The 55,277-nt window shown below is 71.2% G+C and carries 59 protein-coding genes (2 of these 59 cut by a window edge); 23 read left to right on the top strand and 36 right to left on the bottom strand.

Annotation, left to right across the window (positions count from 1 at the left end; translation table 11 throughout):
• Positions 1–61 carry the final stretch of an O-methyltransferase gene (locus KV102_RS11650; protein ID WP_255559593.1) on the top strand. It extends 548 nt beyond the left edge of the window, so the window shows 61 of its 609 coding nt (coding positions 549–609); its start codon lies beyond the left edge, outside the window; its stop codon occupies positions 59–61.
• 20 nt (positions 62–81) lie between these two features.
• Here the strand turns inward: KV102_RS11650 and KV102_RS11645 are convergent, their stop codons facing one another.
• Positions 82–2,844 carry a helix-turn-helix transcriptional regulator gene (locus KV102_RS11645; protein WP_220346378.1) on the bottom strand — a complete coding sequence of 921 codons (2,763 nt, stop codon included), beginning with the start codon at positions 2,842–2,844 and terminating at the stop codon, positions 82–84.
• A 128-nt stretch (positions 2,845–2,972) separates the two neighbouring features.
• Between KV102_RS11645 and KV102_RS11640 the strand changes: the two genes are divergently transcribed.
• On the top strand, positions 2,973–4,034 hold the full coding sequence (locus KV102_RS11640; protein WP_220343871.1) for a class I SAM-dependent methyltransferase: 1,062 nt from the start codon (positions 2,973–2,975) through the stop codon (positions 4,032–4,034).
• A 90-nt stretch (positions 4,035–4,124) separates the two neighbouring features.
• Positions 4,125–6,266, top strand: coding sequence for an alpha/beta hydrolase (locus KV102_RS11635; protein ID WP_220346377.1), 2,142 nt, complete (start codon positions 4,125–4,127; stop codon positions 6,264–6,266).
• Between the two features lie 82 nt (positions 6,267–6,348).
• On the opposite strand, the gene KV102_RS11630 is transcribed toward KV102_RS11635, so the two are convergent.
• Together KV102_RS11630 and KV102_RS11625 are read right to left on the bottom strand one after the other, a co-directional pair.
• A complete protein-coding gene (locus KV102_RS11630; RefSeq protein WP_220346376.1) occupies positions 6,349–6,699 on the bottom strand; it encodes a hypothetical protein in 351 nt (116 codons plus the stop codon).
• A complete protein-coding gene (locus KV102_RS11625; protein WP_139087699.1) occupies positions 6,700–6,861 on the bottom strand; it encodes a DUF3117 domain-containing protein in 162 nt (53 codons plus the stop codon). It lies immediately after the preceding gene.
• 100 nt (positions 6,862–6,961) lie between these two features.
• Here KV102_RS11625 and KV102_RS11620 point away from each other — a divergent pair, with 100 nt between their 5' ends.
• Positions 6,962–7,756: an enoyl-CoA hydratase-related protein gene (locus tag KV102_RS11620; RefSeq protein ID WP_220343868.1), complete on the top strand. Its 795-nt coding sequence runs from the start codon at positions 6,962–6,964 to the stop codon at positions 7,754–7,756.
• A gap of 9 nt (positions 7,757–7,765) precedes the next feature.
• Here KV102_RS11620 and KV102_RS11615 read toward each other — a convergent pair whose 3' ends face one another.
• From KV102_RS11615 to KV102_RS11605, 3 genes are read right to left on the bottom strand one after another with little or no spacing between them, the layout of a single operon-like run.
• Positions 7,766–8,599 carry a M14 family zinc carboxypeptidase gene (locus tag KV102_RS11615; RefSeq protein ID WP_220346375.1) on the bottom strand — a complete coding sequence of 278 codons (834 nt, stop codon included), beginning with the start codon at positions 8,597–8,599 and terminating at the stop codon, positions 7,766–7,768.
• A 14-nt stretch (positions 8,600–8,613) separates the two neighbouring features.
• On the bottom strand, positions 8,614–9,189 hold the full coding sequence (locus KV102_RS11610) for a DNA-3-methyladenine glycosylase I (RefSeq protein ID WP_220343866.1): 576 nt from the start codon (positions 9,187–9,189) through the stop codon (positions 8,614–8,616).
• Positions 9,182–9,490, bottom strand: a complete 309-nt coding sequence (locus KV102_RS11605; protein WP_220343865.1) for a DivIVA domain-containing protein — start codon at positions 9,488–9,490, stop codon at positions 9,182–9,184. Before KV102_RS11605 ends, KV102_RS11610 begins: the two co-directional genes overlap by 8 nt.
• Positions 9,491–9,505: 15 nt before the next feature.
• Here KV102_RS11605 and folP point away from each other — a divergent pair, with 15 nt between their 5' ends.
• On the top strand, positions 9,506–10,369 hold the full coding sequence (folP, locus tag KV102_RS11600; RefSeq protein ID WP_220346374.1) for a dihydropteroate synthase: 864 nt from the start codon (positions 9,506–9,508) through the stop codon (positions 10,367–10,369).
• 21 nt (positions 10,370–10,390) lie between these two features.
• Here the strand turns inward: folP and KV102_RS11595 are convergent, their stop codons facing one another.
• The 4 genes from KV102_RS11595 to KV102_RS11580 all read right to left on the bottom strand — a co-directional run bounded on the left by KV102_RS11595 (position 10,391) and on the right by KV102_RS11580 (position 13,700).
• On the bottom strand, positions 10,391–11,005 hold the full coding sequence (locus KV102_RS11595) for a TetR/AcrR family transcriptional regulator (RefSeq protein WP_220343863.1): 615 nt from the start codon (positions 11,003–11,005) through the stop codon (positions 10,391–10,393).
• A gap of 85 nt (positions 11,006–11,090) precedes the next feature.
• Positions 11,091–11,852 (bottom strand): TIGR00730 family Rossman fold protein, encoded by a 762-nt coding sequence (locus KV102_RS11590; protein ID WP_220346373.1) that lies wholly within the window; start codon positions 11,850–11,852, stop codon positions 11,091–11,093.
• Complete coding sequence (gene dapE / locus KV102_RS11585) at positions 11,849–12,931, bottom strand: succinyl-diaminopimelate desuccinylase (RefSeq protein ID WP_220343861.1); 1,083 nt, start codon at positions 12,929–12,931, stop codon at positions 11,849–11,851. The genes KV102_RS11590 and dapE overlap by 4 nt, the downstream gene beginning before the upstream one ends.
• A gap of 70 nt (positions 12,932–13,001) precedes the next feature.
• On the bottom strand, positions 13,002–13,700 hold the full coding sequence (locus tag KV102_RS11580) for a VOC family protein (RefSeq protein WP_220346372.1): 699 nt from the start codon (positions 13,698–13,700) through the stop codon (positions 13,002–13,004).
• Positions 13,701–13,753: 53 nt separating this feature from the next.
• On the opposite strand from KV102_RS11580, the gene dapD reads away from it, so the two are divergent.
• A complete protein-coding gene (gene dapD / locus KV102_RS11575; RefSeq protein ID WP_220343859.1) occupies positions 13,754–14,692 on the top strand; it encodes a 2,3,4,5-tetrahydropyridine-2,6-dicarboxylate N-succinyltransferase in 939 nt (312 codons plus the stop codon).
• A 20-nt stretch (positions 14,693–14,712) separates the two neighbouring features.
• Positions 14,713–15,687, top strand: a complete 975-nt coding sequence (locus tag KV102_RS11570; RefSeq protein WP_220343952.1) for a hypothetical protein — start codon at positions 14,713–14,715, stop codon at positions 15,685–15,687.
• 15 nt (positions 15,688–15,702) lie between these two features.
• On the opposite strand, the gene KV102_RS11565 is transcribed toward KV102_RS11570, so the two are convergent.
• From KV102_RS11565 to fdxA, 3 genes are all read right to left on the bottom strand, one after another.
• The gene (locus tag KV102_RS11565; protein ID WP_220346371.1) at positions 15,703–16,635 is read right to left on the bottom strand and encodes a hypothetical protein; all 933 of its coding nucleotides are present in this window, start codon (positions 16,633–16,635) and stop codon (positions 15,703–15,705) included.
• Between the two features lie 119 nt (positions 16,636–16,754).
• Positions 16,755–17,915 carry a succinyldiaminopimelate transaminase gene (gene dapC, locus KV102_RS11560; RefSeq protein WP_220343857.1) on the bottom strand — a complete coding sequence of 387 codons (1,161 nt, stop codon included), beginning with the start codon at positions 17,913–17,915 and terminating at the stop codon, positions 16,755–16,757.
• Positions 17,915–18,238: a ferredoxin gene (gene fdxA, locus KV102_RS11555; RefSeq protein WP_139086403.1), complete on the bottom strand. Its 324-nt coding sequence runs from the start codon at positions 18,236–18,238 to the stop codon at positions 17,915–17,917. Before fdxA ends, dapC begins: the two co-directional genes overlap by 1 nt.
• Before the next feature lie 105 nt (positions 18,239–18,343).
• Here fdxA and KV102_RS19600 point away from each other — a divergent pair, with 105 nt between their 5' ends.
• Positions 18,344–19,342, top strand: a complete 999-nt coding sequence (locus tag KV102_RS19600; RefSeq protein WP_220343855.1) for an N-acetyltransferase — start codon at positions 18,344–18,346, stop codon at positions 19,340–19,342.
• A 3-nt stretch (positions 19,343–19,345) separates the two neighbouring features.
• Here the strand turns inward: KV102_RS19600 and KV102_RS11545 are convergent, their stop codons facing one another.
• The 4 genes from KV102_RS11545 to mshB are packed head-to-tail and all read right to left on the bottom strand — an operon-like array spanning position 19,346 to position 23,078.
• Positions 19,346–21,115 (bottom strand): VanW family protein, encoded by a 1,770-nt coding sequence (locus tag KV102_RS11545; RefSeq protein WP_220343854.1) that lies wholly within the window; start codon positions 21,113–21,115, stop codon positions 19,346–19,348.
• 34 nt (positions 21,116–21,149) lie between these two features.
• Positions 21,150–21,770: a flavin reductase family protein gene (locus KV102_RS11540; RefSeq protein ID WP_301022692.1), complete on the bottom strand. Its 621-nt coding sequence runs from the start codon at positions 21,768–21,770 to the stop codon at positions 21,150–21,152.
• Complete coding sequence (locus KV102_RS11535) at positions 21,767–22,186, bottom strand: DUF6113 family protein (protein ID WP_220343853.1); 420 nt, start codon at positions 22,184–22,186, stop codon at positions 21,767–21,769. The genes KV102_RS11540 and KV102_RS11535 overlap by 4 nt, the downstream gene beginning before the upstream one ends.
• A complete protein-coding gene (mshB, locus tag KV102_RS11530) occupies positions 22,161–23,078 on the bottom strand; it encodes an N-acetyl-1-D-myo-inositol-2-amino-2-deoxy-alpha-D-glucopyranoside deacetylase (RefSeq protein ID WP_220343852.1) in 918 nt (305 codons plus the stop codon). The genes KV102_RS11535 and mshB overlap by 26 nt, the downstream gene beginning before the upstream one ends.
• 139 nt (positions 23,079–23,217) lie before the next feature.
• Between mshB and KV102_RS11525 the strand changes: the two genes are divergently transcribed.
• The 3 genes from KV102_RS11525 to KV102_RS11515 are packed head-to-tail and all read left to right on the top strand — an operon-like array spanning position 23,218 to position 27,995.
• Positions 23,218–24,702 (top strand): NAD(P)/FAD-dependent oxidoreductase, encoded by a 1,485-nt coding sequence (locus KV102_RS11525; protein WP_220346370.1) that lies wholly within the window; start codon positions 23,218–23,220, stop codon positions 24,700–24,702.
• Positions 24,699–25,862: a zinc-binding dehydrogenase gene (locus tag KV102_RS11520; protein WP_220346369.1), complete on the top strand. Its 1,164-nt coding sequence runs from the start codon at positions 24,699–24,701 to the stop codon at positions 25,860–25,862. Before KV102_RS11525 ends, KV102_RS11520 begins: the two co-directional genes overlap by 4 nt.
• Before the next feature lie 21 nt (positions 25,863–25,883).
• Positions 25,884–27,995: a S9 family peptidase gene (locus KV102_RS11515; RefSeq protein ID WP_220346368.1), complete on the top strand. Its 2,112-nt coding sequence runs from the start codon at positions 25,884–25,886 to the stop codon at positions 27,993–27,995.
• Between the two features lie 9 nt (positions 27,996–28,004).
• Here KV102_RS11515 and KV102_RS11510 read toward each other — a convergent pair whose 3' ends face one another.
• Complete coding sequence (locus tag KV102_RS11510) at positions 28,005–28,724, bottom strand: (deoxy)nucleoside triphosphate pyrophosphohydrolase (RefSeq protein ID WP_301022780.1); 720 nt, start codon at positions 28,722–28,724, stop codon at positions 28,005–28,007.
• Positions 28,725–28,755: 31 nt separating this feature from the next.
• Between KV102_RS11510 and KV102_RS11505 the strand changes: the two genes are divergently transcribed.
• Both KV102_RS11505 and KV102_RS19595 read left to right on the top strand, forming a co-directional pair.
• The gene (locus tag KV102_RS11505; RefSeq protein WP_220343847.1) at positions 28,756–29,073 is read left to right on the top strand and encodes a 4a-hydroxytetrahydrobiopterin dehydratase; all 318 of its coding nucleotides are present in this window, start codon (positions 28,756–28,758) and stop codon (positions 29,071–29,073) included.
• A 43-nt stretch (positions 29,074–29,116) separates the two neighbouring features.
• Complete coding sequence (locus tag KV102_RS19595; protein WP_220343846.1) at positions 29,117–30,382, top strand: YibE/F family protein; 1,266 nt, start codon at positions 29,117–29,119, stop codon at positions 30,380–30,382.
• Between the two features lie 7 nt (positions 30,383–30,389).
• Here KV102_RS19595 and KV102_RS11495 read toward each other — a convergent pair whose 3' ends face one another.
• On the bottom strand, positions 30,390–31,517 hold the full coding sequence (locus tag KV102_RS11495) for an amidohydrolase family protein (RefSeq protein ID WP_308290313.1): 1,128 nt from the start codon (positions 31,515–31,517) through the stop codon (positions 30,390–30,392).
• Between the two features lie 56 nt (positions 31,518–31,573).
• Between KV102_RS11495 and KV102_RS11490 the strand changes: the two genes are divergently transcribed.
• A complete protein-coding gene (locus KV102_RS11490) occupies positions 31,574–32,053 on the top strand; it encodes a hypothetical protein (RefSeq protein WP_220346367.1) in 480 nt (159 codons plus the stop codon).
• Positions 32,054–32,102: 49 nt separating this feature from the next.
• Positions 32,103–32,537, top strand: coding sequence for an antibiotic biosynthesis monooxygenase (locus KV102_RS19165; protein ID WP_255560904.1), 435 nt, complete (start codon positions 32,103–32,105; stop codon positions 32,535–32,537).
• 83 nt (positions 32,538–32,620) lie between these two features.
• Here KV102_RS19165 and KV102_RS11480 read toward each other — a convergent pair whose 3' ends face one another.
• Positions 32,621–34,186: a hypothetical protein gene (locus KV102_RS11480; RefSeq protein ID WP_220343844.1), complete on the bottom strand. Its 1,566-nt coding sequence runs from the start codon at positions 34,184–34,186 to the stop codon at positions 32,621–32,623.
• The gene (locus KV102_RS11475) at positions 34,168–35,010 is read right to left on the bottom strand and encodes an ABC transporter ATP-binding protein (RefSeq protein WP_374197357.1); all 843 of its coding nucleotides are present in this window, start codon (positions 35,008–35,010) and stop codon (positions 34,168–34,170) included. The genes KV102_RS11480 and KV102_RS11475 overlap by 19 nt, the downstream gene beginning before the upstream one ends.
• 126 nt (positions 35,011–35,136) lie before the next feature.
• On the opposite strand from KV102_RS11475, the gene KV102_RS11470 reads away from it, so the two are divergent.
• Positions 35,137–35,766: a hypothetical protein gene (locus KV102_RS11470; RefSeq protein ID WP_220346366.1), complete on the top strand. Its 630-nt coding sequence runs from the start codon at positions 35,137–35,139 to the stop codon at positions 35,764–35,766.
• A 9-nt stretch (positions 35,767–35,775) separates the two neighbouring features.
• Positions 35,776–36,450: a M23 family metallopeptidase gene (locus KV102_RS11465; protein ID WP_220346365.1), complete on the top strand. Its 675-nt coding sequence runs from the start codon at positions 35,776–35,778 to the stop codon at positions 36,448–36,450.
• 20 nt (positions 36,451–36,470) lie between these two features.
• Here KV102_RS11465 and KV102_RS11460 read toward each other — a convergent pair whose 3' ends face one another.
• From KV102_RS11460 to KV102_RS11450, 3 genes are read right to left on the bottom strand one after another with little or no spacing between them, the layout of a single operon-like run.
• On the bottom strand, positions 36,471–36,950 hold the full coding sequence (locus tag KV102_RS11460) for a hypothetical protein (protein ID WP_220346364.1): 480 nt from the start codon (positions 36,948–36,950) through the stop codon (positions 36,471–36,473).
• Positions 36,947–38,593 carry an FAD-dependent oxidoreductase gene (locus KV102_RS11455; protein WP_220346363.1) on the bottom strand — a complete coding sequence of 549 codons (1,647 nt, stop codon included), beginning with the start codon at positions 38,591–38,593 and terminating at the stop codon, positions 36,947–36,949. Before KV102_RS11455 ends, KV102_RS11460 begins: the two co-directional genes overlap by 4 nt.
• Before the next feature lie 10 nt (positions 38,594–38,603).
• Positions 38,604–39,074, bottom strand: a complete 471-nt coding sequence (locus KV102_RS11450) for an SRPBCC family protein (RefSeq protein WP_220346362.1) — start codon at positions 39,072–39,074, stop codon at positions 38,604–38,606.
• A gap of 195 nt (positions 39,075–39,269) precedes the next feature.
• On the opposite strand from KV102_RS11450, the gene KV102_RS19160 reads away from it, so the two are divergent.
• Entirely contained in the window at positions 39,270–40,109 is an 840-nt protein-coding gene (locus KV102_RS19160) for a GNAT family N-acetyltransferase (RefSeq protein ID WP_255560900.1), read from the top strand.
• 61 nt (positions 40,110–40,170) lie between these two features.
• Here KV102_RS19160 and KV102_RS11435 read toward each other — a convergent pair whose 3' ends face one another.
• Genes KV102_RS11435 through KV102_RS11420 form a run of 4 tightly spaced genes read right to left on the bottom strand, consistent with a single transcriptional unit; the run spans position 40,171 to position 45,585 of the window.
• On the bottom strand, positions 40,171–42,471 hold the full coding sequence (locus tag KV102_RS11435; protein WP_220346361.1) for a glycoside hydrolase family 3 N-terminal domain-containing protein: 2,301 nt from the start codon (positions 42,469–42,471) through the stop codon (positions 40,171–40,173).
• A 54-nt stretch (positions 42,472–42,525) separates the two neighbouring features.
• Entirely contained in the window at positions 42,526–43,353 is an 828-nt protein-coding gene (locus tag KV102_RS11430) for a carbohydrate ABC transporter permease (protein WP_220343837.1), read from the bottom strand.
• A 1-nt stretch (position 43,354) separates the two neighbouring features.
• Positions 43,355–44,290, bottom strand: a complete 936-nt coding sequence (locus KV102_RS11425; protein WP_220346360.1) for a carbohydrate ABC transporter permease — start codon at positions 44,288–44,290, stop codon at positions 43,355–43,357.
• Entirely contained in the window at positions 44,287–45,585 is a 1,299-nt protein-coding gene (locus tag KV102_RS11420; protein ID WP_220343835.1) for an extracellular solute-binding protein, read from the bottom strand. The genes KV102_RS11425 and KV102_RS11420 overlap by 4 nt, the downstream gene beginning before the upstream one ends.
• 173 nt (positions 45,586–45,758) lie before the next feature.
• Between KV102_RS11420 and KV102_RS11415 the strand changes: the two genes are divergently transcribed.
• Positions 45,759–46,796, top strand: coding sequence for a LacI family DNA-binding transcriptional regulator (locus KV102_RS11415; RefSeq protein WP_220346359.1), 1,038 nt, complete (start codon positions 45,759–45,761; stop codon positions 46,794–46,796).
• A 3-nt stretch (positions 46,797–46,799) separates the two neighbouring features.
• On the opposite strand, the gene KV102_RS11410 is transcribed toward KV102_RS11415, so the two are convergent.
• Both KV102_RS11410 and KV102_RS11405 read right to left on the bottom strand, forming a co-directional pair.
• Positions 46,800–47,219 (bottom strand): GNAT family N-acetyltransferase, encoded by a 420-nt coding sequence (locus KV102_RS11410; protein ID WP_220346358.1) that lies wholly within the window; start codon positions 47,217–47,219, stop codon positions 46,800–46,802.
• Positions 47,220–47,254: 35 nt separating this feature from the next.
• Positions 47,255–47,638, bottom strand: a complete 384-nt coding sequence (locus KV102_RS11405) for a MerR family transcriptional regulator (protein ID WP_220346357.1) — start codon at positions 47,636–47,638, stop codon at positions 47,255–47,257.
• A gap of 47 nt (positions 47,639–47,685) precedes the next feature.
• On the opposite strand from KV102_RS11405, the gene KV102_RS11400 reads away from it, so the two are divergent.
• Positions 47,686–48,576, top strand: coding sequence for an NAD(P)-binding domain-containing protein (locus KV102_RS11400; protein ID WP_255560899.1), 891 nt, complete (start codon positions 47,686–47,688; stop codon positions 48,574–48,576).
• Between the two features lie 167 nt (positions 48,577–48,743).
• On the opposite strand, the gene KV102_RS11395 is transcribed toward KV102_RS11400, so the two are convergent.
• A complete protein-coding gene (locus tag KV102_RS11395; protein ID WP_220343830.1) occupies positions 48,744–49,097 on the bottom strand; it encodes a DUF1801 domain-containing protein in 354 nt (117 codons plus the stop codon).
• A gap of 253 nt (positions 49,098–49,350) precedes the next feature.
• Positions 49,351–49,977 carry a TetR/AcrR family transcriptional regulator gene (locus KV102_RS11390; RefSeq protein WP_220346355.1) on the bottom strand — a complete coding sequence of 209 codons (627 nt, stop codon included), beginning with the start codon at positions 49,975–49,977 and terminating at the stop codon, positions 49,351–49,353.
• An 86-nt stretch (positions 49,978–50,063) separates the two neighbouring features.
• Here KV102_RS11390 and KV102_RS11385 point away from each other — a divergent pair, with 86 nt between their 5' ends.
• Positions 50,064–50,903 carry an alpha/beta fold hydrolase gene (locus KV102_RS11385; protein ID WP_220346354.1) on the top strand — a complete coding sequence of 280 codons (840 nt, stop codon included), beginning with the start codon at positions 50,064–50,066 and terminating at the stop codon, positions 50,901–50,903.
• A gap of 78 nt (positions 50,904–50,981) precedes the next feature.
• Here the strand turns inward: KV102_RS11385 and ychF are convergent, their stop codons facing one another.
• Genes ychF through KV102_RS11365 form a run of 4 tightly spaced genes read right to left on the bottom strand, consistent with a single transcriptional unit; the run spans position 50,982 to position 53,694 of the window.
• Positions 50,982–52,058, bottom strand: a complete 1,077-nt coding sequence (gene ychF, locus KV102_RS11380; protein WP_220346353.1) for a redox-regulated ATPase YchF — start codon at positions 52,056–52,058, stop codon at positions 50,982–50,984.
• A gap of 6 nt (positions 52,059–52,064) precedes the next feature.
• Positions 52,065–52,694, bottom strand: coding sequence for a GNAT family N-acetyltransferase (locus KV102_RS11375; RefSeq protein ID WP_220346352.1), 630 nt, complete (start codon positions 52,692–52,694; stop codon positions 52,065–52,067).
• On the bottom strand, positions 52,691–53,044 hold the full coding sequence (locus KV102_RS11370; RefSeq protein ID WP_220346351.1) for a helix-turn-helix transcriptional regulator: 354 nt from the start codon (positions 53,042–53,044) through the stop codon (positions 52,691–52,693). The genes KV102_RS11375 and KV102_RS11370 overlap by 4 nt, the downstream gene beginning before the upstream one ends.
• Positions 53,045–53,079: 35 nt before the next feature.
• Positions 53,080–53,694 carry a hypothetical protein gene (locus KV102_RS11365; RefSeq protein WP_220346350.1) on the bottom strand — a complete coding sequence of 205 codons (615 nt, stop codon included), beginning with the start codon at positions 53,692–53,694 and terminating at the stop codon, positions 53,080–53,082.
• Positions 53,695–53,750: 56 nt separating this feature from the next.
• On the opposite strand from KV102_RS11365, the gene KV102_RS11360 reads away from it, so the two are divergent.
• Both KV102_RS11360 and KV102_RS11355 read left to right on the top strand, forming a co-directional pair.
• Positions 53,751–55,019, top strand: a complete 1,269-nt coding sequence (locus KV102_RS11360; RefSeq protein ID WP_220343824.1) for an MFS transporter — start codon at positions 53,751–53,753, stop codon at positions 55,017–55,019.
• 12 nt (positions 55,020–55,031) lie between these two features.
• Positions 55,032–55,277, top strand: partial view of a DNA recombination protein RmuC gene (locus tag KV102_RS11355; protein WP_220346349.1) — the 5' portion only. It continues 906 nt past the right edge of the window; 246 of the gene's 1,152 nt are visible here — the first part of the coding sequence; its start codon is at positions 55,032–55,034; the stop codon falls past the right edge of the window.

Genomic DNA, 55,277 nt, shown 5'->3' with positions numbered 1-55,277 from the left:
GTTCATGCCGGCGCTGCTCCCCGTCGGGGACGGCCTGCTCGTGGCCCAGGTCCGGAGCTAGATCTCTCGACCAGCCGCCGCTCACCCTGCCGGGGCGCGGAGCTCGGCATCCTCGCTCAGCCTCGCAGCCAGCTCCGCACGCGAGGAGATCCCGAGCTTGATGTAGGCGTGCCGCAGGTGGTACTCCACCGTCTTCGGACTCAGGAAGAGTGCCGCCGCTGCCTCTCGTGTCGTCCGTCCCTCGCCGAGGAGACGGGCCACCTGCAGCTCCTGCGGGGTCAGGGGCTGCTCCGCCCCCGGCGCGCGCCGCTGCACCCGCTCACCGGTCGCGGCGAGCTCCGCGGAGGCCTGCGCGGCCCACGGGGCGGCGGCCAGGCGGTCGAACGTGGTGAGCGCCTCCCTGAGGTGCTCACGCGCCTCGCTGCGCCGCCGCGTGCGGCGCAGGTGTGCCCCGAACGCGAGCTGGGTGCGCGCCCGCTCGTACGCGTCCGGGCTGTGGGCGTGCTCCACGAGAGCGGCGGCGAACCGCGCGTCCGGCGTCACGCCGGCGAGCGCCAGGGCCCGGTGCGCGCGGGCTCGTGACCACGGCTGACCCTTGGTGTCGGCGAGCAGGGCGAACGCGGACGCCTCAGCACGGGCACCGTCCAGGTCACCGACACGGACGAGGCACTCCACCAGCTCGGGGGCCGGAGACAGGTCGGCGTCGACGACGCGGAAGCGGCGTACGAGCGACTGCTGCGCACGAAAGTGCTCGACCGCCTCCTCGTACCGGCCGAGGCCGGCCGCGAGGTCGCCCGCCGCGAAGCGGAGCCAGGCCCTGCCGAAGTTGAGTCTGCTCCGCACGCACTGACGCTCCGCCTCCTGTGACTCGGCCCGCATCTCGTCCTCGCACCCGCGACGCGCGAGCAGCCACGCGAGTCCGGCGCGGGAGATCGCCTCGTCGGTGCGCTGGCCGGATTCGCGCGCCAGCGCGATGGCCTCGCGGTAGGCCCCCTCCGCCGACGTCCACCGGTCCGTCGTCGCATCGTCGCGCGCGGCGTGGAAGAGCAGGAATGGCAGCGTCCCCAGCGCCGCGCGCTCACGTGCGTCGAGGACCACCGCGTCGACCAGGGCCCGCGAGTCGCCGGAGTCGCGCAGCCAGATCGGCGGGAGCAGCAGCCACCCCCGCCACCGGGGATCGTCGATCAGATCTCCCGTTCCCGCCGCGGCCACGGCACGGCGCATCTGGGTGGCGCCCGCCTCGCCGTCACCGGTCATCAGCCGCCCGATGCCCGCGGCGAGGTCGCCGAGCAGCCGGCTGCGGGGTGCGGTGGCCGTCTCCCGCAGCGCGTCGAGCCGGGCGACGACCGTGCGCGCTCCGGCGCCGTCACAGAGGTACACGCACAGATACACCGCCTCCGCCAGCAGCACCACCGCGAGGTCGGGGTCGTCGGCGGCGACCGGACCCGACGCCTCCAGGAGGAGGGCGCGCGCCTCGACCAACGAGCCGCACCGCGCACCCACCACCCCCCGCAGCGCCAGCGCGCGTCGACGGGCCGGCCCTGTGGGAGCACCCGCGACCGCCTCCCCGAAGATCTCCAGGGCGCGGTCGGCCAGGCCCCCGAGCCAGGCGTGCTCGCCGGCGAGCGCGAGTCGCCGGGTGCGCTCCTCCGGGTCCTCGCTCGCGTGCGCTGCCCGCTCGCCCCACTGCGACGCCACCGCGTATGCGCGACGCCGTGCCGCGGACGCGGTCGCCGCGTCGAGCACCGCGGCCGCCTCTCCGTCGGGGCCGATCGTCGCCGCCGAGAGGTGCTGCGCCCGCCGGTCGAGGTCGCCGGTGGGGAGCGCGTCGGCGATGATCCGGTGCAGCTGCCGCCGCAAAGGTGGCGCCGTGGCCTGCACCAGCGACGCCTGCATGAGCGGGTGCCGGAACCGGACACGGTCGAGCCCCAGGTCGACCAGCTCCGCCTGCTCGGCATCGGCGAGGTGCGCGAGGTCGCTCCCGGCCGTAGCGCACGCCCGGCCCAGCGTCGTGAGGTCGACGTCGCCCGCCAGCGCCGCGACGGTGAGTGCGGTGCGTGCGAGGGGCGGCAGGCTGCCGAGACGGCCGGTGAACGCCTCCTCGATGAGTCGCGGCACCGGGATCTCGCCGAGATCCCGCGCCAGCAGGTCCGGCGTACGCACCATCTCGAGGGCAGCGAGCGGATTGCCCTCGCTCACGGCGTGCAGGCGCTCGGCCTGCGTGGCCGAGAGCCCGCGGGATACGACGAGCGCGTCACACTCCTCGCGGCTGAGTCCACCAACCTCGAGACGGTCGAGGTCGGCCACAAGCTCACCGACGGCAGCACCCGGTCGCGTCGCGAGCACCACCGCGACCGCGTCGGTGAGGAGCCGTCGGGCGGTGAAGAGGATCGCGTCGACGGAGGGGCGGTCGAGGTGATGGAGGTCGTCGACGAGCAGAAGGAGGGGGCGTTCCTCGGCTGCCCGGCTGATCAGCCCGAGCGTCGCCGCGGAGATCACGAAACGCTCCCCGGCGCGAGCGGGCGCCTCCCCCGTACCTCCCGGACGGAGGGCGAGCGCCTGTGCGAGCGCGTCCGCCTGCACGGCCGGCAAGGCGCCGAGGTGGCCGAGCAGCGGCCGCAGGAGCTGCGCGAGCCCGGCGAACGGCAGGTCGCGCTCGGGCTCGGCTCCTGCCGTCGCGAGGACCTGGACGCCGGAACCGGCTGCTTCCCTGGCCTGCAGGAGCAGGGTGGACTTGCCGATCCCGGCCTCGCCCACGACGACGACAGCACCGCTGGCACCGCCGCGTGCTCGCGCCACCAGCGCGCCGATCGCGGCGCACTCACGCGCTCGTCCGACGAGCATGCTCCCGAGGCTAGTCACCCGGGGGGCCTACAGCCGCGGGATTGACGAACCAGGGGGGTCACCGGATGCGGCGACACGCCCCCGATCCCTAGCGTCGCGGGCATCGACGGATCACCGAGGAGGGTGACATGACTGCACAGATCGACGAGGACGTCCTGATGTCCTTCGTCTTCCGAGCCGTGGACGAGGTCGGTGCGACGCTCAACGCGGCGCTCGTGGTCCTGGGCGACAAGCTCGGCTACTACCGGGCGCTGGCCGACGGTGGCGCGCTCACGCCTGCGGAGCTCGCCGAGCGGACCGGTACGGCTCTCCCGTACGCGCGCGAGTGGCTCAATGCCCAGGCGGCAGGCTCCTTCGTCCGCTACGAGCCCGACACCGGGCGGTATGTGCTCCCGGCAGAGCACGCCGTCGCGCTCACCGACGAGTCGAGTCCGGCCTTCCTGCCCGGTCTCTTCCAGATCGCGCTCGGCACGGTGGCCGACTCCCAGCGCGTCGTCGAGGCGGCGCGGGACGACGCGGGGGTCGGCTGGCACGAGCACAACGGTGACGTGCACGACGGCTGCGAACGGTTCTTCCGGCCCAGCTACCTGGCCTACCTCGTCGATGCGTGGCTTCCCGCCGCGGGTGTGGCGGACAAGCTCCGGGAGGGCGCCCGCGTCGCCGACATCGGCTGCGGTCACGGCGCCTCCACGATCCTGATGGCCGAGGGGTACCCCAGCTCCACGTTCGTGGGCTCGGACTACCACGCGGCCTCGATCGACGTCGCCCGTCAGCGGGCCGCGGCCGCAGGGGTGTCCGACCGGGCGACCTTCGAGGTGACGTCGGCCCAGCACCTCGGTGACGAGGCGTACGACGTCGTCACGACGTTCGACGCGCTGCACGACATGGGCGACCCGGTCGGTGCCGCTCGGCACGTGCACCACATGCTGGCCGACGACGGCGTCTGGATGATCGTCGAGCCGATGGCCGGCGACCGGGTCGAGGACAACCTGACGCCTGTCGGTCGCGCCTACTACGGGTTCTCGACGCTGCTGTGCACGCCCGCCTCGCTGTCCCAGGACGTCGGGCTGGCGATCGGCACCCAGGCGGGTCCGGCGAAGATCCGCGAGATCACCGCCGCCGCCGGCTTCACGGGCTTCGACTCGGTGGCGGAGACGCCGTTCAACAGGGTGCTCGCCGTCCGGAAGTGACGTCTGCGCACCCACGGGGACGACAACCAAGGGCCGTCGCACCCACCTGCGGGCGCAGACTGGGGGCGACGGCCCACCGACGGAGGGACGATGCGCGCGAGGGAACCCGACAGCGACGGCGTCGTGGTGCGCGACGGGGTGCGCATCGCGTACGAGGTGTTCGGCGACGCTCCGCACACCGTCCTGTTGATGCCGACCTGGTCGATCATCCCGTCGCGCTCGTGGAAGGCGCAGGTGCCGTACCTGGCACGTCGATTCCGGGTGGTGACCTTCGACGGCCGTGGCTCCGGCGGCTCCGACCGTCCGGTGGGGCCGGAGCCGTACGCCGACGGCGAGTTCGTGGCCGACGCCCTGGCGGTGCTGGACCGCACACGCCGCGACCCGACGGTGACCGAGGCCGTGGCGGTGGCCGGGTTCTCCTGCGGCGTGGCCTGGTCGTTCGCGCTGGCGTGCGAAGCACCGGAGCAGGTGGCCGGGATCATCGCAATCGGCTCCGCACTCGGTCTGGTGCCGGGTCATCCGGAGCGGGAGCAGCACGCGTTCCTCGCCGACCCGCGCGACGGCCCGGCACCGCCGGGGTGGGCGTCCTTCAGCCGCGACAACTGGCTCCACGGCGACTACGACGCCTTCCTCAGGTTCTTCTTCGGGCAGATGTACACCGAGCCGCACTCGACCAAGAAGATCGAGGACTGTGTGGCCTGGGGACACGACATCGGGCCCGAGCGTCTCGTCGACACCGAGCTCGCGCGGACGGTGTGCCGTCGTCCCGAGTTCACGCAGAGCATCACGCAGGTCGACCTCCCGGCTCTCGTCATCCACGGCGAGGAGGATCACATCCGCCCCTTCGCCGAGGCGGAGGCGCTCGCCGAGAGGACGGGGGCATCACTGTTCGCCGTGTCCGGCGGCGGGCACGCCCCCCACACGCGTGAACCGGTCGCCGTCAACCGGGCCATCGGCGAGTTCCTCGGTCGACTCTGGCCTTCTGCGGAGCCGGCTGTGCGGCGGAGGTGGACCCCGCCGCGAGGGCGCCGACGGCGGGCGCTCTTCCTGACCTCGCCGATCGGCCTCGGTCACGTGCGACGCGACCTCGCGATCGCCGACGCACTGCGCGAGCGCCACCCCGACCTCCACGTCGACTGGCTCACCCAGTCCCCGGCCACCGGCGTCCTGGAGCGCGCCGGCGAGCGCGTCCACCCGGCATCGTCCCTTCTCGCGAGCGAGTGCGCCCACGTCGAGGACGAGGCCGGCGAGCACGACCTGCACGCCTTCCAGGCGATCCGTCGGATGGACGAGATCCTGGTGGCGAACTTCGGCGTCTTCGACGACGTGGTGAGCGAGGAACCGTACGATCTCGTAGTCGGCGACGAGGCGTGGGACGTCGACCACTTCCTGCACGAGAACCCTCAGCTCAAGCGGTTCGCGTATGCGTGGCTGACCGACTTCGTAGGCTGGGTCCCGCTGCCCGACGGCGGCGCGGAGGAGGCGGCGCTGACCGCCGACTACAACGCCGAGATGCTCGAGCAGCGTGCTCGGCTCGAACGTGTGCGTGACCGGTCGCTCTTCGTCGGCAACCCTGCCGACGTGATCACGGAGCCCTTCGGTCCGGGTCTGCCCGGCATCCGGGAGTGGACCGGGGCGCACTTCGCCTTCACGGGGTACGTCACCGGGTTCGAGCCGGTGGGCCCGATCGGACGGGCCGCCGTCCGCACCGAGCTCGGCCTCGAGGCCGACGAGCTGCTCTGCGTCGTCACCGTCGGGGGCTCTGCGGTGGGGCACCACCTGCTGCGTCGGGTGCTCGACGCGGTCCCGCGGATCCGTCGCGAGGAGCCGCGCCTACGGTTCCTCGTGGTGACCGGACCCCGGATCGACCCTCGTACGCTCCCTCGCCTCCGTGGCGTGGACGTGCGGGGCTTCGTGCCGGACCTTCACCGGCACCTCGGGGCGGCCGACGTGGCGCTCGTCCAGGGCGGGCTGACCACCTGCATGGAGCTGACGGCACAACGCGTGCCGTTCGTCTTCGTGCCGCTGCGCCACCACTTCGAGCAGAACGTCCACGTGACGCACCGGCTCGCGCAGTACGCCGCGGGCCGGCGACTGGCGTACGAGCAGGCGTGCGACCCGGACCAGCTCACGTCGACGCTGGTCGCCGAGGCACGGCGCCGACCGTCGGGTCCGCCCGTGGAGAGCGACGGCGCCGAACGGGCGGCGGGCCACCTGGCCGACCTCCTCTGAGCAACGCGTACGAGGTTCCCGCCGCAGACCCACGGCGCCGCCCAGGGCGACGTCGGTGGCCTGCGGCGGGCACCTCGACCGATCAGGCGAAGGACGGGGTGGGCCTGAAGCCCGCAGCGCCTTCCGCGATCGCGACGACCTCGCACTCCTCGATCAGCTCCGGCGCGCTCCCGACGATCTGCGATCCGGGTGCCGAGGCCGCGGTGGCGGCGAACGACTCCTGGAAGGCAGCACGAGCAGCGTCGTCGACGAACACGTACACGCCCTCGAACCACGCGCCCTCACGAGCACGCCAGGTCTTGAACGCCAGTCCGTCCATGCCGGAGAACCGGTCGTAGGAGGTGTCCCGGACATAGGCCCTCAGCTGGTCCAGCGTGCCGTCGGGGGCGTCACGCAACGACCAGCGGACGGTCAGTCCGGGCTGGGAGCCCACTCAGACTGCCTTGAGGGCGTCACCCAGGTTGGATGCCTCGTCGTTCGTCAGCTCGACGACGAGTCGTCCTCCACCCTCGAGCGGGACCCGCATCACGATGCAGCGTCCTTCCTTGGTGACCTCCAGCGGACCGTCTCCGGTCCGAGGCTTCATGGCCGCCATGCGTTCCCCTCTCCTCCGTGCGCAGCGCGGGCGCGTGCACCTTGAATGCGTCCATTATCGCCCACGTCCCCGCCGGGAGTGAATGCGGCAGACTGACGCCATGACAGAACCCCACCCCGCCGTCGCCTACGAGGTCGCCGACGGCGTCGCCACGATCACGCTGTCGCGCCCCGACGTGCTCAACTCCTTCGACGATCTGACCAAGGTCGCGTTCCGTGACTCCCTGCACGCCGCGGCGGCCGACGAAGCCGTCCGGTGCGTGGTTCTGACGGGCTCGGGGCGGGCCTTCAGCGCCGGTCAGGACCTGAAGGAGCACGTCGCGAAGATGAGCGAGGGCGGCCAGCTCAGCAACACCGTCGAGGAGCACTTCAACCCGATGGTGCTCGCGATCACCACGATGCCCAAGCCGGTGATCGCCGCCGTCAACGGGATCGCCGCCGGCGCGGGCGCCTCGATCGCCTTCGCCGCGGACTTCCGGATCGTCGCCGAGTCCGCGGGGTTCAACCTCGCGTTCGCCGGCATCGCGCTGTCGGCGGACACTGGGGCGTCGTGGACGCTGCAACGGCTCGTCGGCCTCCCGAAGGCCACCGAGCTGCTCCTGCTGCCCCGTACGGTCCGCGCCGAGGAGGCTCTGGCGCTCGGTCTCGCGACGCAGGTCGTGCCCGACGACGCCTTCTCCGAGGCGGTCGCCGACCTCGCCCAGCGCCTCGCCACAGGCCCGACGCTCGCGTACGCCTCCCTCAAGCGCGCGCTCGCGTTCTCCGCCACCCACTCCTTGCCCGAGTCGCTCACCAACGAGGCCCGGTTGATGGCGTTGACCGGTGCGTCGGAGGACCACGGCACCGCGGTCAAGGCTTTCCTCGCCAAGGAGCAGCCCACGTTCGTGGGCCGCTGAGCCGCGGCGTCAGGGCCGCGTGCCGCCGAGGGCCTTGAGGAGGCCGGTCGGCGCGGTCCGGGTCAGGTAGGCACGCGACGGACTGCGCCCGAGCTCGACCGTGACGAGCTGGCCGTCGAGCCGGTGGTTGAACCACTGCGACATCGTCCCGTAGCAGCCCGACCCGCAGGAGAATGACCTCCTGGGGAGCTTGAGGTGCTTCGCGAGCCGCCGCGCGAGCGGGCGGTTGCCGGTCCCGCTGGTGTCGATCCCGTACAGAGGCTGGTGGAACGAGACGACCTGATCGGGGGCGACCCGGCGGAGGAACCGCATCATGGCGCGCGTCTCCGGCTCGGAGGCCGCGCTCGGGCCCGACCAGGTGACGCCGCGCCTGGACCGCTTCCAGCGCCGTGGGAAGTTGCGGTTGAGGTCGACACCACGGGCATTGCGTCGCGCCTTGCGGGCGACCCCGTCGGGGTTGGCACTCGGGACGACCCACAGGTCGAGGCCGGTGATCGGACGACCGTCGCGAAGGGTGCGGAGGATTGTCTGGGGCTTGCGCTCGTTGCCGTGCATCGCCGCGATGACGACCGCCGACCGGGTCGCGTCGGGGTCACCGAGCCGGAACGCGAGGATCGGGCGGCCCCTGCGGGAGCGGCCGATCACCACCCGCTCGACGACCGCAGGACGAGGCTCGGCGAGGCTGCGTGCCGGCACCGCGACCCTCGACGGAGCCGTCCTGTCCGGCACGACCTGCCGCACCGACCGCGTGGCGGACGCCTCGGCCGCCGACGGGACCACGAGAGCCAGCGCGACAGCGCCCACGGCACTGCCGGCGAGGGCGCCACGCGTTGCTGTCCGCATGAGCCGATCCTCGCTCAGACCGGGTCGGTGCGCACCTGGCAGCCCGCGAGGTGGTCGTCGACCATGCCGACCGCCTGCATCATCGCGTACGCCGTGGTCGGGCCGACGAACCTGAACCCCTGCCGCTTGAGGCCAGCGGCCAGGGCGGTGGACTCCGGGGTCACCGCCGGGACGTCGGTCATCGAGAGCGGGCGCGGACGCGGCTCGGGGGCGAACGACCAGACCAGGTCGGCGAAACCACCGTCCAGCGCCCGGATGGCCCGGGCGTTGGCGATCGTCGCCTCCACCTTGGCGCGGTTGCGGATGATGCCGACATCGCTGAGGAGCGCGGCGACCCGCGCTGTGTCGTAGGCCGCCACGACCTCGGCGTCGAAACCTGCGAAGACCTCGCGGAACCGCGGCCGCTTGCGGAGCACGATGGCCCACGAGAGGCCGGACTGGAACGCTTCCAGCGTCAGTCGCTCGAACAAGCCTCGCTCGTCGCGGACGGGACGGCCCCACTCCGTGTCGTGGTAGGCCCGCATCTCGTCCGACGACTCCGCCCACGCGCAGCGCGCGACTCCGTCCGACCCGACGACCGCGTCACCCATCGGCGTCGTCCCGGGGCGTCACCGACGGCTCCACGGGCGACGACGGTGTGCTCTCGTCGCGCGCGCGGGCCTCCTTCTCGAGCCGCGCCATCAGCGAATCGACCTCGTCGCGCGCGTAGCCCCGCCAGGCCCAGCTGAAGCGCACCGCCTGCAGGTCGTCGGCCGAGAGCGTACGGTCGGCCGGCACGAGGACGTCACGACGCGAGGACGGCAGCGGCGCGAGGTCCCCGGTGCGTCCGGCGACGACCGTCACCACCGCACCGACGAGGACGGCTCCGACCACGACTCCGATCCAGATCACGCCTACGATCGTGCCATGGACCTCCGACTGCGCGGACGGGCCATCGCGCCCGGGGACCACGCGGTGATGGCGATCGTGAACCGCACGCCGGACTCGTTCTACGACGGGGGCCGCACCTACGACCTCGACGACGCGCTCGCCTACCTCGGCGTGGTGGTCGCGGAGGGGGCCGACATCGTCGACGTCGGCGGTGTCAAGGCCGGCTACGGCGACACGGTCGACGCCACGGAGGAGCTGCGGCGTACGGAGGACTTCGTCCGGGCCGCGCGCGAGGCGTACCCGGAGCTGGTGATCAGCGTCGACACCTGGCGCAGCGAGGTCGCCGACCGCCTGTGCGCCCTCGGTGCCGACCTGATCAACGACACGTGGGCCGGACACGACCCCGAGCTCGCCGAGGTCGCCGCGCAGCACGGCGCCGGTCTCGTCTGCAGCCACACCGGCGGCCTGCCCCCGCGTACGGACCCGTTCCGCCCCGCGTACGACGACGTGGTCGCCGACGTCGTCGCAAGCACGACCGAGCTGGCCGGGCGTGCGGTGGCGGCCGGGGTGCCGCCGGAGTCGGTGCTCCTCGACCCGACCCACGACTTCGGCAAGAACACCCGACACTCGCTGCTCCTCACCCGTCGCATCGGAGAGCTGGTCGCGACCGGCTGGCCGGTGATGGTCGCTCTCTCCCGCAAGGACTTCGTCGGCGAGACCCTCGACCTCGAACGCGACGAACGGCTCGCGGGCACCTTGGCGGCCACGGCCTGGTCTGCGGCCGCGGGGGTGCGCGTCTTCCGCGCCCACGACGTCGCAGCCACCCGTCAGTGCCTGGACATGGTCGCGTCGATCAGGGGCGTACGACAGCCTGCGGTGTCGCGGCGCGGGCTGGCCTGATCGGCGGCTCGCGCCGGCCGCTCACCCGGAGCTGGAGGCGCCGACCGGCTCGGCCATCGCGGCGATCTGCTGGAGGAATGCCGCATAGACGTCTCGTGCCTTGGCGCTGTCGCCGTCGACCAGCCACGCGAGTACCACACCGTCGTTGACCACCACGAGCATGCGTGACAGCAGGTCCACCGGAACCGACCACTCGATGCCGGCGGCAGCCGCGATCCGCAGGAGGACCTCGCGGGCCGTCGTCCGGTAGGTCTCGTACTGCCACTGCGCGAGGTCGGTGAAGCCTGCGTTGCGCAGCGCGTGGGCCGCCACCTCGAACGTCAGCAGATGCGCCTTCGGGTCACCCTCGACCGACGACCACATGTGGGCGAAGGTCTCCTCGAGCAGCGCGGTCACGTCGTCCTCGCCCGAGACGACGACGTCGCTGACCGAGGCGACGTACTGGTCGGCCAGCCGGGAGATCATCGCCCGGAGCAGCTCCTCCATGGAGGAGAACACGTAGTGCACGATCCCGGGGGTGGCCCCTGCCTCGGCGGCGACCGTGCGCGTGCTCACCGCGCCGACGCCCTCGCGCTTGGCGACGGCCAGCGCAGCCTCGATGAGCTGTTCGCGCCGCTGTTCCGAGGAGACCCGCACCCGCACTCCGTCCGTCGACCGTGTCCGTCCGATTGTGCCGCACGAGCGCGGCCCGGTCCGCACGGCACGCCCTTGCGACGGCGGTTCAGGAGGAGACGAACTGCGCGACGATCTCGTCGATGTCGTCGGTGAGGACGAGCCGGTCCACGTCGTCGGCGGAGATCGCTCCATACTCCAGGACGGAGTCGCGCAGCCAGGCCAGGAGGCCGGCCCAGTACGCCGTGCCGTACAGGACGACGGGGAACTGCGTCACCTTGCGCGTCTGCGCGAGCGTCAGGGCCTCGAAGAGCTCGTCGAAGGTGCCGAACCCGCCGGGGAAGACCACGAAACCCTGCGCGTACTTGACGAACATCGTCTTGCGCGCGAAGAAGTATCGGAAGTTGACCCCCAGGTCGACCCAGGCGTTCATCTTCTCCTCGAACGGCAGCTCGATGCCGAGGCCGGCCGAGACTCCTCCGCGCTCGCACGCGCCTCGGTTGGCGGCCTCCATGATCCCGGGGCCGCCCCCCGTGATGACGCCGATGCCCGCGTCGGCCAGCCGGCGTCCGAGCTCGCGGGCGGCGGCGTAGTCGGCGGCGTCGCGCGAGGTCCGGGCGGAGCCGAAGATGCTGACCGCAGGCCCGAGCTCGGCCAGTGCACCGAACCCCTCGACGAACTCAGCCTGGATACGCAGGACGCGCCAAGGATCGGTGTGCACCCAGTCGGACCGCTCAGGGGAGTCCAGCAACCGCTGGTCGGTCGTCGTCGACTCGATCCGGTCGCGCCGAAGGAGGACGGGACCCTTGACCCGCTCGTCCTCGGCGCGCTCCTCGACCCGCTGGTCCTCGGCGCGCTGGTCGTCGCTCATCCGGGCTGCCCCTCGCCGGCACCGCGCAACCACCCGTGCAGCCGTTCCTCGACCGACCGGAGCTGTGTCACCGGGACGCGCTCGTCCTTCTTGTGGGCGAGCAGCGGGTCACCGGGCCCGAAGTTGACCGCGGGCACGCCCAAGCGGGCGAACTCCGCGACATCGGTCCATCCGAACTTCGGGTTGACCTCCACGCCCATCGCCTCGACGAACGCCGCCGCGGCGGGTCGGTCCAGCCCCGGCGACGCGGCCGGCGCCGAGTCGGTGACGACGACCTCGTACCCGTCGAACAGTCCTTGGAGGTAGTCCAGCGCTTCGTCCTCCGTACGATCAGGGGCGAAGCGGTAGCTGACGGCGATCCTCGCCTCGTCGGGCACCACGTTCGACGCCGCACCCCCGCTGATCCCGACCGCGTTGAGGCCCTCGCGGAACGTGAGTCCGTCGATGACCGGTGTGCGAGCCTGCGCCGCGGCGAGGCGATCCATCGCGGGCTTCAGGCGATGGATCGCGTTGACGCCCATCCACGACCGGGCCACATGGGCGCGCTCCCCCCGGGCGACGACGTCGACGCGCAGCGAGCCCTGACAGCCTGCCTCGATCACACCGTCCGAGGGCTCCATGAGGATGGCGAAGTCGCCGGCGAGCAGCTCGGGGCGCTCCCTGGCGAGCCGTCCCAGCCCGTTGGCGGACGCCTCGATCTCCTCGGCCTCGTAGAAGACGTAGGTGACGTCGCGAACAGGCTCGGGAATGTGTGCCGCGGCCCGCAGCGCGACCGCGACGCCGCCCTTCATGTCGCACGCGCCCAGGCCCCACAGGTCACCGCCATCGAGCGCGGACGGGAGGTTGCCGTTGACCGGCACGGTGTCGAGGTGCCCGGCGACCACGACCCGGCTGTCTCGGCCGAGAGCCGTGCGGGCGACGACCGTCTGCCCGTCGCGGATCACCTCCAGGTGCCGGCAGTCGCTCAGTGCGGCCTCGACCGCGTCGGCGATGACGGCCTCGTGACGGCTCTCTGAGGGGATGTCGACCAGGGCGGCGGTCAGGCTCACGACGTCGGCGTGGAGATCGAGCGAGGTCATGCCGTCCATCCCATCACGTGGCGGGCGCCAGAGCACGGGCCGCCACCTGGAGATCGGAGACGAGCGCGCGTCACCCCTCCTCCTCGAAGACGCAGAACTCGTTGCCCTCCGGGTCGGCCATCACCGTCCACGGGGTCTGCTCCGCCGGCCCGCGCAGCACGCTCGCGCCACGGCGTACGAGCTCGTCGACGGCGTCCGGGCCCCCCGTGACGTCCCAGTGGATCCGGTTCTTGACGGTCTTGGGCTCGGGCACGTTCTGGAACACCAGCGACTCGAACGGCACGCCCGGAGGAGTCGTCCAGCTGAAGCCTCGACCCTCGTCGTCCACGTCGGAGCCGAGCACGTCGGCCCACCAGGCCGTCATCGACGGATGGTCGACCGCGTCGACCCCGACCTCGTACAGGCGGTACGCCTGCGGGTGTGCCGACCACCAGTCGTCATCGCGTTCGAAGACGCACAGCTCGCCGCCGCTCTCGGGGTCACCCATCACCGTCCACGGGGTGTCCCAGCCCGGCAGCCTGGTCGCGCCGAGCGCCTCGTACTCGGCGACCGAGCGCCCGTGGACGTCGAAGTGGACGCGCTGCTTCACCGTCCTCGGTTCGGGCACCGCGTTGATCCACACCGTGTGCTGCGGCGTGGGCCCGCGCAGCACCGCGTCGCCGTCGGGCAGCGCCTCCACCGTGAGCCCGAGCGCTGCCGCCCAGAAGGCGCTCGCCGCCGGCACGTCGTTCGCGTCGATGCTGAAGTCTTTGAACCGTACGAGAGACATGTCGGCACCCTAGGACAATCGGGCGTCTGGAGCCGGTCGATAACCTGGACCGCATGACCCCCACCACCCCGCAGTCCGCCTGGGCGTACGGCATCGCCACGCTCACCGAGGACGGGACCGTCCTCGACGTCTGGTATCCGAACCCGACCCTCGGTTCGTACGACGGAGCGATCGAGCCCACCGGCCTGACGGCGCTGGAGGGGACCGACGAGGTGCGCCAGGTGCGGAGGACCGTGGTCCGGACCGAGGTCGAGGACCTGAGCTCGCCGGTCACCGACGCGTACGACGCCTACCTGCGCCTCCACCTGCTCTCCCACCGGTTGCTCCGCCCCCACGGGACCAATCTGGACGGCATCTTCGGCGCCCTCGCCAACGTCGTGTGGACGTCCATCGGCCCCTGCTCGGTCGAGGGCTTCGAGGAGACCCGGCTGCGAGCCCGTGCGGCTGGGCTGTCGGTCGCGGTGACCAGTGTCGACAAGTTCCCGCGGATGACCGACTACGTCGTTCCCAGCGGCGTCCGGATCGGTGATGCCGATCGGGTGCGCCTGGGCGCTCACCTCGCGGAGGGCACCACGGTGATGCACGAGGGCTTCGTGAACTTCAACGCGGGCACTCTCGGGCACGCTATGGTCGAGGGCCGGGTCAGCGCGGGCGTGGTCGTCGGCGAGGGCACCGACGTCGGCGGCGGCGCATCGATCATGGGCACCCTCTCGGGCGGCGGCAAGCAGGTCATCAGCCTCGGGCGCAACTGCCTCCTCGGTGCCAACGCCGGCATCGGCATCTCTCTCGGCGACGACTGCGTGGTGGCCGCGGGCTGCTACGTGACGGCGGGCTCGAAGGTCACTCTCCCTGACGGGTCGGTAGTCAAGGCGGCCGAGCTCTCGGGCCACGACGGGCTGCTGTTCCTCACGAACTCCGAGACAGGGCGTCTGGAGGCCCGGCCCCGGACGGGCAACGGGATCGCGCTCAACGCAGAGCTGCACGCCAACTGAACGGCGCAGTGACCGACCCGATGGCCCCTCGTGACCGTCGCCGGAGGGGCGCCTCCCTCCTTCTGATCCTCCTCGTCCTCGTGGGCGTGGTGGCTGCGGGTCTGGTCGTGCTCGCGCGCAGCGGGCAGATCGCCCAGCTGCGCGGCGAGGAGTGCACCGTCGAGGTCGGCGACACCTACGCGACCCTCGATCTCGAGCAGACCGAGCACGCGTCGCTGATGGCGGCGATCGCGATGCGCCGCGGGTTGCCCGCCCGGGCCGTGACGATCGCCGTCGCGACGGCGTACCAGGAGTCGAAGCTGCGCAACATCGACTACGGCGACCGGGACTCCGTCGGCCTCTTCCAGCAGCGCCCGTCGCAGGGCTGGGGGACGGTGGAGCAGATCATGGAGCCCCGCTACGCGATCACCCGCTTCTACGAGGGCCTGGAGAAGGTCGACGGCTACCGTTCGATGTCGGTCACCGAGGCGGCCCAGGCCGTCCAGCGGTCTGGTTACCCCGAGGCGTACGCCGACCACGAGGCCTACGGGCGCGCGATCGCGTCGGCACTCACGGGCAACTCCCCCGCCACCTTCACGTGCGTGGTCGACCTGCCCGCCACCGACGAGGGCGTGCCCGGCGCCAACGGTCTGACCCCTGCGGCCGAGGCCGTCCGTGTCGACGTACGCAAGGCGTTCGGGCGCCTGCCCACCGGCGGGTACGCCGCCGACGGGGTGAGCACGGGACACTCCGCCGGGTCGAAGCACTACGACGGCAAGGCGGTGGACGTGTTCTTCCGGCCGGTCACCGCCCAGGCGAAGAAGGACGGCTGGGCGCTCGCGCAGTACCTCGTCGCGAACGCGCGCCGTCTCGGGATCGCCACGGTGATCTACGACGCCAAGATCTGGACGGCACGCCGGTCCCCGCAGGGCTGGCGGGACTACACGCCGCCGGCGCGCGACGGCGACCGTGCCGTGCTCGAGCACCGCGACCACGTCCACGTCGACGTGTCGTAGTCGCGGTGCTCGGCGTCACCCTCCGGCGACCGGCTGCTGGGTGAGGACCTTGTAGGTGTAGCCCGTCGCGATCAGCGTCAGCGGGATGGTGACCAGCAGTCCGACGAAGCACAGGATGAAACCGAGGATGTTGATGCCGGTCAGCGCCAGTGCGAGCAGGAAGACGGGCCCGAGGTTGTTGCCCACCAGCCGGAAGCTCGACTGGAGCGCTTCCCACGGTCCCTGTCCTTGGTCCATCACGAACCACAGCGTGTACCACGCGAAGAACGTGAAGACGATGCCCGGCAGGATGCAGAGGATCAGTCCGACGAAGGTGAGGACGCCGAGGAGCAGGAAGGTCAGGATGACCTTGCCCGCGTGCTCCCCCCACTGGAAGAAGTCGCCGAAGCCGGGCTTGCGTCCTTCGGTCTCGAGCAACGCTCCCTTCGTCTGCGCGGCCTGCATGAACCAGCCGACCAAGGTGCCCGCGAGGTTGAACAGCAGCGCGACGACCGAGAAGCCGCCGGCCAGCCACCAGCGCGAGGAGTCCCAGGCGTCGTCTCCCCCGGACTGGGCGGCCGAGCCGATCCCGCTGATGACCGCCTGGATGACGAAGAACACCAGGCTGACCCCGACCCAGACGCCCCAGTTGTCCTTGAACCTGTCCCAGCCGAACGAGATCGCTCTGCCGACGTTCAGCTCCTGCGGGGCGCCGTAGCCGCCGGGTCCACCCCCATGGCCGCCCGGGGGCTGGCCGGGCGGGGGGCCGTACCCACCGGGTGGCTGGCCGGGCGGCGGACCGTACCCACCGGGCGGCGGTCCCGGAGGCGGACCGTACCCACCGGGCGGCGGTCCCGGAGGCGGTTCGTACGGCGGTGGAGGAGGTGGAGGCGGATCGTACGGCGGAGGCCCGCCGGGTGGCTCGTTGCCCGGTGTGTCGCCGCCGGGAGGGTTCTGAGGCTCGCTCATGGACCGTCTCCTCCAAGGGTCGCGCGGGGCGATCGACCCCCCGGCCTCCTTCGAGGCTAGCGACATCTCGGCGTGTCGGCGCGACCGGAGCGGACTCGGCGCGTCGCGGCTCGTGGGCCTCAGGCGAGGCTGGAGAGCCTCGTGGCCGCGGCCGCGATCCGCTCGTCCGACGCGGTGAACCCGACGCGGACGTGCTCGGCGCCGGCGGCGCCGTAGAAGTCACCCGGCGCCACGAGGATCCCGAGGTCCGCGAGCGCTCGCACGGTCTCCCGCGCCGGCTCGCCCCGCGTCGCCCACAGATAGAGCGAGGCCTCGGAGTGGTCGATGCGGAACCCTGCAGCCTCGAAGGCGCGGCGGAGCGTCGCCCGGCGGGCGGCGTAGACGGCGTGCTGGGCGTCGGCATGCGCATCGTCGGCCAACGCCGCCGTCATCGCGTCCTGGACGGGCGCGGGGACGATGAGGCCGAGGTTCTTGCGCACCTCGAGCAGTTCCCCGATCACCGTGGGGTCGCCGGCGACGAACGCCGCACGATATCCCGCGAGGTTGGACCGCTTCGAGAGCGAGTGGACGGCGAGCACGCCCTCGTGCGAGCCGCCGCTCACGTCAGGGTGGAGGACCGAGGAGGGCGTGGCGTCCCAGGAGCACTCGAGATAGCACTCGTCGGAGACCAGCAGAACACCACGCTCCCGCGCCCACGAGACGGTCTTGCGCAGGTGCTCGAGCCCCAGCACGCGCCCGCTCGGGTTGGACGGCGAGTTGATCCACATCAGGCTCGGCGCCGACGGGCCGAGGGCCACCGTGGAGTCGGAGACCACGACCTCGCAACCGGCGAGGCGAGCACCCACCTCGTACGTCGGGTAGGCCAGCTCCGGGATCACGACCGCGTCACCCGGGCCGAGGCCGAGGTGGAGTGCCAACCCGGCGATCAGCTCCTTCGAGCCGATGGCGGGAAGCACCCCGTCGACGTCGAGACCGGTCACCCCGTGGCGCCGTGCGAGCCAGTCGACGGCAGAACGCCGGAGCGCGAGGGTGCCGACCGTCTGGGGGTAGCCGGGCGCGTTCGCGCCGGCGGCCAGGGCCTCCCGTGCCACTGCCGGGGTCTCGTCCACCGGCGTGCCGATCGAGAGGTCCACGATCCCATCAGGATGTGCGACCGCTCGCGCCTTGACCTCGGCGAGCGAGTCCCAGGGGAAGTCGGGAAGGCGACGAGACACCGCACCGGCCGACAACCGCGTCGTCGCACTCGGGCGCGACGGCACGGACGGGACCGGGTCCGGCATCAGTCCTGGTTCTGCGGAGGAAGCGCGGCGATCATCGGGTGGTCCTTGTCGATCGGACCCATCTTGGCAGCACCGCCGGGCGACCCCAGGTCGTCGAAGAAGTCGACGTTGGCGGTGTAGTAGTCCTTCCACTCCTCCGGGGTGTCGTCCTCATAGAAGATCGCCTCCACGGGACAGACCGGCTCGCAGGCACCGCAGTCGACGCACTCGTCGGGGTGGATGTAGAGCATCCGCTTGCCCTCGTAGATGCAGTCGACGGGACACTCATCGACGCAGGCACGGTCCTTGAGGTCCACGCAAGGCTGAGCGATGACATACGTCACGAGGGGTCCACTCCTTCATTCGAACGGCTGGAACTAGTATCACCCTCTCGTGCGGGGAGGGAGTGGCCAGGTCCGCCTAACGGACCGGCTGGGCGGGAGGTTCGGGTGCCAGACTTCGGCGAGCTCGTCGGTCGACGCGTCGTGGTGAGGTCACGTGTCCCCGGTGAACGCGGCCCGTCGGGCGGGCCCGCCTACACCGACGTGGTCGGTCGGCTGCTCTCGTACGACGGCTCGACCCTGCGCATCCAGCGCCGCGACGGTCGTGAGGCGTACGTCCCGGCAGCGGACGTGGTGGCAGCCAAACCCGTGCCCGAGGGCAGCGCACGCGTCCGGACGCGGCCGGCGATGGACTACTCCCCCGAGGAGCTCGCCCGGATCTGCACGCGCGGCTGGCCGCCCCGCATCACACAGGATCTCGGCGAGTGGACGCTGCGCGCGTCCGGCGGGTTCACCGGCCGCGCCAACTCGGTCGCGGTGCACGGCGACCCCGGCGCCGACCTCCCGACCGCGCTCGCCCAGGTCGAAGGGTTCTATCGCGCGCAGGGGCTGCCCGCGAAGGCCCAGGTGATCGACCAGACCCCCTGGCCCGGCCGCTTCGCCGACGCCGGATGGGTCGGGACCGGCGGCACTCACGACCACGCAGTGGTGCTCGTCGCCGCCGCCCGCGCCGTCCTCGAGACGTCACGGACCGGGCGCCAGGACGGCGAGGCGACGGTCAGGATCGACGAGACGCTCACCGAGCCGTGGATGGCTGCGGCTGAGCGGGTGACCGCCGACGTGCCGCTGGACGACGTCCGCCACGTGCTCGCCTCACCGCCGGTCGTCGGGTTCGCGGTCGTCGAGGGGGACAGCGGGATCGAGGCGGTGGCGCGCATCGTGGTCACCGGAGAGTGGGCCGGCCTGTCGAGCGTGCACACCCTGCCCCAGGCCAGGCGCCGCGGGCACGCCGCACGGCTGCTCGAGGCGTGCACGCGTTGGGCGTGGGACCGCGGCGCGGACAAGGTCTACCTGCAGACCATGCGGCACAGCAGGGCGGCGCTGGCGTTGTACGAGGGGTACACCTTCGAGGTGCACCACACGTACCGCTACCTCAGCCCCGCGTAGCCGTCACTCGTCCCCAGGCGCCTTGCGGCACTCCACGTTGTCGGCGGCGTTGTACTTCGCCGTCGTCGTCTCACGCTTGACCACCGCGCCGTCACGCGTGAAGGTCCGATAGACGTCGACGTCGAACCCGGTCACGCCGGCCTGGGGCAGGCACTCGTCGGAGGCGTCGTAGCGGGTCGCGGGCGACCGGAAGTTGCGCTTGGACGACAACCCTGACTTGATGTCCCACTGCTTCGTGCCCCACAACGTGACATTCATCGAGCCCTGGCGGCCCGGGGTGCTGCGGTTGACCCAGGCCTGGATGAGGATGCCGTGATCGGTGGTGTTCTTGAACTTGAGGTCGACCGACGGCCAGGCGACCGTCGCCTCGCGGCCCACCGGGTAGCGGCTGATGTAGAAGCTGTGCGGCTTGTGAGTGACGTCCTCGAGGCCGGCGAAGAATCCCGCGTTGTAGAGCGTGGTCGCGACCTGGGAGACGCCGCCGCCGAGGTCCTCGCGGAAGACGCCGTTGCTGATCATCGTGCCCGCGGTGAAGCCGTTGGCGACCGTACGCTCGCCGACGGTCTCGTTGAAGCTGAACGTCTCGCCTGGCTTGAGCAGCGTGCCGTTGACGAGCTCGGCGGCGCGGCCCTGGTTGGTGTTGCGGTAGTCCGCGTGCGGGTAGTTCGTCGAGAAGGAGCTGACCTTCTCGACGATGCCGAGCTTCTCCACCTCCTTGGTGGTGAGGTCAGGCGCCTTCTGCTTGGGCTCCACCTCGACCGCGCGTTCGGCGCCGGACTTCTGGAGCACCGGCACGAGGGCGGTCGCCACGTCGGCCGGGACCACGCCGATGCCGGCCTTGCCCGGGACCACGACCGGCTTGCCGGAGCGGATCGCCACCGTGGCGTCCTGCGCCGGTGTGCCGATCTCCTCGGTCGCCTCGGCGAGCGGCTCCGCCAGCTTCTTGGGGTCGACGACCGTCGTGAGCTTGCCGTCCTTCACCTGCACGCTCAGCGCAGGCGCGTAGTCCGACGGGGCGAGCTCGGCAGACTTGCTCCCGGCGACGATCTTGACCGGGGCCGACATCGCCGGCTTGGCGATCTCGGTGACCGCGGCCCGGAGGTCGTCGACGCTCACTGCGGGCTCCAGCACGTCGACCGGCAGCTCGAGATCGGTGTGCGCGAGCGGGTACGAGCTGCGGACGAGGGCCGTCGTGGCCTTCTGATCCACCGCGCGGCCCGCCTTGGGCTTGCTCACCTTGGGCTTGCCGTCGGTGAAGCCGATGCGACCCTCGGAGACCTCGCGGTCGGTGTCGTCGGCGATGGAGGCCACGGCCGACTCGAGCACCTTGTCGTCCACGGCGACGGCCACGTCGTAGCTCTCCGCGCCGAAGAGCACGTCCAGCATCGTCAACGGGTTCCACACCGAGGTGTCGGCGCCGGTCTGGGCGATCGAGGTGTCGAGGTCGACGGCGAGCCCGGCCTCGTCGGGCGTGAGCTCGAAGGTCTTCTTGCCGCGGACGATCCGGACGGGCTCCTTGGCCGGCGCGGCCAGCGTGTCACCGAGTGTGGTCCGCGCCTCGTCGATCGGCTTCATGCCGAGCTCGACGCCGCCGATCGTGGTCCCCGCGGGCACGCGGTCCGAGGTGGAGAAGTGCAGGACGACGTAGACGCTCACGACGAGCAGCGCGATGACGGCGAGAGCGATCAGCGCGATGCGGTCGCCGCGCCGGCGCTTCTCCTCGAACAGAGTCGTGTCGTGCTCGGTGAGCGTGGGGGTCGGGGTCGGGGCCATGTGTTCCTCGTGGTCCGGGTCGTGCGGGGGCCGGTCAGCGCTGGTGCTCGACCGGGGCCAGGCCTGAGTTTTTCTCGCTCTCGGGGGAGCGGACCAAGGCGCCGTAGTGCGAACGGTAGTAGAGAAGGGGCTCCCCGAGCCGGGACTCGCCGAAATCGCGGGTTCCGTCGGGTGCCGCGGGGGCGCCCGGCTCGTCGGCACGCACCGCCGCCGTCAGGACCTCGCCGACGACGATCGTGTGGTCACCACCGTCGTACGTCTGCCAGGTGCGGCACTCGAGCCACCCGATGGCCCGGTCGAGCAGCGCTGCGCCGGTGGCTTCGCCCCGGTGGTGCGGGACACGCTCGAGCTGTCCCTCGAGGGGGCGCCCGCGGCGGGCGAGCCAGGTGGCGTCGTCCTGTCCGTTCTCGGCGAGGACGGAGACGCCCCACGTGCCGGAGGACAGCACCGCGTCGTGGAACCGCGCTCGTCGGTCGACGGCGACGAGCACCAGGGCGGGGTCGAGCGAGACCGAGCAGAAGGCGCTCGCGGTCATCGCGTGATCGAGCCCGTCGGCCACCGTGGTCGTGACCGTGACGCCGCTCGCGAACCGTCCGAGGACATCACGGAAGGTGCGCGCGGCCGCTGGGTCGAGGGGGTGGGGCACTGAGCTCACCCTCCCAGCCTACGGGGACGGTCCACCGTTTCGGACGCGATGTGACCTGCGCCGCGTGCGGCGAGCACGACGCCGGCTCCGAGGACGACGAGGGAGCCGAGCAGGAACGAGTAGCCGAGGGCGTCGGCCGCCACCAGGTAGTCGCCCTCGGGCCGCGACGACATGGTGAGCAGCAGCACGGCGCCGTAGGAGACGGCGAGGACGACCGCCGCCGCCGTACCCCCCACGAGCGCGGCAGCACGCAGCGTCACCAGCACCGTTCCCAGGGCCAGGACGAGCCCCCACGGGACGGGGCCGGTGACGTGCCGGTGGACGACCAGTCCGGCAACGCAGAGGACCGCTCCGAAGACGGCGGCGAGGAGCAGGACGAGCGGCCTCGCGGAGCGCGAGTCAGCGCGTGCCCGCGAAGAGGTCATGCTCGAGCCCGTCCTCCCCCGGCACCGGCGTGCCCTTCGCGATCCGGAAGAACTCGGTGCCCCACACGTACGCGCCGAGGTTGTTGGACAAGGCGAAGAAGGGGCTGTCGACCTGGATCTGAGTCGGGTAGGCGCGCATCGCGTCCAGCTTGGCCTCGGCGAACTCCTCGGCGACCACCGATGCCGCGATCTGGTCGTCGGGGACGGCCATGAACGACAGGTCTCCCTCGGGGTCGAGGCCCTCGAAGGTGGTGTGGTCGCCGGCCGCTCGGAGCTTGCGCAGACCCTCCCGCAGCCACGAGTCGGCGTTGGCGGTCCAGTAGACCTTGTCGACGTCCCAGGCGGCGCCGAGGTCGGCGCGGTAGGACGGGGCGGCGGCGAGCGCGACCGCGTAGGTCGCCACGCGGTGCGCCTGCACGTGGTCGGGGTGACCGTAGTTGCCGAAGTCGTCGTAGGTGATGAGGACCTGTGGGCGGATCTCGCGGATCACGGCGACGAGGTGGTCGGCCGCCTCGCGAAGGTCGGCGAGCCAGAACGCGTTGGGGGCGACGTCGGGCGCGACGGTGGCGGCACCGGACTCGGACCACACCATGCCCGAGTCACGGTAGGTCCCGGCCCCTCCGAGCCATCGGGCGTCGGTGATGCCGAGTCGCTTCATCGCCGCGTCGCGCTCGGCGACCCGGTGCTCACCGAGCGTGTCGTCGCGGTCGGCCGCGAGATGCTCGAGCTCGGGCACCAGGACCTCGCCCATCTCGCCCATCGTGCACGTCACCAGGGTGACGAGCGCGCCCTCGGCGGCATACTTCGCCATCGTCGCGCCGGTCGTGATCGTCTCGTCGTCGGGGTGAGCGTGCACCAGGAGCAGACGGCGGTCGGGGAGGTTGTCGGGCATGCCGCCCAGCCTACCGAGGCGGACGGACGCCCCACGCCTCTTCTCGCGCCAGACGGTCGTCTAGAGTCGGCGCACCGCGCGTGTCACGGGTCACACTCGACACGCTCGCACCCGTCCGCCGGTCCTCGAGGAGATCACCATGGCCGACCGCACCGTCGACGTCGTCATCGTCGGCGCAGGCCTGTCCGGCATCAACGCCGCGTACCGCCTGCAGGAGCGCAGCCCGGGCACCACCTACGCGGTCCTCGAGGCCCGTGACGCGATCGGCGGGACGTGGGACCTGTTCCGCTACCCCGGTGTGCGCTCGGACTCCGACATCTTCACGCTCTCGTTCCCGTTCCGCCCCTGGCGCGGGCCGGACTCGATCGTCGACGGCGAGCAGATCCGGGACTACCTCCACGAGACCGCGCGGGAGAGCGGGATCGAGCAGCACATCCGGCTGTCGACCACGGTCCTCGCCGCCGACTGGTCCCCCGAGCGTGCACGCTGGACGGTCACGGTCGCCACCGGGCCGGACGCCGTCGAGGAGACGTACGAGGCGCGCTTCGTCTTCTTCTGCAGCGGCTACTACGACTACGACGCCCCGTACGACCCGGGTCTCGCCGGTGTCGAGGACTTCCGAGGGCGGGTCGTCCACCCGCAGTTCTGGCCCGACGACCTGGACTACGCCGGCAAGCGGGTGGTCGTCGTGGGCAGCGGAGCCACCGCCATCACCGTCGTGCCCGCGATGGCCGAGCAGGCGGAGCACGTGACGATGCTGCAGCGGACCCCCACGTACGTCGTCGCGCAACCGAAGCAGGACGCCGTCGGCAACGCGATCCGCAAGGTGCTCCCGCCCCGGGCGGGGCACCTCGCGATGCGGACCAAGAACACCGCGATGCAGTGGGGCTTCTACCAGGCGTGCCGACGGCTGCCCAACCAGATGGCCGGGCTGTTCCGCAAGGGCGCGGTCGCGGCGATCGGCTCCCAGGAGATCGTCGACGCGCACTTCACACCGCCGTACCGGCCGTGGGACCAGCGCCTGTGCATCTCCCCCGACGGCGACCTGTTCCAGGCGATCCGCGAGGGCAGTGCCTCCGTGGTGACCGGCCACATCGACCGCTTCGTCGAGAACGGCATCCGGCTGGAGAGCGGCGAGGTGGTGGAGGCCGACGTCGTCGTGACGGCGACCGGGCTCGCCCTGCAGCTGCTCGGCGGCACGCAGATCAGTGTCGACGGGACGCCGGTCGACCTCGCGCACACCTACGCCTACCGCGCGACGATGCTCAGCGGCATCCCCAACCTGGCGTTCTGCATCGGCTACGTGAACCTCTCGTGGACGATGCGCTCGGACATGACGGCGCGCCTCGTGGCTCGGATCGTCAACCGGCTGCGCGACACCGGCGCCGACACGGTGACGCCGGTGATCGAGGGGACGCCCGAGTCCCGTCCGCTGTTCGACATGGACTCCGGCTACATCCGCCGTGGCGCGCACCTGCAGCCGCGGTCGACCGGTGACTACCCGTGGTCGATGCGCCAGAACGTCGTCGTGGACGCGTGGGCGACCAACCGGGCCGACCTCGACGACGGCCTGGTCTGGACCCGTTCGGCGCGTACCCAGGACCGGACGGAGGTCGGGGCATGAGGGCGGTCACCTGCCACCGCGGCGAGCTCGCCGTCGCCGAGGTCCCCGATCCCGTCCCCGGCCGGGGCCAGGTCCTGATCGAGGTCACCAGGAGCGGGATCTGTGGGTCCGACCTGCACGCCCGGACCCACAGTGACCTCACCGCCGACGGAGCCGCCGAGATCGGGTACGACGGCTTCATGCGCTCCGAGCAGACCGTCGTCCTCGGGCACGAGTTCTGCGGGCGGGTCGTCGCGTACGGGCCCGGCTGCCATGAGCGGTGGCCGGTGGGCACCAGGGTGGTGGCGCTGCCGGTGCTGCGGCAGGACGACGGCGCACACCTCACCGGCCTCTCGGAGCGCGCGCCTGGCGGCTTCGCCGAGATGACGCTGGTGTCGGAGGTGATGACGATGCCGGTCCCCGACGGGGTGAGCGACGACCACGCCGCGACCACCGAGCCGCTTGCCGTCGCGCACCACGCCGTACGGCGCAGCGAGGTCGGCAAGAAGGACGTCGCGATCGTCGTGGGATGCGGACCCATCGGGCTCGCCGTGATCCTCATGCTCAAGGCCGCCGGGGTCCGCACGGTCGTCGCCAGCGACCTCTCGGCGGCACGCCGGCAGCTGGCGGCACGGTGTGGCGCCGACATCGTCGTCGACCCGCGCACCGAGTCGCCGTGGACGGCGTACGGAGAGCGCAAGGGCCACCTTCGCACCGCACCGAGCCTGATCGAGCTGGGGATGGACACGCTCCAGGTCCTGCGACGGGTGCCGGGACTGCCGTGGTGGCGGGTGATGCGCGCCGCCGAGAAGGTGGGCGCCACGCCTCGCGGCCCGGTCGTCTTCGAGTGCGTCGGTGTGCCCGGGATGATCGAGGACGTCATCACGCACGTGCCGTTGCTGTCGCGTGTCGTGGTCGTGGGCGTCTGCATGGAGCCCGACACGTTCCGCCCGTCCATGGCGATCAACAAGGAGATCGACCTGAGGTTCGTCTTCGCCTACGGACCCGGCGAGTTCTACGAGACGCTCCAGATGATCGCCGACGGCACCGTCGACCCGTCGCCGCTGCTGACCGGCACCGTCGGGCTGGACGGGGTCGCCGACGCGTTCACCGCCCTCGCCGACCCGGACCGGCACGCGAAGATCCTGATCGACCCCGTCAGCGACGTGCGGACGGTCTGACCGGCTCGATACGCTCGGGGGATGTCGAGCCCCGTTGACGAGTCCCTGTCCTTCCCCCGGCTCCAGGCGCGCTCGCTGCGCTTCACGCTCGGAGTCCCGCGCAACCTGACGGTGAGCCCCGACGGGTCGCGGGTCTTCTTCGTCCGCACGCCGGACGGGAGCTCACGCACGGGCTCGCTGTGGGCGTACGACGCCGACAAGGGCGAGGAGACGTGCCTGGTCGACGCGAGCGCCCTGCTCGGCGCGGGCAGCGAGGAGCTGTCGGCCGAGGAGCGGGCCCGCCGCGAGCGCAGCCGCGAGTCGGCCGCCGGGATCGTCGGGTACGCGATGGACGACGCCTGCGAGGTCGCGACGTTCGCGCTCTCGGGCAAGGTCTGGGTCGCTCGCACCCGCTCCGCCGGTGCACTCGCGCTCCCCACCGCCGGCTCCGCGATCGACCCCCGCGTCGATCCCACCGGGCGGCGCATCGCCTACGCCACCGACGGATCCCTCCGGGTGATCGGGGTCGACGGCACCCTGGACTACCCCGTCGTCGAGCCGGACGGCGAGCACGTCGTGTGGGGGCTCGCCGAGTTCGTCGCGGCCGAGGAGATGGACCGGTTCCGTGGCTACTGGTGGGCACCTGACGGCGAGTCGCTGCTCGTCGAGCGCTACGACGAGTCGCCGGTCGAGACCTGGTACGTCGCCGATCCCGCCGACCCGTCCCGAGCCCCGGTCGAGCACCGTTATCCCGCCGCCGGCACCGCCAACGCGCTCGTGTCGCTGTGGCACGTGCGCCTCGACGGGACCCGCACCGAGGTGGTGTGGGACCGGGAGACGTTCCCCTACCTCACCCGCGTCTCGTGGACGTCGCACGGCGAGCCGCTCGTGCAGGTCATGTCGCGCGACCAGAAGCACGCCGGTGTGCTCGCCGTCGAGCTCGACTCCGGCGAGACGACGCTCGTCCGGGCACAGAGCGACGACGTGTGGGTCGACCTCATGCCGGGCGTCCCTGCCTACGCGCCGGGTGGTCGCCTCGTGACGCTCGAGGACCACGCCGACACCAAGACGCTGTTCGTCGACGGGAAGCCCGTGTCGCCGAGGGGCCTCCAGATCCGCAGGGTCGTCTCGCTCGGCGCCGAGGGCGCGATCGTGACGGCCTCGCAGGACCCGACGCAGATCCACCTCCACGCCGTCGGCTGGGACGGCGAGACGGTGCCGCTCGCCGAGGGGCCCGGCGTCTGGAGCGGTGACGAGCGGGGTGGCACGGCCGTCCGCGTCCGTGAGGGGATGGAGTCGCCTGTCCCGACCGTGACGGTGATGCGCCACGGCTCGACCGTCGGCACCATCACGTCCCACCCGCTCGACCCCGGCCTCCACCCGGAGGTGAGCTTCCTCGAGGCGGGCGACCACGGCATCCGCACCGCGGTGCTCTTCCCCCGTGGGCACGTGGTCGGCAGCCGCGCGGCGCTCCCGATCATCATGAACCCGTACGCCGGTCCCCATGCGCAGCGCGTGCTGCACTCGGCCAAGGCCTACCTCCAGGCACAGTGGATGGCCGACCAGGGCTTCTGCGTCGTGATCGCCGACGGGCGCGGCACCCCGGGCCGCGGACGCGCCTGGGACCGCGCCATCCGCGACGACGTCGCCGGTGTCACGCTGGAGGACCAGGTGACGGCACTCGAGACGGTCATCGACACCTATGGCGGTGACGTCGACCGGTCGCGTGTCGGCATCATGGGCTGGTCGTACGGCGGCTACCTGGCGGCGCTCGCGGTCCTGCGCCGGCCCGACGTCTTCCACGCGGCGGTCGCCGGAGCACCGGTCACGGAGTGGCGTCTGTACGACACCTTCTACACCGAGCGCTACCTCGGCGACCCCGCCGAGCAGCCCGAGATCTACGACGCGCACTCGCTGATGGTCGGGCTCGACAAGGTCGACGTGCTCCCGCCGCTGATGATCGTGCACGGCATGGTCGACGACAACGTGGTCGTCGCCCACACGCTGCGCCTCTCGTCGGCGCTGCTCGAGGCCGGCAAGCCTCACAGCGTGCTCCCGCTCACCGGCGTCACGCACATGACGCCGCAGGAGGTCGTCGCCGAGAACCTCGCCCAGCTGCAGGTCGACTTCCTCCGGACCGCCCTCCGGGCGTGACCCGGCGGGTCAGCCTCGCTTGAGCCGTCTCGGTCCCGACGGGAGCGGCGGCGCGTCAGGGGGTGGGACGACCGGAGCCGGACCGGTGACCACCATCCACGCGAGGTCGACCTCGTCGACGAGCTCCTCGAGTCGGTGCGCGGCGGCGGGATCCTCGACCCGGACGAGCCAGGCCCGGTCCTCGCTGTCGTCCTCGCCGGCGAACCCCTCGCGGTGCACGGAGGCTGCGAACCCCTGCGCGTGCAGCTGCTCGAGGACGTGCTCGGCGTCCTCGCCCTCGTCGAAGTGCGCCTCCGCCACGGTCGGCGAGGGCGTACGGCGCAGCAGCGCCTCGAGCTCCGGCAGAAACGGGCGGTCGGCGTCCAGCCACGCGACGGAGTCGAGCTCGTCAGGCCCGAGCCAGCGCAGGAGGTCGTGCTCGGTGGGCTCCGGCTCACCGGAGACGATCTCACCGACGTACGCGCGAAGCACGAGGGCGCCGCTCAGCGGCACCTCGCCCGCGAGCCGATGCCCGACCGTGGCGTCGCACCCGAGCTCCTCCGCGACCTCGCGACGGGCAGCCTCGGCCTCCGACTCCCCCGGCTCGACCTTCCCGCCGGGGAGCTCCCACCCGCCCGCAGCAGCGGCCGGACGGGTCCGTCGTGCGGCGAGCACACGACCGGCACGGATCAGTGCCACCCCCACGACGACACGCGTCGAGGGCGAGGGCTCGGGGCTCTGGGGATCCACAAACGGCGAGGTTAGCGCGTACGGTCGGACCATGGACCAGTCCCAGCTCCCCGACACCCTGTTGTCCGAGGCCGAGATCACCTCCGCGCTGGCGAGCCTGCCCGCCTGGGTCCGCGACGGCGACACCATCGTCCGCTCGGTCCGTGCCCCCAGCTATCTCGACGGCATCGCGCTCGTCGACGCCGTGGCAGCGGCCGCTGAGATCGTCGACCACCATCCCGACATCATGATCCGGTGGCGCGACATCACCTTCACCCTCTCGACGCACTCCTCCGGAGGGCTCTCGGCACGAGACATCGCCCTCGCCCGGCAGATCGACGCGATCGCTGAGGACGCCGAGGACCGCTGAGCCACTCTCCGAGAGACCGGTCCTCGCGTGGGACGCTAGCCCCGTGAGTCACACGCACAGCCATCTCGGAGCGAGCGACGATCTCGACCAGGGCCGGCGCGGCCTCGCGACCGTGCTCGCGGTGGTCGTCGGGCTGCTCGGCGTCGCACTCGCGGTCGCGGTGTGGATCCTGTGGCCGGACGCCGACGACGTCGCGAAAGCGCCCAACCCCTACGGCACGCAGGGCGTCAGCATCGTGTCGGCCACCGTGACCGACGTCCGCGCCGTCGACTGCGGTGGCGGCGCGGTCGGACCCGACGGTCTCCCCGCTGTCCAGGGCGACTGCGGCGAGCTGCTGCTGCGTACGTCCGACGGCAAGTCCGCGAGCGTCACGGTCCAGCCGGCGGTCTTCCGCAGCGGCGTGGACGTCGGGGACGCCGTCGACCTGGTGCGGGTCCAGCCTGAGGGCGCCAGCGAGCCCACGTACGAGTTCCTCGACTTCGATCGCGGGATGCCGCTGCTGTGGCTCGGACTCGCGTGCGCGCTCGTCATCGTCGCCGTCGCCCGCTGGCGTGGACTGCTGGCGATCGCGGGAGTGGTCGGCACCATCGGGGCCATCGTCGTCTTCGTCCTGCCCGCCCTGCTCGCCGGCGAGAACCCGCTGGTCGTGGCCGTCGTCGGGTCGAGCGCGATCATGCTGGTCGTCCTGTATCTCGTGCACGGAGTCTCGATCCGGACGACCGCCGCCTTGTTCGGCACGTTGTCGGGGCTCGCCATCACCGCGATCCTCGGCTCGCTCACGACCGGATGGACGCACCTCACCGGCATCTCCTCCGAGGACGACCAGATCCTGATGGCCGTCGCGGAGCAGATCAGCCTGTCCGGGGTGGTGACCGCGTCGATGGTCATCGCCGGTCTCGGCGTGCTCAACGACGTGACCGTGACCCAGGCGAGCGCGGTGTGGGAGCTGCGGTCGGCACAGCCCGGAGCGAGCCGACGCCAGACGTTCATGTCGGCGATGCGTATCGGCCGCGACCACATCGCGTCGAGCGTCTACACGCTGGTGTTCGCCTACGCCGGGACGGCCATGACGGTGCTGCTCCTGGTGACCGCGTACGACCGGTCGCTGCTCGACATCGCGGGCACCGAACAGGTGGGCGCGGAGATCGCGCGCACCCTGGTCGGGCTGATCGGCCTGGTGCTCGCGGTCCCGATCACGACCGCGATCGCCGCCGCGCTCGCCCCCGGGCCCTCCGACGAGGCACACGCTGGCGACGCGGAGACCGTCCCGCCGCCTGACCCCGCCGCACACGCCGTCCGACCTCGGTAGCGGACGATCACCCGACGCCGGGCAGCACGCCGACGACCTCGTACGTCGAGTCGAGCGCGACCAGGTGCGCCGGGCCGCCGACGGTGATGGCGCCGCCGTCGAGGCCGAGTGCGGTGGCCGGGGCGGCTGAGGCCGCGCACGCCACCGCGACGGGATCGAGGCCCAGCACCCCCAGCGCACGTCGTACGGCGGAGTCCATCGTCAGCGTGCTGCCGGCGATCGCACCGGAGTCGGCGAGGCGAGCGGTGCCGTCGGCGACGTCCACGGCCAGACCGCCGAGCTCGTAGCGTCCGTCCTGCGCGGCCGCCGCCGCCATCGCGTCCGTGACGAGGACTCCACGCTCGCCGGCGTCGAGGAGCAGCCGGCGCGCCCACGCGTCGTGGAGGTGGATGCCGTCGAGGATGACCTCGAGGCGGACGCCGGGGGTCTCGAGGGCCGCCACGACCGGACCGGGTGCGCGGTGGTGGACCGGCATCATCGCGTTGGAGGCGTGGGTGAGGACGGTGGCTCCGCGCGCGAACGCCTCCCTCGCCAGCGCGTAGTCGGCCGCGGTGTGGCCGACGGCGGCGACGACCCCCTCGGCGGCGAGGTGCTCGATCGTGTCGAGCCCGCCGTAGAGCTCGGGTGCGAGCGTCACCATCCGTACCAGCCCGTCCCCGGCGGCGAGCAGCCTCTCGACGGCCTCGTGGGTCGGCGGTGTGAGCGCGTCCGGGTCGTGCGCCCCCCGGTGGTCGGGCGACAGGAACGGGCCCTCGAGATGGATGCCGCGGACGGGACCCAGCTCCCCGGAACGGATCGCGCGCGCGAGTCCTCCGACCTGCTCTGCCAGGACGTCGACGCGTGCGGACACCAGGCTTGCGAGCATCGTGGTCGTCCCGTGCGCGGCGTGGGTTCGAGCGGCGGTGCGCGCGGCCTCCAGTCCGCCGTCGAAGGACGCCCCACCCCCGCCGTGGCAGTGCGCGTCGACGAAGCCGGGGAAGATCCACGGGTACGCCCCCGCGACCGGAGCCTCGTTCTGACCGATCGCCGTGACGATGCCGTCGCGATGCTCGACCCACCCGTCGGTGAGGACGCCGTCGGGCAGGACGACCCGGTCGGCGTCGATGTGCTCGGGCAAGGGCGTCGCGTCGGTCACCCACCCACCCTAGGGCTCCGGCAGGGCGCCGCCGGAGCGCATGGGAGGCTCGCGGTGTGACCAACACGCCCTCTCCCCGAACCCCTGACACCCGCACCTCAGCGGGCCCGGCGACGCCCGCGACGCGCGTCGCCGGACCGTTGATCGCCTCCGGAGTCGTGCTCCTGTTCGCGCTGCCCTTGGCCTGGATGCTCGCCTACTTCATGAAGGACGAGCTCCAGACGGCCGACCACGTCGTCTTCCTCGCCGTCCCCGTGGTCGAGCTGGTCGTCGCCGGGCTCGTCGCAGGCCTGGTGATCGGGCGGTCGCCCGGGATGTCGTACCGCCGTGCGATGGCAGGGGCGCTCGCCCTCGTGTTCGTCCCGCTGCTGGCGATCGTGACCGTGTACGCCGCACTCAGCCTCACTCCGCTCTTCGATGACGCGATCGGGCGATCGGCGAGCGACGGCCTGTGGCTGGGCGTGGCAGCAACGGCCACGGTGCTCGCGGTGCTGCTGTTCCGCGCCGGCGTCCGGTTGATGCGCGCCCGTCCCTGACCGAGGCGTGCACTGCGGGTCCCGCCGGCGAGCACCTAGCATCGAACCCATGAGTGTCATCAAGATCAACGCGATCACCGTCCCCGCAGACTCCGGCGACGAGCTCGCCCACCGCTTCGCCGCCCGGGCGGGTGCCGTGGACGACGTCGACGGCTTCGAGGGCTTCGAGCTGCTGAAGCCGACCGACGAGCGCACGACGTGGCTGGTCATCACGCGCTGGCGCGACGACGAGGCGTTCGAGGCGTGGAAGAGCTCGCCCGCCTTCGCGCACGGCCACGGCGACTCCGCCGTCGGTGCCCACGGACACGGCGGCGAGCACGCCGGTCACAGCGCGGGCGAGCACGCCGGCCACGGCGGCGGCCACGGCGGCCACGCGGGTGCCCACGGACACGGCGGGGAGCACGCCGGTCACGGCCAGCGCCCGGTCGGCGTCTCCGCCGAGCTGTGGTCGTACGAGGTTGCAGGCGGCACCTCCGCCTCCTGACGACGGCGGTCCCGGTGCCGGTGTGCGATCTCCGGCACCGGGCCCTCGTCGACGTCAGCCCTGTGAGCAGGGCTCCAGGCCGGTCAGCTCCAGGCCGCCATCTTCTGCAGCAGCTCGGGGCCGCGCTCGTCCACGAGCCGGCCCCCCGTACGGATCCCGAGCAGCAGCACGCCGATCCCCGAGCCGAGCCCGACCACGACGGTGAGGGCGGTGGCCCACACCGCCCCGGTGGCGAGCGCGACCACGAAGAGGACGACCGTGGGCGCCGACAGGAGCGCCACGACGACGAGACCGATCGTCTGTCCGACGAAGATCGCGGTCGTCGCTCCCTGCGGCTGCGAGAACAAGCCGTCGCCGGGCTTCTGGACCGGATAGAGATAGGCCGCCGACAGGACCGACGACGCCCCGGCTGCGATCAGCAGCACGCCGACCGACATGCCGAGCACCGCCACCAGGGTGTCCCAGCGCCCGGCGGCCCACACACCGCCCACGGCCAGGAGCACGACCATCGGCAGCCCGAGCGTCAGCACCGCCACGACCCTCCCCGCTCGGTCGGCGGCGCCGCGGACGCCTGAGACGACGTGCAGCCAGAACGCGGTGTTGTCGTAGGCCAGGTCGGCAGAGATCGCGAAGCCCATCACGTACGCGATGACGGGAGCCAGCCACAGGAGGCTGTCGTTGCCCTCCAGCCCGCCGACGACGATGAACGGCACCGGCAGGAACGGGACGAAGGCGATCGAGCCGGCATAGCGCGGGTCGCGCTGCCAGTAGGTCAGGCACCGGGCGGCCACGGCACCCGTACGCGTGTCAGGCAGGCGGTCGAGCCAGCCGTAGCCCTGTGCCTGCGCCGCGGAACCGTGCGAGGGCGGCCGTGTCATCGTCCGGTCGAGCGCCGCACCCCACGCGAGGAGCATCAGCGCGAGCGTGACCAGCGTGACCACGATGCGGCCGAGCGCCGACAGCCAGCGGCCCTCGGCGACGTCGCCGGCGAGGGACCACGGTGCGCCGAGCGGGGTCCAGGCGAGCACGCCCGCGACGTCGGGGAGCCAGTCGCGCACGCCCGAGAGCCTCCCGAAGAGCTGGCCGACGAGCGGCCCCAGCATCAGCACCGGGACCAGGACGAGCACCACCGCGATCTCGCGGAAGCGCCGCCGTTCCACCAGAGGGGCCATCACGGCGGTGATCGTCCGCGAGCCCACCGCGCAGAGTGCGACGCCGAGGACGGCGCCGACCACCGCGGCGACGAGGGCCAGCGGGGAGTCCCACCACGCCAGCGCCGTCGACAGCCCGGAGAGCAGGGTCGCCGCCCCGGCGACGCCGACCATCCCGGCGAGCGCGAGACCGACCAGGAGGTCGCGGCGCTCGATCGCGTACTGCTGGAACCGTCGCGGGTCCAGCGTCGCGTCGAGGCCGAAGGCGAGCAACGGGATGAGCCACCACCCCAGCACCGCGACCGAACCTCCGACGACGAGCCATGCCCACCTCTCGTCGTCGGGAAGGAACGAGAGGCCGATCGACCCCACCGCGACCATCCCCACGATGGACAGCCCGTACAGCGCGGAGAGGACGAAGCCGACCGTCTGCCAGGCCGAGCGCCGGAACCCGTTGAGCAGCAGGGTCAGCTTGAGTCTCAGGAGGACTGCAACCACGACAGTCCTTCCGTCACCTGAGCGCCGCCCACGAGCTGCACGAACCGGTCCTCCAGCGACTCCCCCGCGCGAACGTCGTCGACGGTGCCGGAGGCGAGCAGGAGTCCACGCGCGACCACCGCGACGTGGCTGCACATGCGCTGGACGAGATCCATGACGTGCGACGAGACCACCACGGTGCCGCCGCTGGCGACGAACCCGGTGAGCAGCTCGCGGATGCCCGCCGCCGACACCGGGTCGACGGACTCGAACGGCTCGTCGAGAACGATCACGCGCGGTGCGTGGATCAGCGCGGAGGCGAGGGCGACCTTCTTGGTCATGCCGGCCGAGTAGTCGACGACCAACGTGTCGGCGTCGTCGGCGAGGCCGAGCGTCGCGAGGAGGTCGTAGGTCCGTGCGCGGACGGTCTCGCGGTCCAGCCCGCGCAGCTCGCCGGCGTACGCGATGAGCTGCGCACCGGTGAGCCGGTCGAACAGGCGCAGACCGTCGGGCAGCACGCCGAGCTGCTTCTTGGCCCCAGCGGGGTCGCGCCACACGTCGATCCCGTGCACCGAGACGCGCCCGAGGTCGGGTCGCAGCAGACCCGTGGCCATCGAGAGCGTGGTGGTCTTGCCGGCACCGTTGGGACCGACGATCCCGTAGAACGAGCCGGACGGGATGTCGAGACTGACACCGCCGACGGCCAGCTTGCCGCCGAACGACTTGGACAGGTTGCGGATCGAGATCGCGGCACGGTGGTCGAGAGGTTGTTCGGTCAACGGAGAGACGGCGTACGTCGGGGGCACAGGTCCTGATGCGGCGCGGGGGACGTCCGGGGTGGACAACGGATCAGCTCCTCGATTGTCGATGGGACCACGGTATGCGGGTTTGGTGTCACCTGATTCGACCGGTCCCGCACTTTGCGCACCCTTACCCTTGCGTGCATCTCCCGGCTTCGCCATGATCCACAGGTGCCCCGTCACCGCAGAGCCCTCGTCATCGCACTCGCCTCGCTGGTCGCCCTCACGGTCGTCGGCGCGACCGGATGGGTCACGGCCTCTGCGCGCTCAGCGGACCGAGTCACCGTGGCCGCGGGCACACCACCGGTCTGCGACGACCCGCGGTCGCATGCGGCGAAACCGGTGCGCGAGGACGAGGTGGTCTGGCCGACGCTCCGCGTCGACTCCCGGCTTCGCTGTCGCGTCGCGGCCGTCGTACGCAACGAGTCGTCTGCACCGATCACCGTGACGTCGATCGAGTGGCCGAGCGTCAATGTGCTGAAGGTGGGCTCTCGCGCCCCGTTGAACTGGGTCGCGTCGACGGATGGCGACGACGACAGCGTGGTCCTGGCGTCCGCCTCTGGTGGCGAAGACCTTCCGCCGGGAGGGTCGATGACCATCTGGACGTGGATGGTGTTCGACCCGACCGGCTGCCTCTCGCCCAGGTCGCAGCTGGGGTTCGAGGGCTCGCCGGGGGTGGACTTCTCGGTGCTGGGCCGCCAACACAGCGTCAACGGGATCGGCCCCACGATCGCCTTCAAGGGCACCGCGGAGTCCGCACGCGGCTGCGACGAGGGCGAAGTCGGCACGGGCGGTATGTAGCGTCGGGGCATGGACGCCGTCGTGCTCGACCTCCCGTTCACCGGGCGGTGGATCGTCCAGAACAGTCCCGCCCGGCGCTTCCCCAGCCACGGGACGACGCTGATGGGGACGTCGTACGCGATCGACTTCGTCGGCGTCGACGAGCGACGGCGCACGGCTCCGCTGCGCGACTGGCGCACCTACCTCGCGACCGAGCCGCCCGAGCGCTTCTACGCGTACGGTCGTCCCATCCGCGCGCCGTGCGACGGCACCGTGGTCGCCGTGCACGACGGGGAGGTCGACCACGAGGCGCGGAGGTCCCAGCTCGCCCTCGTGCCGTACGCCCTGGGCCAGGCGGCCCGGATCAGGCAAGGGCCGGCCGCCATCGCCGGCAACCACGTGACCCTCCGGTACGGCGCCGTGTTCGTGACGCTGGTCCACCTGCGCCGCGGCTCGTTGCTCGTCGACGTGGGTGACGCGGTCACCGCCGGGCAGCAGGTCGCCGAGTGTGGCAACTCCGGCAACTCGACGGAGCCGCACGTGCACGTCCAGGCCAACGACAGCGCCGACATCGCCACCGCCCGAGCAGTGCCGTTGGCGTTCCGCGACTACCGCGAGTGGCCGCGCGGCGGCGGGGAGGCGTACGTCGACCGCACCCTCGGCGTGCCGGCCGAGGCCTCGGTGGTCGCCCCCGTTCCGGGCTGACGCAGCCTGACACCGCCCGGCTACCGGCGGGACGAGGCCGCAACGCGGGTCAGCAGGAACGGTGCCCCGACCCGGCGCAGCAGTGGCCGGTCGACGAAGGTCATGCCGACGATCGTGCCGTCCGGGGCTCCCCGGAGCTCGTCGCGGACCCACCGCCACGGGCGGGGCGCGTCGGCGGCATAGCTGACGACGAGGGCGAGTCCGCCGTCGGCCAGGGACGTTCCGACGCTCAGCTGTATCGGGAGCACCTCCCGCAACCCGGCCGAGGAGTCACGCACCAGGTTGACCCCGCGCACCGTCTGGCTGCCCGACCCGGTCGCGTGGTCGGCTTCGAACCGCTTGCCGTACCAGCGTGGCAGCCCCACCAGCCCCAGACCCCACGGCGCCACCGTGCGCAACGGCGCCACGAACGAAGCCTCGAGGTCGCCGATCACCTCCTCGGGTGCGAGCGGCTGCAGCGTGGACCAGGCGTGACGCAGACTTCGGACGGTCGTGCTCATACGGGCTCCTGAGTGCGGGCCGACCGAGCCGGGACGGCGTCGATCGGGGTGCGGGTTCGTGCCGAGGTGGGCGGCGCAGGGAAGAGACTGGCGAACCGCTCGGCGAGCGCGGTGATGGTCAAGGAGGGGTTCACTCCGAGGTTCGCCGGGATCACGCTCGCATCGGCGACGTACAGGCCCGGATGGCCGTGCACCTCGTGGCGGTCGTCGACCACGCCGGTGCTGCGGTCGACACCCATCACCGCCCCGCCGAGGATGTGCGCGGTGATCGACAGACCGCCGACCGACTCGCCGAGCAGGTTGAGCGGACGGCCCCCGGAGGAGTCGGCGAACGCCCGGGTCACCCTGTTGGCGACCGGCAGGAAGCTCGGCGGGCGGACCCCGCCGGTGATCCGCGACCTCAGCACCCGCCGCCAGGGACGGACCGACGAGCGCCGCCACTCCAGGGCGAGCTCGTTGTCACTGTGCTGCATCGTCGTGAGGACGGTCAGGCGCCGGAGGAAGCCTCGGGCGGCGACCAGGCGCGCCTGGGCGCCCGGCCTGCGTGCGATACGGCCCAGCACGCGCAGCGACCGACGACCCGCCCGCTCGCCCTCCACCATCGGTCCCAGCTGGAAGCGCATGTGCCAGCCGCCGACGTACCGGTTCTGGGTGACGTGAGTGTGCGCGTCGGGGTGGAAGTCGGAGCTGATCGTCGTGCCGCGCGAGAGATCCTCGCCCGGTGGCGCGAGCACGGCGGTGAGCGCCTCGCTGTTGGTCCGGACGTGTCGACCGAGGGTGCTCGAGAGGTTGGGGAGCGTCCCGAGGTCGTCGCGGCACCGGAACAGCAGGTCGAGCGTGCCCAGCACCCCTGCGGCGAGCACGACACGTCGAGCCCGGACGACCTGTGCCGGCTGGTTGCGCCAGGGATGCCGGGTCCCGACCTCGAAGCCTCCCCCCGGCAGCGGCGTCAGGGACTCGACCTCGTGCTCGGCGCGGATCTCGGCCCCGTACCTCTCGGCGAGGTGCAGGTAGTTGCGCGTGAGCTGGTTCTTCGCGCCGTACGGGCACCCGAGCAGGCACTCGCCGCACAGTCGGCACCCGGTGCGCGCAGGGCCTTCGCCGCCGAAGAACGGGTCGAGCTCCGTGACTCCCTCACGGCCGAAGTGGATGGCGAGCGGCACCGGCCCGTACGAGGCCCCGGCGCCGACCGCACGCGCCGCCGCCTGGAGGTGGTCGTCCATGGGGCCGCGGTGCGTCGTCACGACCCGGCCCAGCATCCGCGCCGCGCGTTGCAGGTGCGGGGCGAGCTCGGTCTGCCAGTCCACCCCGAGGGCGCGCAGCGACGGCGCCCGGTAGAAGTCCTTCCCCGGCTCGAGCAGGACGCCCGCCCACACGATCGACCCGCCGCCGACGCCGGTGCCGCCGATGATGCCGACGTGACGGAAGATGCGCTGCCAGAAGAACCCACGCATGCCTACGCCCGGTTGCCAGAGGTACGCCCGCGGATCGCGGCGCGCCCGGCTGAGCGCCCCGTCGTCGAGGCGGCGGCCCTTCTCCAGCACGATGACGCGATGTCCGGCCTCGGTCAGCCGCAGAGCACTGACGGCTCCGCCGAACCCACTGCCCACCACGACGACGTCGGCGTCCCAGTCGTCTGCCACCGGGCGCATGCTACGGGGTGTCCGGCACGCCGCGGGCCGCGAGCGCCTCGACCAGCCATCGACTGCGCCGCTCGAGCAACCGCGTCATGTAGGAGGTCAGCACGACGCGATCGGCGAGACGACCGATCGGCCCGACGGGCGCCTCGTACTCGACCACGTCGGTCATCTGCGTGCCACCAGCCACCGCGTCGAACCGGTGCTCGTGCCACCAGCGGTGGAACGGCCCGGAGACCTGCTCGTCGACGAACCGACGCGGAGCCTCGTACTCGGTGATCCGTGATGTCATCCGGAACGGGATCCGGAAGTGCGTCGCCTGCCAGGTGACCGTGTCGTCGAGACGCATCAGCCCGGACGTGACTCCTGCGACGGCCCGCTCACCCGACTGGCTCATCGATGCCGTGTGCGCGTCGACCGAGAGGCTCAGCGCGAAGCACGCCTCAGGCGTGTCAGGCACCAAGGAGGACAGCACGATCGTCGGCACGGCCTGACCGTACCGCCTCCTGCGGACCCGGCGCCGGCCATCTTCATCGCGGCCGGAGAGCGGCTGTCATGAGACGATGCCGGCTCGTTGGACGCTGTTCTTGACGTGGAGGTGACGATGCACGCGACTTCCCTGGGCGACGATGCTGTGCTCGGTCCGCTTGAACCGTCGCGGGCCGGGGAGCTCCTGAACCACATGGACCGAGCACGGGAGTTCGTCGGGCGGTACATCGCGCTGCCCGACGCGGTCACCGACCTGGCGTCGAGCCGCGCCTTCCTCCAGGCGTACGCAGACAAGGCGACCACCGACACCGGCCGGATCTTCGGCATCTGGACGGCAGGCACGCTGGTCGGCGGGGTCCTCTTCCGGACGATGGACGTCGAGCAGGGCACCGCCGAGGCGGGCTGCTGGCTGGAGCCCTCGGCGGTGGGCAGAGGGCTGGTGACCAGGGCCGTGCGCCTCATCATCGACTGGGCCGTCGAGGAACGGGGCATCCATCGCGTCGAGTGGCAGGTCAGCCCGGCCAATGCGGCCAGCATCGCGGTGGCGCGCAGGCTCGGAATGACGCGAGGGCGTGCTGCGAGAGAACTTTCTGCTGCGAGGGACACGACACGACACGGAGGTCTGGTCGGTGCTCGCGCCGGAGTGGCGGGCCAGCGCCGGCTCCGGCACCCCTCCCGGAAAGGAGCGCCGCATATCGACCGTGTGGTGCCAGACCTGTCCGTGTCAGACCTCGCGGCGGCGGTTCGCCAGCACACGGCCGTCCTCGGCATGGACGTCCTGATGGACCACGGCTGGATCGTGACGTTGGGGGACGGCACCGGGCATCAGCTGAGCCTGATGACGACCGACGCCACCGCCACCGTCAACCCCCAGGTCTCCGTCTTCGTCGACGACGTCCACGCTGCCTATCGAGCGGCCCTCGGAGCCCACACTGAGATCGTCCACCCCCTCACCGAGGAGCCTTGGGGGGTCACCCGGTTCTTCTACCGCGACTCCTCGGGCAGCGTCGTCAACGTCGGCTCGCACCGCTGATGCTTCTGACATCGAACGCTGTGGACCTCGAGCCGGCCGCTCGCCGTCAGCACCCGCGCGCTTATCCGTCGATCCGGACCGGTGTCGTGAGCACCCTGCCCTCATCGACGACGCGGGTCTCCCCGGTGATCTCGAAGCGACCGGTCAGCCGGCGGTCCTCGCTGGAGGTGCCGACCGTGACGTCGATCCTGCCGGGCTCGACGACGCGCTCGAGGTCGCGACCGGTGAAGGACGTGCGGTCCATGTGGACGTCGAAGGTGACGGTCGCGGAGCACCCGGCGTCGAGCCGTACCTTGGCGTAGCCGACGAGCTGCTTGAGGGGCCGGGTCACCTGCGCCAGCGGGTCACCGAGATAGAGCTGCACCACCTCGGCCCCGGCGCGGTCACCGACGTTGGTGACGGTCGCCGACACCTCGACCATCCCGTCGGTCGCCACGCTCTCCTCGCTGATGTGGAGGTCGGTGAGCTCGAACGAGGTGTAGCCGATGCCGTGCCCGAAGGGGAACAGTGGCCGAGGGTCGAGGTTGGAGATGCCCTCGGAGTACCAGGCGAGCGGCGGTGCGAGATAGGTGCCGGGCTGACCACCGTGGTGCGCGGGGATGCCCACGGGCAGCTTGCCCTCCGGGTTGAGGCGTCCCGTCAGGACGCCGGCAAGGGCCGCGCCGCCTTCCTCGCCCGGCATGAACGCCTGGACGATGGCGGCACAGCGGTCGGCGAACGCCCCGAGCGCGTACGGACGACCCGACACGACGACCAGGACGGTCGGTGTCCCCGTGGCCACCACGCGCTCGACGAGCTCCTCCTGGATGCCGGGGAGCCGGAGGTCGACAGCGTCGCAGCCCTCGCCCGAGGTGCCCAGCCCGAACAGTCCCGCCAGGTCCCCCACGACAACGACGGCCACGTCGCTCTCGGCGGCCGCGCCCACCGCCGCGTCGAGGCCTCCGCGATCGGCCTCGGTGACGGGCACGCCGAGGTGGTGGACGACCTCGGCCTCGACCTCGCCGCGCAGAGCATCGAGGAGCGTCGGTACGTCGACGCCGAGGTCGTCGCCGCCGTACCGCGACAGCACGTGGTTGGGGAACGAGTAGCAGCCCATGAACGTGTTCGGGTCGTCCGCGCACGGACCGACCAGCGCGATGCGCGACGGGACCTGGAGAGGGAGGACGCCGTCGTTGCTCAGGAGCACGATGCTCTGCTCGGCGAGACGACGGGAGACGTCTCTGTTGCGCGGGCTGTCCAGGTCGGTCGACTCCCCGACCGACGTCGGGTCGTACGCGGGATCCAGCATCCCGAGCTCGATCTTCTGCCGCAGCACCCGCCGGGCCGCCCGGTCCACGTACGCCTCGTCCAGAACCCCGTCGGCGACCGCAGACGCGAGGTCGGCGTACCCGGTCGTGCTGGGGAGCTCCACGTCGAGCCCGGCCTCCAGGGCGAGGATCCCGGCGGCGCGCGGGCCGGCGGCGACGCGGTGGGTGGTCTCGAGGAAGGCGACGGCGAAGTAGTCGGCGACGACCGTGCCGCGGAAGCCCCAGCGGTCGCGCAGGACGTGCGTCAGGAGCCTGTTGCTCGCGAGCGCCGGGAGCCCGTCGACGTCGGAGTACGAGTTCATCACCGAGCGCGCGCCGCCCTCGCGGATCGCCATCTCGAACGGCGGCAGGATCATGTCCTCGAGCTCGCGCGGACCGATCGACACCGGCGCATGGTTGCGCGCCGCCTTGGACGCTGAGTATCCGGCGAAGTGCTTCAGCGTCGCGACGATCCCCGCGCCCTCGAGCCCACGGACGTACGCGGCCCCGAGGGTGCCGACCACGTACGGATCCTCACCGAGCGTCTCCTCGACGCGGCCCCACCGGTAGTCGCGGACCACATCGAGCACCGGCGACAGCCCCTGGTCGACCCCGACCGCCTTCATGTCGCTGCCGATGGCGGCCGCCATCTCCTCGACCAGGTCGGGGTCGAACGTCGCCCCCCACGCGATGGCGGCGGGGTAGACCGTCGCGCCGTACGTCGTGAAGCCGGTCAGGCACTCCTCGTGGGCGATCGCCGGGATCCCGAACCGGGACTGGTCGACGACCTGGCGCTGGTAGTCGCGCAGCCGCTTGACGCCGTCGTCGACGGAGACCGGCTCGGTGCCGAAGTTCCGCGTGAGGTGGCCCAGGCCGTGGCGGATGGACTCGTCCCACGACAGCCCGTCGCTCATCGCGCTCTCCATCGGGGCCACGTCACCGGCGACCTGCGAGGAGGCGGCGGGCTGGGGCCAGAAGCTGGCGAGCTGGCCGACCTTCTCGTCGAGGCTCATGGCGGCGAGCAGCGCATCGGCGCGCTCGTCGACGGACGCGGCGGGATCGTTCCAGAGGTTCATCGAGTTCCTTCTGCGGTCGGGACCGGGGCGATTCCGGGAGATGGCGTGGTCGCGCTACTTGGAGAAGCCCGCGGTCAGTCCCGAGACCAGGAACCGACGCCCGATGGCGTAGACGACGAGGAGCGGGATCACGGACAGGACGACGGCGGCGAGGATCGCGGGCACGTTGACCGTGAACGATCCCTGGAACGTCCAGAGGGAGAGCGGCAGGACTCTCTTGTCCGCGCTCTGGGTGAGGATCAGCGGGAAGAGGAACGCGTTCCACACGTTGAGCGCGTCGTAGATGGCGACGGTGATGATCGCGGGCACGGTCATGGGCGTGACGAGCCGCCAGAGCAGGCTCCACTCCGACACTCCGTCGAGCCGCATCGACTCGAACAGCTCTCGAGGGATGTCACGGACGAAGTTGACGAGGATCAGGACGGAGATCGGGATCGCGAAGGCGATCGAGGGAAGGATGAGCGCCCACAACGTGTCATAGAGACCGAGGCGGACGATCAGGTAGTAGACGGGCACGATCGTCGCCTGGATCGGGATGGCGATCCCGAGGAGGAGAACCTCGAAGGCCCGTCGCGACAGAGCCGACCGGTTGTGGACGATCACGTACGCGGCCATCAGCGAGAGCGTGACGGTCACGGCCACCGTCGCGACCGTCACGAGGACCGAGTTGACCAGGTACTTGGTGAAGTCGGCGGCCAGGACCTCACGGTAGGCCGTCAGCGTCGGCTCGGTGGGGATCGAGAGCGGGTTGGACGTGAAGTAGTCCGCGCGAGGGCGGAGGCTGGTGACGACGATGTAGTAGATCGGCACCAGCGTGACCGCCAGCCAGAACGTGCCGACGAGCCCTCCGACGAGGTTGGGCCGTTGGGTACGGGTGCGCATGTCAGAGGCCTTCCATCTGGCTGTCCATGCGTGAGCTGCCGCCGAGCCGGTTCAGCAGGTACGACACGGCAAGACCCACGACGACCAGGAGCACGCCCACGACCGCCGCTCCCCCCATGTCGTACGAGCGGAACCCGCGGAGATACATGTCGAGGGGCATCACGCGGGTGGCGTTGCCCGGTCCGCCGTTCGTCATCACGAAGATGAGGTCGAAGTACGTCAGCGAGCCGACGATCATCAGCGTCGACGAGGTCACGATGGTGTTCTTCAGCTGCGGGAGCGTGATGTGGAAGAAGGTGGTCATCCGCCCTGCCCCGTCGATCGTCGCCGCCTCGTACATCGACCGGGGGATCTGGCGTGCCGCGGCCTGGTAGAGCAACGAGTGGAACGGGATGAAGCACCAGGCGATGACGAACACCAGCGTGGGCATGCTCAGTGACGGGTCGCCGAGCCAGTCCTGGTTGAGCGAGTCGATCCCGAGCGCGGTGCCGAGCCCGAAGTTCGGGTCGAGGAGCGACTTGTACGCGATGCCGACCGCGGCTGCGGAGAACAGCAGGGGGAGAAACAACAGCACCGAGTACACGGCGCGGTAGCGCTGTCGCCCTGCCATGAAGACGCCGAGGAGGAGACTCGTGGGGCACTGGACCAGCCACGAGGCGACCGTGAGGATGACCGACAGCGTGATGGCGTGCTGCGTGACCGGGTCCGAGAGCACCGACCTCCAGTTCGCGGTGCCCGCCCACTCAGGCGTCCCCAGACCGTCCCACGTCGTGAACGACAGGATGACGACACCTGCCAGCGGCACGACGGCGAAGAACGCGAAGAAGCCCATGGCCGGCGCGCTCATCCACAGGGACGGACCGAGGCGACGGGGGCGAGGACGGGCGGGCGGGCTGGTGGACTGGCGGGGCTCTCGGACCCGGTCGGCAACGGTCATGACGCGTCGTTCATCGCCTTCGCGAACTGCTCGGGCGTCTTCTGGCCGAGGAAGAGCTGGCTGAGGTTCGTCAGCAGCGCCTGCGCCTGGCTCGCCGGTAGCGCCTGGTCCCACGACAGCTGGAAGTTGGGCGCGTTCTTGACCATGTCGTACGCGAAGGTGAGAAACGGCGCCTGGTCGGAGCCGGCGATCTTGTCCTCGGCACCGACGGTGACCGGGACGCCACCGTTCTTGATCAGCTCGTCCACGTACTTCTCGTCCCACATCGCATCGTTGAGGTAGTCCACGGCGGTGTCCTGCTGCTCCTTGGACGCCTTCGCCGAGACGGACCAGAAGTTGGCCGGGTTGCCGACGATGTTGGCGGGGTCACCCTTGCCACCCTCGACCGACGGGAAGTTGGCGAAGCCCAGGTCGCCGCTGTCGGCGAAGTCCGGGGCGTCGGTGAGGAAGTTGGAGTACGTCCAGGCACCTTGCAGCAGCATGCCGCTCTTGCCGGTGTGCAGGAGGGCGGCATCAGCGTTGGCGTCGGCGACGACGGAGCCGAACTTGTCACCGAAGGCACCAGCGTCGACGAGCTGGGTGATCATGCCGAGCGCCTTGAGCATCTCGGGGCTCGACCAGGCGTCGGGCTTGCCGTCGATGACGGCGTTGAACGTCTCGGGTCCGCCGACGCGGTCGGCGAGGTACTGGATCCACATCAGCTCGGGCCACTGGCTCTGCCCCGCAAGTGCGATCGGGGTGTCGACTCCGGCTCTCTTGAGCTTGGCGACGTCGTCCAGGAGCTCGTCGAACGTGGTGGGCGGACCGTCGACGCCTGCCCCCTCGAGGACCTTGTTGTTCGTGAAGAGGATGACGGGTTGGGCGTTGTTGTTGGGGACCGCGTAGAGCTTGCCGTCGATCTTGCCGCTCTCGAGCACGGAGGGGACGAGTCGCTCCTGAAGCTCCTTCGTCCGAGAGGTCAGGTCGACGACGTCGTCGTTGCCGACGTAGTCCGTGAGCGCGCCGCCGGCCCAGTTGAAGATCAAGGTCGGTGCGCTGCCGGACCCGACGGCGGTCCGGATCTTTTCCTTGTAGGCGTCGTTCGCGAACCAGTCGGTCGCGATCTCCTGGTCGGCGTTGTCGCTGTTCCAGGTCTCGAACGAGCTGCGGAACGTCGCCTCCGAGCCGCCGGTGAGCACCCAGGCGCTCGCGTCCTCGCCGCCGCTCCCGGGATCGGTTCCGCCGCATGCGCTCAGGACGAGAGCGGCCGCGCTCGCCGCGGCGCCGATCGCGACCAGCCTCTTGTTGCCTCTCATGGTGTGCTTCCTCTCCGTGCCGAAACGTTTCGGGCGGTTTCGGTTGAGATGACCATAGACCGGATGTGATGCACGACACAAGAGGTCGAAGTCGGGCGTGACCCGCCGCTGGATTTCTCGCTGTTCTCGCGCGGATCGTGGACGAAACGTTTCGAATCCCGTACGGTGCACGCATGGCCGAGACGCACGTGACCTTGGGGCAGGTCGCCACCCGGGCGGGTGTCTCGAAGGCGACCGCCTCCAAGGTCTTCAACGACCGCGCCGACGTTGCCCCCGAGACGAGGACACGCGTCACCACGGCGGCCGACGAGCTCGGGTACGTGCCTGCGGTCCGCGCCCCTGCTCCCGGCACCACCCAGGTGTGGGTCGTCTTCGACCGCCTCGCCAACGCCTACTCGGCGACGGTGCTCGACGGTCTGCTCGCCGAAGCGCAGGTCCGAGACGCCATCGTCATCGTCAACGAGTTCGGCAACGTCGCCGACGACCGCTTCGCGCCAGGCTCGCCGGCCTGGATCCGGCAGGCCCAGGCGCGCGGCGCCCAGGCCTTCATCCTCGTGACCAACCCGCTCTCCGACGACCACGTCGCTGCCTGCCGCCGCCGCGGGACTCCCCTGATCGTCGTCGACCCGGTGGCTGCGGCACCTGACGGCGTGATGAGCGTCGGCGCGACCAACTGGATGGGCGGCGTGCAGGCCACCGAGCACCTCCTCTCGCTCGGACACACCCGTCTCGCCTACGTCGGTGGAGAGCCGACGTCCACGCCGGCCAACGAGCGGTTGGCGGGATTCCGCAGCGCCATCGAGACGGCCGGCCTCGACCCGAACGCCGCCCCGGTCGTCCCCGGGACGTTCGACTACGACGACGGCCTCGGATGCACGACACTGCTTCGCGACACCGACCGCCCGACCGCCATCTTCACGGCCAGCGATGCCGTGGCTCTCGGCGTGCTCGAGGCCGCGCGCCAGGTCGGCCTGCGCGTTCCCGACGACCTCTCGGTCGTCGGGTTCGACGACACCTTCGCCGCGCACGCGGCCTCACCCCAGCTCACGACCGTCCGCCAACCACTCACCCAGATGGGGCGCATGGCGATGCAGGCGGCCGTCGAGGGTGCCCGCGACGGCTCCCGCGTCTCCCCTCCGGTGCAGCTCGCGACGTCCTTGGTCGTACGGGGGTCGACCGCACCACCCGCCTCGCGGGAGGCGTCACGGTGACGGTCAGGAGGTCCCCGACGATCCGTCCTCATCCTCGCGTCCCAACCACAGGGCCATACCGATCGACAGATCCCGATCCTCGGTGAAGCCCAGTCGCGTGTAGAGGCGTCTCCCTGGCGGGTCGGCCATGAGCGAGACGAAGGCACCCGGCGGCGCCCCGTCCCGTACCTGGTCGAGCAACCAGGTGAGCACCGCGTTCCCGACACCCCGCCGCTGGTGAGCAGGCAGCACGGCCATGTCGACCACGTGGAAGTACCAGCCACCGTCACCGATGAGCCGCCCCATTCCCACTGTTCCAGCACCGCTGTCGATGACATGGCATGCGGACCAGCTGCCGGGCAAGGCTCGTTCTGCCTGCTCCACGGTGCGCGGCGTAAGGCCGGCATCGTTCCGCAGCCGCAGGTAGTCGGCCGTGCTGGGCACTCCCGCACAGAGCGAGTATCCAGGTGCCAGCCCTGTCACTGCGCCACCCCATGCCGGGTCTCGTCACCGGCCCGTGCGGCTTCGTCGATGTAGTGCGCCAACGCCTCCCGAGAACGAGTCAGCGCGTCGACCTGGTCGTCCAGGCGGCCCAACCGGGTCCGCATGGCCGCCAGCAGCTCCGGACAGCCGACGAGCTCGGGCGCCTCCCCGACTGCACACGGCAGCAGGTAGGCGATGTCCTCGGTCGACAGTCCCGCCTCGAGGAGGTGCCGGATCTGCTTCACCGTGACGACGTCCGCCGGGCCGTACACCCGGTATCCGGCCCCGTTGCGGCCCGGCTCCAGCAGTCCTTGGGCCTCGTAGTACCTCAGCTGATGGGCATTGACCTCGGTTCGACGGCTCAGCTCTCCGATATGCACAGCTCCCCCTTGACCTTCACACCGGTCTCAACGTTCAGCATGCTGGTATGACTTCCCGTACCGATTCTGACGTGACACTCATCGGCCTCGGACTCATGGGCACCGCCCTGGCGGGCGCACTGCTCGGAGCGGGGCACCGGACGACCGTGTGGAACCGCACGGCCGCCAAGGCAGAGGAGCTCGTGACTCAGGGCGCGCTGCTCGCCGACTCGGTCGGCTCGGCGGTGAACGCGAGCCCGGTGGTCGTCACGTGTGTTTCCGACTACGCGTCGCTCCAGCAGGTCCTCACCCCGGTCGCCGACAGACTTGGCGGTCGAGTCCTGGTCAACCTGGCGTCGGGCGACTCAGAGCAGGCCCGCGAGATGGCTCGCTGGACCGAGGACCGAGGTGCGACCTATCTCGACGGCGCCATCATGGCTGTTCCCCCGACGATCGGCACCGCCGCGGCAGTGATCCTGCTGAGCGGCCCCGAGACCACCTTCACCATGCACCAGTCCATCTTCGACGCGCTCGGCACCACCGCCTACCTCGGCGAGGACCATGGTCTGTCGGCTCTGTACGACGTCGCCGGCCTGAGCATGATGTGGGGCGTTCTGAACGCCTGGCTCCAGGGCGTGGCCCTGCTGAGCACCGCCGGCGTCGACGCGGCCTCCTACACGCCGTTCGCGGCCCAGCTGGCGCAGGAGACGGTAGGCTGGCTCGCCGGTTATGCCGACCAGGTTGACCGTGGGACATACCCATCCGACGACGCGACGCTCAACACCCATGCGGGCGGAATGACGCACCTCATCGAGGAGAGCGAGAGGCTCGGCGTCAACGCGGAGCTCCCGAGGCTCTTCAAGGCGCTTGTCGATCGAGCCATCGCCGCCGGCCAGGGAGGAAGGAGCTATCCCGTTCTGATCGAGCAGTTCGCCCAACCGCACGCAACGTCGAGATGATCGAGCTCACGGTGCGGCGTAGCGCTCGTGACACGGTGACGCGGAGCTCCACCGCGTTCCGTCGAGCGCAGGCGTCACGCCTCGCCCCGACAGTGGCTCAGGCCTACCGCGGGACGAGGCGCGACCGACCTCACTCAGGGTGGGGGCGGAAGACGCTCACGCGTCGCTCAGTCGACCACCGAGCGGACGATCTCGGCGATGCGCTTCTCCGTGTCGTCGTCCACGGTCTCGAAGAACCACGCAGCCGGCATCAACAGCCCGTCCGCGCCGCCTGCGGCTCGGAAGGCCGACTTCTCGGTGATCGCGAGATTCAAGCGTTCGTCGTTGCGCAGCGTCACGAGCGCGGGCGTGCTCGCCGACGTCGCGTAGGCGGGCATTCCGTACCAGATCCGTGGCTTCAGCGCGGGGGCCGCAGTCATGATGATGTCGTGCACACGCTGCATGGTTGACCGCCTCGGCTCGTCCATCTTCGAGATCTTGTCGACCACCTGTGCCAGATTCTTCTCGTCCTTCGACGTCACGTCATGTCCTCTCTCGTCAGCCGATGTCGAGCACCGGCGGAATGAAGTCGGCGCGAATGCGCCGCACCCCATCCGGACATGTCCTGAGCTGCTCAGGCCTCTCCGCGATGATTCACGTGGCCTTGCCACGTGGAAGCGTCGTCGGTGGCGTACCACCGCGGTCAGGGTATCGGACCGCAGACAGATCACACCACCGGCAGCGATCTCGCCCGACGCTCAGCGCAGCGGCAGCACTTCTCTCGAGGCATCCATGTCACTCGGCTGACCGGCGGGCCGAGGACAGAAACGTGGCGACGGCGGCCTTCACATGGTCTCCTTGGGCCGGTGTCGACGGGATGGCGTCGTCCCCCAGGAACATGGCGTCGTTGACCGGGGCGCCCATGACCAGCCAGTTGAGCTGGGTGGCGGCCGTTGTCGGATCGGGCACGGACAAGAGATCGCGGGCGTCGAGGTCGGACAGGATCTGGGCAAGCACGGCGACAGCCCGCTGGGGGCCATGCTCGAACACGGCCCGCGCCAGCTCGGGGAATCGCGGGACTTCACCGATCACCAACCGGCGCAGCCTGAGCATGCGCGGCTGCAATACCGCCGCCAGCTGCCGGCTCAGTATCGACTCGAGCACCGGCGCGATGCGGTCGGCCGACTCGATCGGGAGAGCGTCGACCTGGTGCACGTCGTCGGCTGCCAGCCGGGTCATCGAGGTGACGAGCTCGATGAAGAGCTGCTCCTTGGTGCCGAAGTGCGCGTACACGGTCTGCTTCGAGACTCCGGAGGAACGAGCGAGATCGTCCATGGTCACGCTCTCGTAGTGGGCGGCGAGGAAGGCCTCCTCCGCGGCTGCCAGGATGGCTCGCCGTTTCGCCGCCGAGCTCGGGCGCATCCCGGCTGACCCTTGACTTATCACACCCACCAGTCTAACTTCTTAATTCTAGACGCACCAGTCCAGAAACTTACGAGGGGGCGACCATGACAGGTGTCAGCGCCACCATCTCGCGTGACGGCACCAGGCTTGCCTACGAGGTGAACGGCGAAGGCCCGCCGCTCGTCTACGTGACGGGGGCCATCTGCCACCGGACGTTCCGCCCCGTCCAGAAGGGCGCCTCGGTGTTGTCCCGGTCCTTCCGGGTGTTGTCCTACGACCGGCGCGGACGCGGCGACTCGACCGACACAGCGCCGTGGTCGCTCGACCGTGAAGTCGAGGATCTCGAGGCGCTCATCGACACGATGGGAGGACGATCGTTCATCTACGGCCACTCGTCGGGGGCGGTGCTGGCTCTGCACGCGGCCCACAGGCTCGCACCGAAGGTGCAGGGGGTCGTTCTCTACGACGCGTCCTGGGTCGCCGACCAGGCTGGGGCCGATCGCTACGCGACGGTGTGCGCCGGCGTGGAGGCCCTTCTCGACCAAGGACGCGACGCGGCCGCTATCAAGCGCTTCCTCGTCGGCATCGGCATGCCGAGGTTCTTCGCTGCGCTGCTGCCCTTCATGCCGGGGTGGCGTCGGCTCGTCGCGCTCGCACCCACGCTCCGCTACGACATGTCCCTCACCGCGGCACCGCCACCGTTGGACGTCGCCGCCGCGGTGCGCGTGCCCACACACGTGATGGTCGGCGAACGCAGCCCCGAGGAGCTGCACCGCGTCGCCGACGCTCTGCAGGCGAGCATCCCAGGCGCCACTCGTGAAACGCTGGCCGGACAGGATCACATGGTCTCGGAGAAGGTGCTCCTACCGAGCCTGGTGCGCCACCTGCGTCTCGGCGAGGAGACAGCACGATCCCGCGACCCTCGCCCCGGCGGTAGTTCCTGAAGGCTGACGGTCTCGGCCTTCAGCGCGCAGCGGCTACCTCTGGCACGAGTTCGCGCGGACCGCGCACAAGCCGAGCAATCACACGTTGAAGCGGAACTCCACCACGTCGCCGTCCTGCATGACGTAGTCCTTGCCCTCCATGCGGACCTTGCCCGCCGACTTCGCCGCAGCCATCGAGCCGGCGGCCACGAGGTCGTCGTACGACACGATCTCTGCCTTGATGAAGCCACGCTGGAAGTCGGTGTGGATCACGCCGGCGGCCTCGGGTGCGGTCGCGCCCTTCTTGATGGTCCAGGCACGAGCCTCCTTCGGCCCGGCGGTGAGGTAGGTCTGCAGCCCGAGGGTCTCGAAGCCGACGCGCGCCAGCAGGTCGAGTCCGGGCTCGTCGATGCCCATCTCGGCGAGCATCTCGCGAGCCTCCTCGTCGTCGTCGAGCTCGACCAGCTCGGCCTCGAACTTCGCGTCGAGGAAGACGGCCTCGGCGGGCGCGACGATGTCACGCATCCGCTGCTTGAGCTCCTCGTCCGCGAGCTCGTCGGAGTCGCAGTTGAAGACGAACAGCTGCGGCTTTGCCGACAGGAGGTGCAGCTCGCGCAGCGGCTCGGGATCGAGGCCGGCGGAGAACACGCCGGTGCCTGCCTCGAGGTGCGTACGCGCCTGCCTGACCGCCTCGGCGACCACGGCGACGTCCTTGTCCTTCTTGGCGTCCTTCTCCAGCCGCGGGAGCGCGTTCTCGATCGTCTGGAGGTCGGCGAGGATCAGCTCGGTGCGGATGGTCTCGATGTCGTCGCTCGGCGAGACCTTGCCGTCGACGTGGGTGACGTCGGGATCACGGAACACACGCGTGACCTGGCAGATCGCGTCGGACTCGCGGATGTGGCTCAGGAACTTGTTGCCGAGTCCCTCACCCTCAGAGGCGCCACGCACGATGCCGGCGATGTCGACGAACTGAACGGTCGCCGGGAGGATCCGCTCGGAGCCGAAGATCTTGGCGAGCTCGTCGAGGCGCGGGTCGGGGACCCCCACCACGCCGACGTTGGGCTCGATCGTCGCGAACGGGTAGTTCGCCGCGAGGACGTCGTTCTTGGTCAGAGCGTTGAAGAGGGTCGACTTGCCCGCGTTCGGGAGTCCGACGATGCCGATGCTGAGTGCCACGAGGAACTAGCGTACGGGGCGGCCGCGACGCGCCGCCGCCCAGTGGTCTCGCGTCGTACGGAACAGGTGGCTGTCACCCTCGTACCACGGGTCCTTCAGGATGCCGAGGTCCTCGAGCCCGAGGCGTACGGCGACTCCCGCGGAGCCGTGATTGTCGGGATACATCCCGCACCACACCTCGTCGAGCAGCGGCCGGTCCGGCGCGGAGCCGTCGAAGTGTGCGTACGCCACGTCGAGCAGGGCCCTCGCCCCCTCCGTCGCGTAGCCGCGACCGGTCGAGTCCGGGTGGAGGTGCCAGCCGACCTGGAGGTCCGGCGGGTCGCTGTTGGGGCACGGCGTGATCATCACCGTGCCCGCGACGACTCCGGTGTCGCGCACCTCGGCAGCCAGACCGAGACAGCCCGGGTGGGCCTCGGCCAGCTCGTTGAGGTCGTCGATCCAGGCGCGGGCCTCGTCGAGCGACGCCATCGGCGTGAACGGAGGGTCCCCGAGCCACCGGATGACGTCGAGCCGGCTGTGGATGTCGAGCACCCGCGGCGCGTCGCCGTGCGCGTACGGGCGCAGCCGCAGGCGGTCGGTCTCGATCGGGAGCGGCCACGCAGACGGCAGGGTGGCGCGCGTCGGCTGATCGGTCATCCTCCGTTCGTACCATCCTCGGCCAACATCCGTCCTCCCCCGGCGACGAGCGCGTCACCGAGCTCCGACCGGAGATAGAGAACCGACCGTCCGTGCCGCGCGCTCGTGAGCAGCCCGGCGTCCCGCATCGCCCGCAGGTGCTGGTTGACCGCAGGGGTCGTCACTCCCAGCCGACGGGCCAGCTCCGTCGACGATGCCGGCACCTCGAGCGCGGCGAGAAGACCAGCACGTGTCGCCCCGAGCAGGTCGCCGAGCACCGCCGGCGAGCGGCGCGGCTCGACCTGCCAGAGAGCGCCGGATCCACGGGCGCCGTAGAGGATCATCGGCGGCTCGTCCTCGCCGATCGGCACGGTCGCTCCCCTGGTGAACAGACTCGGCACGAGCGTCAGGACTCGCCGCGAGTGCCGCGACGTCTCTGCAAGGGCGACGTCAGGCGGACCCGTACGACGTCGCCGTCGAGGCAGACGCGGTCGCTGATTCCTCCGAGCATCGAGCCGACGCCCTCCGTGGCCGCCACCCGACCACGGTGCACGATGTCGGCCTGCAGCACGCCGCGCATCCGCGGCCACCAGGGCGCGAAGCAGGAGTCCCAGTACGCCCGCAGCGCGCGCAGCATGCGGAGGCGGACCGCCTCGGCGGACCCCCGCAGCGGGTACGGGAGACCGTCCGGGTGGATCGCGCGGAGGTCGGCACCGAGGCGTTCGTCCTCCACCCTCGCCAGCGTCTGCAGCTCGGTGTCGATGCGGGTCAGAGGGCTGTGCGGCCGCGGGCTGAGGAAGTCCGGTGTCGACAGCGAATCGTTGCTGAGCGCGCGAAGCATCGTCGTGTCGAGCCGGTCGCGGGCGTCCTGCGTCTCGCGGAGCCACGGAAGGTGGACGGGGAAGCGACCGGGTTCCCGGAACGTGCGCAGCGACAGTGCCAGCTCGTTGATCGGCGAGATCGCGAAGCGGACATCGCCCAGATCCCTGCCGTCCAGCTCGTACTCGAGAAGGCCGACCATGAAGCCTTACGCTATATCTCTTCGTGCTCCCCGCGCGATCGGCGAGAACTGACCCCGTGATCGAGACGTTCTTGCCGCACGACCGGGTCGCCCGGGCTCTCACCCTGAGCACGGCGGCGCACTCCCTGTCGAGCGGCGTCTTCTACACCGTGAGCGCGCTCTACTTCACCCGCGTGATCGGTCTTGAGGCCACCACCGTCGGGCTCGGGCTGGGCATCGCCGGAGGCGTCGGGGTCGTCGCCTCGTACGCGGGGGGCTGGTTGTCGGACCGGGTCGGCGCCCACCACGTGCAGTCGTGGGCGATGACGCTCAACGGCCTGGCGATGCTCGCGTACACCTTCGCCGCGGACGCGCTCGTCTTCGTCCTCGTCGCCTGCGTCGCGGTCGGCGCGCGCTCGGTGCAGGGATCGGCGAAGCAGGCGATCATCGCGCGCTGGTACGTCGGACCCGACAGGGTCACCCTCCGGGCGCGGATGCGCGTGGTCACCAACGTGTGCATCGGACTCGGCACCGTCACCGCAGCGGCGGCCCTCGTCGTCGACACCGCAGCCGCGTACCGGGCCGCGATGATCGCGGCGGGCGCCCTCCTGCTCGTGGCGGCTGTTCCGGTCGTCCGGCTCCCGTACGCGGTCCCGGCACTGGCGGCGACGATGACCGAGGCCTCTCGGAGGCCGACCGACGCCGGGCAGCCGACCCGCGGCCCGTCGCCCTGGCGCGACCGCACGTACGTCGCCAGCGTCGGCCTCAACGCCGTCGTCGCCATGCACTTCGGACTCCAGACGATCGGCGTCCCCCTGTGGATCGCGACGACCGCCGCGCCGACCGCGATGGTCTCGGTGCTGCTCGTGCTCAACACGGTGGTCGTGGTGGTGCTGCAGGTTCGGGTGTCGCGGGGCACGCACGACATTCGCAGGGCAGGCATCGCGGTACGGCAGGGGTCGTGGCTGCTCGCTGCGGCGTGCGTCGCTTACGCCGCGGCGGGATACGGCGACGTCGTGACCGCGTGCGCGCTGCTCGTCGTCGCGGCTCTCGTGCACGGGTGGGGCGAGGTCCTCGGCGAGGCGGGCGGCTGGGGCATGGCGTTCGGGCTCGCCGACACGCGTCGAGCGGGGGCGTACCAGGGACTGACGCAGACGGGCTACGCGGTCGCGGCCATGGTGTCACCGATCCTGGTGACCGCGACGGCGATCGAGCACGGCACGGCGGGGTGGCTCGTCCTGGGCGGTCTCCTGGCGGCGGCGGGGACAGGGGCGGCGTGGGTCGCTCGACGCGCGGCAGTTGAACGGGAGGGTGCCGCCGACAGCAGAACTGTCAGTGACCGCTGAGACGCTGACCCCATGCCCAGCCTGCTCCTCGTCGCCCTGCTCGCCCTGCTCGCCGGCCTCGCCGTCGGAGTGCTGCTCGGCAGCGGCGTGCTGCGCCGGCACGATGCCGCCACCGTCGACCACGTGCAGCTGTCCGCGCACGCGACGGCGCAGGCCGTCGGTCCGGTCAAGGAGAGCCTCGACCGCTTCGACACCCGGCTTCGCGAGATCGAGGCGGGACGGGTGTCGTGGCAGAGCCAGCTCCGGGAGCAGGTCGAG

The sequence above is a fragment of the Mumia sp. zg.B53 genome (assembly GCF_019550935.1).
Taxonomy (GTDB): Bacteria; Actinomycetota; Actinomycetes; order Propionibacteriales; family Nocardioidaceae; genus Mumia.
Note: the sequence above shows the minus strand (reverse complement) of the source record. Positions and strands in the feature narration are given on the sequence as shown.

Coding starts and splice junctions, on each gene's coding strand:
- KV102_RS11580 (WP_220346372.1), bottom strand. CDS start 13,700: ATGTCTCTCGTACGGTTCAAAGACTTCAGCATCGACGCGAACGACGTG.
- KV102_RS11640 (WP_220343871.1), top strand. CDS start 2,973: ATGACTGCACAGATCGACGAGGACGTCCTGATGTCCTTCGTCTTCCGA.
- KV102_RS11635 (WP_220346377.1), top strand. CDS start 4,125: ATGCGCGCGAGGGAACCCGACAGCGACGGCGTCGTGGTGCGCGACGGG.
- KV102_RS11425 (WP_220346360.1), bottom strand. CDS start 44,290: ATGACCGTTGCCGACCGGGTCCGAGAGCCCCGCCAGTCCACCAGCCCG.
- KV102_RS11435 (WP_220346361.1), bottom strand. CDS start 42,471: ATGAACCTCTGGAACGATCCCGCCGCGTCCGTCGACGAGCGCGCCGAT.
- KV102_RS11610 (WP_220343866.1), bottom strand. CDS start 9,189: ATGGGTGACGCGGTCGTCGGGTCGGACGGAGTCGCGCGCTGCGCGTGG.
- dapD (WP_220343859.1), top strand. CDS start 13,754: ATGACCCCCACCACCCCGCAGTCCGCCTGGGCGTACGGCATCGCCACG.
- KV102_RS11565 (WP_220346371.1), bottom strand. CDS start 16,635: ATGAGCGAGCCTCAGAACCCTCCCGGCGGCGACACACCGGGCAACGAG.
- KV102_RS11505 (WP_220343847.1), top strand. CDS start 28,756: ATGGACCAGTCCCAGCTCCCCGACACCCTGTTGTCCGAGGCCGAGATC.
- KV102_RS11375 (WP_220346352.1), bottom strand. CDS start 52,694: ATGACCGATCAGCCGACGCGCGCCACCCTGCCGTCTGCGTGGCCGCTC.
- KV102_RS11625 (WP_139087699.1), bottom strand. CDS start 6,861: ATGGCGGCCATGAAGCCTCGGACCGGAGACGGTCCGCTGGAGGTCACC.
- mshB (WP_220343852.1), bottom strand. CDS start 23,078: ATGCCCGACAACCTCCCCGACCGCCGTCTGCTCCTGGTGCACGCTCAC.
- KV102_RS11365 (WP_220346350.1), bottom strand. CDS start 53,694: ATGGTCGGCCTTCTCGAGTACGAGCTGGACGGCAGGGATCTGGGCGAT.
- KV102_RS11390 (WP_220346355.1), bottom strand. CDS start 49,977: ATGCGCCCGAGCTCGGCGGCGAAACGGCGAGCCATCCTGGCAGCCGCG.
- KV102_RS11615 (WP_220346375.1), bottom strand. CDS start 8,599: ATGCGGACAGCAACGCGTGGCGCCCTCGCCGGCAGTGCCGTGGGCGCT.
- KV102_RS19165 (WP_255560904.1), top strand. CDS start 32,103: ATGAGTGTCATCAAGATCAACGCGATCACCGTCCCCGCAGACTCCGGC.
- folP (WP_220346374.1), top strand. CDS start 9,506: ATGGACCTCCGACTGCGCGGACGGGCCATCGCGCCCGGGGACCACGCG.
- KV102_RS11385 (WP_220346354.1), top strand. CDS start 50,064: ATGACAGGTGTCAGCGCCACCATCTCGCGTGACGGCACCAGGCTTGCC.
- KV102_RS11515 (WP_220346368.1), top strand. CDS start 25,884: ATGTCGAGCCCCGTTGACGAGTCCCTGTCCTTCCCCCGGCTCCAGGCG.
- KV102_RS11520 (WP_220346369.1), top strand. CDS start 24,699: ATGAGGGCGGTCACCTGCCACCGCGGCGAGCTCGCCGTCGCCGAGGTC.
- KV102_RS11620 (WP_220343868.1), top strand. CDS start 6,962: ATGACAGAACCCCACCCCGCCGTCGCCTACGAGGTCGCCGACGGCGTC.
- KV102_RS11430 (WP_220343837.1), bottom strand. CDS start 43,353: ATGCGCACCCGTACCCAACGGCCCAACCTCGTCGGAGGGCTCGTCGGC.
- KV102_RS11535 (WP_220343853.1), bottom strand. CDS start 22,186: ATGACCTCTTCGCGGGCACGCGCTGACTCGCGCTCCGCGAGGCCGCTC.
- KV102_RS11645 (WP_220346378.1), bottom strand. CDS start 2,844: ATGCTCGTCGGACGAGCGCGTGAGTGCGCCGCGATCGGCGCGCTGGTG.
- KV102_RS11570 (WP_220343952.1), top strand. CDS start 14,713: ATGGCCCCTCGTGACCGTCGCCGGAGGGGCGCCTCCCTCCTTCTGATC.
- dapC (WP_220343857.1), bottom strand. CDS start 17,915: ATGCCGGACCCGGTCCCGTCCGTGCCGTCGCGCCCGAGTGCGACGACG.
- KV102_RS11465 (WP_220346365.1), top strand. CDS start 35,776: ATGGACGCCGTCGTGCTCGACCTCCCGTTCACCGGGCGGTGGATCGTC.
- KV102_RS11415 (WP_220346359.1), top strand. CDS start 45,759: ATGGCCGAGACGCACGTGACCTTGGGGCAGGTCGCCACCCGGGCGGGT.
- KV102_RS11590 (WP_220346373.1), bottom strand. CDS start 11,852: ATGAGCGACGACCAGCGCGCCGAGGACCAGCGGGTCGAGGAGCGCGCC.
- KV102_RS11460 (WP_220346364.1), bottom strand. CDS start 36,950: ATGAGCACGACCGTCCGAAGTCTGCGTCACGCCTGGTCCACGCTGCAG.
- KV102_RS11420 (WP_220343835.1), bottom strand. CDS start 45,585: ATGAGAGGCAACAAGAGGCTGGTCGCGATCGGCGCCGCGGCGAGCGCG.
- KV102_RS11525 (WP_220346370.1), top strand. CDS start 23,218: ATGGCCGACCGCACCGTCGACGTCGTCATCGTCGGCGCAGGCCTGTCC.
- KV102_RS19160 (WP_255560900.1), top strand. CDS start 39,270: ATGGACCGAGCACGGGAGTTCGTCGGGCGGTACATCGCGCTGCCCGAC.
- dapE (WP_220343861.1), bottom strand. CDS start 12,931: ATGACCTCGCTCGATCTCCACGCCGACGTCGTGAGCCTGACCGCCGCC.
- KV102_RS11400 (WP_255560899.1), top strand. CDS start 47,686: ATGACTTCCCGTACCGATTCTGACGTGACACTCATCGGCCTCGGACTC.
- KV102_RS11545 (WP_220343854.1), bottom strand. CDS start 21,115: ATGGCCCCGACCCCGACCCCCACGCTCACCGAGCACGACACGACTCTG.